Origin of the sequence: Acinetobacter sp. YH01011 (assembly GCF_013420785.1) — a bacterium.
Taxonomy (GTDB): domain Bacteria; phylum Pseudomonadota; class Gammaproteobacteria; order Pseudomonadales; family Moraxellaceae; genus Acinetobacter; species Acinetobacter towneri.
The window spans coordinates 57,672-115,342 of sequence record NZ_VOYG01000011.1 but is presented as its reverse complement, the minus strand read 5'-3'; the positions used below and the strand labels follow the sequence as shown (position 1 = coordinate 115,342).

The following is a 57,671-nucleotide window of genomic DNA, read 5'->3' as shown; positions in this document are numbered from 1 at the left end:
GGCTTTACGATAAAGGCTTGCGCTTGTGCAAGTAAGATAATTAAGGCGATCAGATGATCGCCTTAAATTTAATTGAAATCATTAACTTATAAAATCGCTTTAAGACGTTGAATTACTTGTTCACATTGCGCCAAATCTGCAACCAAAGCTAAGCGAACATGGTTTTCACCCGGGTTACCTTGTGCGGTTTCACGAGATAAATACCGACCTGGCAGCACTTTAATATGGGCTTTTTCCATCAATATTTTGGCAAAATTTTCATCATGGTCGACTTTGAGCCAGTAATAAAAACCTGCATCTGGTTTTTTTAATGGCAGTAAATGCCCAAGTTCCGTTTGGAATAATTCAAACTTGGCGCGATATTGTTGACGATTATCTTCAACGTGCTGTTCATCATCCCAAGCTGCAATAGATGCCAATTGATGTTGTACAGGCATTGCCGCACCATGATAGGTACGATATTGCAAATAAGGTTTTAATAAGTTGGCATCGCCCGCAACAAAGCCTGAACGCATGCCGGGTAAGTTTGAGCGTTTAGACAAAGAATGGAATACGATGCAGTTTTTGTAGTCATCGCGTCCAAGTTCGGCACAGACTTCCAGTAAACCTGTAGGCGCTTGGTCAAACCATAATTCTGAATAACATTCATCAGATGCAATGACAAAATTATATTGATCTGACAGGGCAATCAGCTTTTTAAATTGTTCTTTTGAAAGGACAGCACCCGTTGGATTTCCCGGTGTACAGACAAATAATAAAGCAGTTTTTTCCCAGACTTTTGCAGGTACAGCATCAAAATCACCCAAGTAATTATTGTCTTCGGTGCAATTGATGAAATAGGGTTGAGCACCTGCCAATAAAGTTGCCCCTTCATAAATTTGATAAAACGGATTGGGCATCACTACATAAGGCGCATCTTCACGTCGAATCAAGGCTTGTACAAAGGAAAAAATCGCTTCACGTGTACCTGAAACGGGGAGAACTTGAGTGTCTGGGTTAACTTGTTTTAAATGAAAGCGTTGTGTCAGCCAATGGGCAATGCTGTGACGTAATTCAGGCAGACCTTTGCTGTTCGGATAAGTCGATAAATGCTGAAAATTATCAATAATGGCTTGTTTGACAAATTTAGGTGCAGGATGTTTAGGTTCACCAATAGACAGTGGAATTAACGGCAAATTTGCAGGTTGTACGTCCTGAAATAGTTTGTTTAGCTTTTCAAAAGGGTAAGGATGTAATAAGGACAAACTTGAGTTCATGGATGTTCCGTAAATTGAAGTTAATGTTGACCACAGACCTGATTAGAGGCCTCATCTAAAGCAGCTTTGAGCTGGATTGCAAAGGTATCTGCTTCAGACTTTGTCATTGGGTTGCCATCTTTTTTGGTGACGAAGAAAATATCTTCGGCACGTTCGCCCAGGGTGGCAATTTTGGCGGAGTGAATATCTAAGCCTTGCATCATAAACAAGCCGCCAATTTTGGCGAGTAACCCGGGATGATCTAGTGTGGCAATTTCGACCATGTTTTGATTCAGCGCTGCATTGAAAGTCACTTCTACTGTATTTTCAATGTCAAAATGACGTAATTGACGCGGAATGCGGCGTTGCATCAGACCCGGATATTTATCTGACTGGCTCAAGGCATTCACTAAAGCCTCAATCACCATTTCTTCACGTTCAGGGTCTGTTAAGAGTGTGCCAAAACGGTCTAAGACCACGTAAGTATCCAAACTAAAGGCTTTGGTCGCAGTAATAATTCGTGCATCCTGAACGTCAAGGTTCATGCGGTCTAAAATAGCGACAGTTGTGGCAAATAGGTTGGGTTGGTCTTGCGTGTAAATAAAGATTTGTACTGCGTCTTGTGCTGATTTTCGGTGCGCGCGCATGAGCACTAATGGTGCAGGATTATCGCCATGCTCCAAAATCGCGCGGGTATGCCATGCAATTTCATCGGCAGATTCTTTAATAAAGTATTCATCGCCCAGTTCTTGCCAGACTTTTTCAACAGCACTGAGTTCAAAATCTTTAACCAGTAACTCGCTTGCCGCAAATTTGGTGTCTTCAATCAGCATTTGATAATCGACGGGACGCCCAAGTCCTGAGCGAATGACATCACGCGCTTGCGTATAAAGTTGGCGCATTAAGGATGCACGCCATGAGTTCCAGAGTGTTGGATTAGTCGCATTAATATCAGCAACCGTTAAGGTATAGAGATAATCTAAATGCTCCATATCTCCCATTTTTTCAGCAAATTCCTTGACCACATCGGGGTCAGAAATATCTTTTTTCTGTGCTGTGACTGACATCAACAAGTGATTTTTGACTAACCATGCCACAAGGTTACATTCACGTTCAGTAAATCCGTGTTTACGGCAAAACTCAATCGCATCTACCGCACCAAGTTCACTGTGATCACCACGACGACCTTTAGCAATATCATGGAAAATCGCAGCCAAATAAATAATGTCACGACGGGCTAAACGCTGAAATACCGAACTGACCACAGGAAAATCTTTCGCGAATTCAGGTTCTTTGAAGCGGCTTAAATTGCGGAGTAATAGTAAAATGTGCGCATCGACTGTATAAATATGGAATAAGTCGTATTGCATTAAACCTGTAATTTGACCAAAAGCGGGGATGTAATTGCCCAATACACCTAAGCGTTTCATAGTCACCAAGGTATTATACAAGCGGTGCGGTGAGCGCAAAATTGCCATAAACAGCGCTTGATGCGTTGGATCATCACGGAAACTTTGGTCAATACGCTTGGCTGCAAGTGTCAGCAGGCGCAGTGTTCGTGCGCGAATTCCTTCAATTTCAGGACGATTGGCCAATAAATAGAAAATTTCTAAAATTGCGCTTGGTTTTTCTGAGAAAATTTTGTGGTGCTGCACGGCAAGTTTGCCATCGACCAGTTTAAAATTTTCATTAATTTCTTCAATGTTACGTTCATAATTAGGCAAACGCGGGGTAATGACCGACTCATTAAAATAGGCCAGCAACATTTCATTTAAAGTGGAAACTTGCTGTGCAGAGCGATAATAACGCTTCATAAATTGTTCAATCGGGTAATTTTGCGGTTTACCTTCTTCTCGAACATAGCCAAAAGTTGCTGCAATATCTCGTTGATAATCAAACAATAAACGGTTTTCATCACGTTTGGTTAAACGATGGAGATGATGACGGATTTCCCATAAAAAGCTTTCGGCTTCTTCGAGTACACCCAATTCAAATTCTGAAATAAAACCTAAATGCACCAAGTCGTAAATACGATTGACGCGAAAATGGCGTTTGGCAATCCAGCCAATTTGGTTGATGTCACGAATACCGCCCGGAGCATTTTTAATATCGGGTTCTAAATTACTTTCGGTGTCATTGTGCTGCGCGTAACGCTTGCTTTGCTCCTCCATTTTGGCATCAAAAAAGGTTTTATCTGTCCAAGTCTGCGAAACAATACGACGCGGCCATTTGGCAAGCTGCTGATTTCCTGTAATTAAACGCGCTTCAATCAAGGCAGTTGCAACAGTTAAATCACTGGTTGCCTGAATCACACAGTCTTGAATAGTCCGCACGCTGGTGGCAGGTTTGAAGTTGCCAACATCCCATAAAGACGAAATAAAGGTCGAAATAAGTTGTTCTTGTTCTGCTGTAATTGCATCTTCCGATAACACCATAATATCGACATCTGAATAGGGCAGCATTTCTTTGCGCCCATAGCCACCTACCGCAAATAGGCTTAAATCGGTTTTGTCTAATTCAGCATGTTGCCATAAGAAAGTGAGCGCTTCATCAATCAGGTTAGAACGCGCCAAAATCACTTCACGAATGGATTGTCCATTTTCAAAACATTGTTGTAGCTGATTTTCGACATCGGTGCGCCATTGGTTAATGGCCTGAATGTCATGGTTGCTTTTTACATAATTCAGCAAGGGTAATGTAATGATCATGGACAATTCCGTTATGCAATGACGAGCTTAATTTTGATTTTCGTTTAAATGTACGCGAACAGTGTCCGCAGTATGCTGAGCTAGCTCACGCGCTTGCTCTGTGGTTTCTGCTCGTGCAGTGGCAACGCCCATACGACGACGTTCAAAACCTTCAGGTTTGCCAAATAAACGTAAATCTGTATCGGGATGTGCTAATGCAAGATTCAGGCCAGAAAATGAAAGATTTGTTGCATCGACACCTGCATAAATCACTGCACTGGCTGCAACGCTATGGCGTGTGGTATTGACAGGTAAGCCTAAAATCGCGCGGGCATGTAATTCGAATTCACTTTGGAATTGTGAAGCCAATGTCACCAAACCTGTGTCGTGTGGACGTGGAGAGACTTCACTGAACCAGACTTTATCGCCTTTCACAAACAGCTCTACACCAAAAATACCGCAACCACCTAAGGCAGTAGTCACTTTGTGTGCAATTCGTTTGGCTTCAGTCAAGGCAGCATCACTCATGGCTTGAGGTTGCCAGCTTTCTACATAGTCGCCTGCATCTTGACGGTGACCAATTGGGTCGCAATATGAAGTTTCGATCGCACCAGTTTCTGGGTTTTTAGCACGTACGGTTAATAAGGTAATTTCAAAATCGAAGTCAATTTGTGATTCAACAATCACAGTGCCTTGATTGACGCGCCCGCCAGTCTGGGCATATTCCCAAGCTGCATCAACTTCATCAAAGCAGGTGACACGCGATTGTCCCTTGCCTGAAGATGACATCACAGGCTTCACAAAGTTTGGATAACCAATGTCATCACATGCAGCGCGGAAAGATTCGAGAGAATTGGCAAAGCGATAAGCGGATGTCGGCAAACCTAATTCTTCTGCAGCCAAACGACGAATGCCTTCACGGTTCATGGTCAAATTTACCGCTTTGGCAGATGGAATCACTGTTGCAATATTTTGCGCTTCAATTTCAAGTAAAACTGATGTCGCAATGGCCTCAATTTCAGGCACAATTAAATTGGGTTGAATTTTTTCAATCAGTTGTTTTAATTCTGTGGCATCTGCCATGTTTAAAGTATAAGCATAATGTGCGACTTGCATGGCTGGCGCATGGTCGTAGCGATCGGCGGCATGTACTTCTACGCCTAAGCGTTGCAGTGAAATTACCACCTCTTTACCGAGTTCCCCTGAACCCAATAGCAAAACTTTAAAAGCAGAAGATTGAAGGGGAGTACCAATGGTCACGCTCATGTGAATCGTCCTTGCTAAAGTGGGCTTTTAGCATAGCAGAACTGTTCCATGAGTTAAGCCCTGTTTGCAACAAAATCATGATTTTGTCATCTACTTATATTGCATTCAGTGCTTTAAAGCAGTTAAGGCTGAATCCTGAAATAGATCATTTGGACGATTCAACCTCTAAATTTCAGCAACATTAGAACGAAAATGGCACATAAGTATAAATTAAACCATAGGTGATGGCTGCGGTAAGCGTTGCAGGTACGATTTTCTTAAACTTAAAATACAAACCTGTGAGCACTAAAAAGCCAATCAACATCGCAAAACTTTTATTGGGTGTTTCAAGCAAAGGTGGCAAGGTTGCAACCACGAGCATAGAGCTAATTGCGGCTATACCAATGCTGCCCAAAGCGATTTTAAGCCATAAAGCACCACGTTGCTGTGAGCCTTGTTGAAACTTTTGAATCACAAAAAATGGCCCAAAACGTGAGGCGAAGTTTGCGATACCGACTATAATACCGACCAAAATAATTTCTAAACTCATGATTTTGATCCTGTATGTTCAGGGTCGGGTTGTTTTAAAACATAGTGTTTAAATAATCCCGCCAAAATACCTGAAGAAATCCCAATAAAAATTGCAGCAGATAAGTCAATAAAATAACAAGCTACGGCAGATACTAGAATGGTGATTCCCACGACAAAGGTGTGTTTCTTTTCAAATGCTGCCAATAAGAAGCTAAGAAATAAAGCGGGCAATAAAAAGTCGAGCGCCGCTTGCAAAAACTGTGGCATTTTAGTGACTTGATCGGCAAATAATCCGCCTAACAAAGAGCCTAATGCCCAAGACAACCAACTAAATAAACTCAGTCCAAGCATCCATGATTCAGACCATTCCTGACGGCGCTGTGACAGTTTAATCATGCCTGAGGCAAAAACTTCATCGGTCAGACCCCATGACCAAATTGCAGTTTTTTTGAGGTTTAAACGATCTTGAATCAGGTTTTGTAAGGCTGGGCCGTAAAGTAAATGTCGAATATCCAAGGCGATTACCGTTAATGCGGTCATCCAGATTGAAGTTCCACTGCCCAATAAGGCAACGACTAAAAATTGACTCGCCCCTGCATACATCGAGCAAGATAAAAATAAGGCTTCCCATGCGCTAAAGCCGAATTGAGTTGCAGAAACACCAAAAGCAAAAGAAACAGGCAGATAGGTGAAAATAATCGCCTGACTATCTTTTGCACCTTGCCAAAAACTTGCTGCGGGCGCAGTTTGAATATTGTGTACGGACACGACACACCTTGTGGGAGAAAGTTGAACGATGGGTCAAATGAAGATTGTGTATTATACTTGAATTCATTAGCATGATGCCGAATTGTTTGTATGGGCGAACCGATATGTTGAAATTGAAAACACCTGTAATCCTGCTTGCTTCAATGTTATGCAGTAGCCTGTTATTGCAAGCGTGTAGCAATGACAACAACCCGCAAAAAACAGTAGAAATTAAGCCTGCGCCAAAACTCACCAATGATGCGACTGTGTATGCGCAAGCCGCGTGGGAATTAATGAATGAAGTTGAGCCGTACGTGTATCGTAAACAGCGTAACTTAATTGAAGATAAAGTCCGCAAACCTGCCCGTAAATTAAGTACCGACTGGCGTATTAATGTCAAAATGACCGACTCTGTAACGGAAGGGAAATATGCGCTGTGTCGTAAGGCCTTGACCAGTTTGGAAATTTGGGCACGTGCGACGATTGACAGTTCAAGCAGTCTTGCACAAAAACAAGCCGATTATGAACGTGATAAAAAACAATGTGCCGATGCTTTGGCGCATCCTGAATTGGGTAATACCGACCCGAAACAAAAGGGCAATGTGGTGCAGTCTTAGTTGAGATTATTTTGCATTGATGTGATGCAGAATCGCCTATAAAAAAACCTCGATGCTTACATCGAGGTTTTTTTATTGAATCAATGCTCGGCTGTAAGCATTGTTCTAAAACTAAACATAAAAACAATTAAACATTAAAACGGAAGTGTAAAACATCACCGTCTTGTACGATATAAGTTTTACCTTCCAAGCGCCATTTACCTGCTTCTTTTGCACCTGCTTCGCCGTTGTATTGTACGAAATCCTCATAAGCAATACATTCTGCGCGGATAAAGCCTTTTTCAAAGTCAGTGTGAATTACGCCTGCTGCTTGTGGTGCAGTTGCACCTACTTTCACTGTCCACGCGCGGACTTCTTGTACGCCTGCAGTAAAGTAAGTTTGCAGACCTAACAGCGCATAACCTGCACGAATCACTACGTTCAGCCCTGGTTCTTCCATACCAAGAGCTTCTAGGAATTCTGCACGGTCTTCATCTTCAAGTAATGAAATTTCGGCTTCAATTTGGTTGCATAAAGGCACCACAATCGCATTTTCTTCTGCAGCAAGTTTTTTGACTGCATCTAAGTGCGGGTTATTTTCAAAGCCATCTTCTGCCACGTTCGCAATATACATGGTTGGTTTTAAGGTTAATAAACCAAAACCACGAACCAATTTGCGTTCATCGTCATCTAAATTGGCTGCACGTGCAGGCTTGCCATCATCCAGTAAAGGTTGGATTTTTTCTAAAACGGCTTTGGTCGCTACGGCTTCTTTATCGCCACCTTTGGCAGATTTTGCTAAGCGTGTAATGGCTTTGCTCACCGTTTCTAAATCGGCCAACGCAAGTTCGGTATTGATGGTTGCAATGTCATCTAATGGGTCAATCTTACCATTTACGTGAATGACGTTTTCATCTTCAAAGCAACGAACTACATGCGCAATCGCATCAGTTTCACGAATGTTGGCAAGGAATTGGTTACCTAAACCTTCACCTTTAGATGCACCTGCAACCAAACCTGCAATATCCACAAATTCCATCGTGGTGGGTAATACACGTTGCGGATTTACGATTTCCGCCAATTTGTCCAAACGTGAATCTGGCACAGGTACAATGCCTGTATTTGGCTCAATGGTACAGAACGGGAAGTTTTCCGCTGCAATTGCAGCTTTGGTTAAAGCATTAAAAAGCGTAGATTTACCAACGTTTGGCAGGCCCACAATACCACAATTAAAACCCATGAATAACTCACAACGTGTTATTTAAAAATTAGGCACGATTTTACATGAAAGGGCAGATAAAGTCAGGTCATCGGACAGATGTTTCTCCAATCTAGCGTGCTTGATGCTGTACGTTGAATTTCTTTTCGGAATTGATTTTGAATTGCTGACTGTTTCGCCTGAATTTTGAATAAAAAGTACATTGTAATTATAAGAGGCTATGACTAAAGTATGACAAGCACAGTATTGATACTGCTTTGGATATCAAAATTTTAAATATGGAGATTTTATGCGCATCTTATACCAGTTTCCTTTGTCTCATTTTTGTGAGAAAGCTCGCTGGTTATTGGATCATAAAGAGTTAGATTATGATGCGCAAAACTTAATTCCAGGCGTGCATCGCGCTTTTGCCCAATTAAAAACAGGGCAAAATAAATTACCTATTTTACGTGATCAAGACCGCTGGATAGCAGATTCGACTCAAATTGCTTTATATCTAGATGATATTTACCCCGAACATGCCTTGTTACGCAGTGATGCCGAACAATATAAACATGCGTTGGTCATAAATACTTTGGCTGATGAATTGGGGCAGCATGTGCGTCGATGGGGGTTGGCGCATGCATTATCTGAAAGTGAAGAACCTTTGGAAATTTTAATTGGCGAAAAAGGCTATTTGCGTCAATTTTCTAAATATTCCAAGCCAATTATTAAAGCCTTGGTGTCTAAGGGCTATCAGCTCGATCAAGATAAAGTTGCAGAATCCAAACAGCGGATGGATGAATTAATTGTCATTTTAAATCAGCATTTGATTGATAATTACGGGCGTTATTTTGTGGGTGAGCGTTTAGGTTTGGCCGATATTTCAGTGTGTTCGATGCTTGCACCTATTTTGGAAATTTCTGGAACGCCGTGGGAAAAAGAACATGATGAAGTGATTTCTGAAGAATTTAAAGATTATAAAAAATATTTGCTGGATTTACCTTTAGGGCAATATGTTTCTCGTATTTATCAAACTGAGCGTAATGCACGTGTAGATTGGCGCGGTATTTAAATGTTATCGCCTCAGATAAAATACGCGCAATCTGCGCGTATTTTTTGGATACTGATGTATAAAAACCTAAAACCAAGGATTAGAACAAAGAATTTAAGTTATTCAAATCAAAAGTCTGTACCAAATTTGGCAGGGTAGCTAAATCAAATTGAGTGTCTGATGTGCCACCAGTTAAATTGCCAAATGCATCGCCTAATGCAGGGACTAAGCTATCAATATTGATCTCTGAACTGGTTGTAGATGACGCACCTTGCAGTAAGTCGCTGATGTTAAAATCTGAACCAGAAATTAAGTTGTCAAAACCATCACTCAAGCCATCTAAGCTGAAACCACCAGTTGTATCTCCAGTCAGATTATTTAATAAACCACCTAGATCAAAGTCACTTGCAAGCTGACCTTCAGGATTAAGCAACGCAAGAATTGGTTCTAGAGCAGCGATATCTAGACCACCTAAATCACCACCGATGTTACCGCCAATTAAGCCGCTTGCCAGTTGCGCAATTTGTGCAATATCAAGATCGCCATTGCCTTGCATTAAACCGCCTACTAATTCAGCAATGACCGCGATATCCATACCGCCTAAACCGCCACCGATATTGCTGCCAATCAAGCCGCTTGCCAGTTGAGCAATTTGCGCAATATCAAGATCGCCATTGCCTTGGATTAAACCGCCTACAAGTTCAGCAATCACTGCGATATCTAGACCGCCTAAACCTCCACCGATGTTGCCACCAATCAAGCCACTAACCAGTTGAGCAATTTGAGCAATATCAAGATCGCCATTGCCTTGGATTAAACCACCCACCAGTTCAGCGATAGCACCAAAATCCATACCGCCTAAACTGCCAGTATTGCCGCCAATTAAACCACCAACCAGTTGTGTGATTGCGGCCATATCGAGGTCACTATTACCCAAAATCAAACCGCTGACCAATTGAGTAATTTGAGCAATATCAAGATTACCCGTATTACCACCGATTAACCCACTCACTAATTGGGTGAGTTTCGTAATATCTAAATCACCTGCATTGCTGTCAATCATGCCGCTGAGTAAATTGGTGATGGAAGCAATATCGAAGCTACCGCCATTGGATTGTGTCAGTTTGCTAATTAAACTGGTGATATCTAAGTTGGTATTCGAGCTTGAAAATTGGCTGATTAGATTGGTTAGGCTAGAACTATCTAAGCTGCTGCCAGAGAGTAAACTTTTTAATAAAGAATCTAGGGTAGGTGTGGTCGAGGTCGAACTAGTCAGGCTGCCAAGCAAACCAGAAAAGGTATTGCTTAAAGAGCCACCACTTAAGAGTCCATCGAATAAAGAGCTGGTCTGAGTTTCTACGGTAAATACAGAGCTAATTTTATTTTCAGCAAGCTTAGAGATTTAAAAGCCATGACGATTCCTTGTATTTTTATTGGTTTTGTTGTGCTGCATTGTGCTTATTGTCGAGCGCATCTGTTTTAATACATTTCTATACACTTGTAAAAGATAGACGGTCGGGATTGTGAAAATGTATGAGTAGATTCGTTGTTTTGTTGAGTTTTTTAAATTTAAAAATTTGAAAATCAATAAATTAGAAAGCTGTTCCGTTTGTCTGTTAAGTTGTTCAAAACGATAAGCGGTGATCTGTTGAATCATAAACATTTTGCTTTAATAATGGAAAATAATTTTCGATAAAGATGCTTAGTCTGCAAAATAATTTAAGTATAATGGCAGCATGAGTTTAAATTTTATCAGATTAGATTGAGTGCTTGAAAATGGAATTAGATCGCTACGATAAGCATATTTTAGAAATTTTAAGCAATGAAGATGTCAATTTGAATGAACTTTCCGAGCGGGTTAATCTGTCGGTAAGTTCGGTGCATCGCCGTATTAAAAGTCTGATCGATCATAAAATTATTTCAGGTTTAAAGCGTGAAATTAATTATCAAAAACTGGGCTTTAGTTTGCATGTGTTGTTGCAGGTGTCTTTGAGCAAACACGATACCGATATTTTTGCCAAATTTTTGGATGAATTGGAAAGCATTCCTGAAGTGATACGTGCATTTTTGGTGACAGGACAGACTGCAGATTTTATTGTAGAGGTTGTGGCACGAGATATGGAAAATTACAGCGAAATTTTATTAAAACGGATTGGTAAAATTGAGCATGTGGCAGGTTTGCATTCTAGCTTTGTGATTAAAGAATATGATGTTTTAAACTGTCATGGTTTATTAAATAAAGTTTAATTTATTAGAATCTTAGAATTATTTTGACTGGATCTATAAAAAAACGCACGAGAACGTGCGTTTTTAGGAATTGCAGTTAGACCGATTATGCGTCTAATTGTGCTAAAACTTCATCAGAGAATTCAACGTTGGTATATACGTTTTGAACATCATCTAAATCTTCAAGCATATCAATCATTTTCATAATTTTTTTCGCTTGATCGATGTCTGTAATTTCTGCTTTGGTCGATGGACTCATAACCACTTCAGCATTGTCAGATTTCAAACCTGCTGCTGTTAGCGCATCTTGAACTATACCAAAAGCTTCTGGCGTAGTAATAACCAAAATGCCATCTTCAGACACTTCAATATCTTCTGCGCCAGCTTCTAAAGCCACTTCCATCACTTGATCTTCTAAAGATGAATCTTCAAATGAAATTTCACCACGTTTGGTGAATAGGAATGCTACAGAACCATTGGTGCCTAAGTTACCGTCAGTTTTAGAGAAACAGTGACGTACATCTGGCACGGTGCGGTTTAAGTTGTCTGTCATGGTTTCTACAATAACCGCAACACCACCTACACCATAACCTTCATAGGTTACTTCTTTAAGATCGTCGTTATCTTCACCGCCTGCACCACGCTGGATGGCACGGTTAATGACGTCACGTGTCATGTTAACTGAAAGTGCTTTTTCCACAACAGCACGTAAACGAGGGTTACTTGCCGCATCTGGACCGCCGAGCTTTGCAGCAGTTGTTAATTCACGAATAAATTTGGTAAACAACTTACCACGACTAGCATCTTGTTTGGCTTTACGATGCTTAATGTTGGCCCACTTGGAATGACCCGCCATGCGAACTATGCTCCTTACAGATTGGCAGTATGCCTATCAAAATTGCGCCCATTCTAACATAAGCCCTTTTTTTAGATAAAGGGCAGAGTTTTAGGTTTTTTAAGTGTTGCTTTGAGTTGTTTTTGGCTCAGGAATGACAATATCTAAGCCCACTTGTTCTTTATATAATTGTTGGATAAGTGCCATATCGTGATCTAAATCTGTCGGATAGATTTTGCCAAAAATCCCACCTTGTTTGGTTTGTGAGTTGGCATACATTAAAACGATAGGCACATTGGCTGCTTTGGCAATATGCCAAAAACCTGTACGAATTGGCTTGCGGGCTTCACCTGTTTTTGCGCGAGTTGCTTCGGGTGCGATGACCAAATTGAAATGTTCATTTTGATCAAAAAGTTCGACCATTTGCGACACAATATCTTTGTTAGATTTACGGTCTACTGGAATACCGCCGACTTTTTCTAAAATAGGTTTAAGTGGCCCTTTAAAAAGCTCTTTTTTGATTAAAGTATGAATTTTAATATCATAAATTTGGAACAGAGCAAGCGAGAGGATTGCATCCATCATTGAGGTGTGTTCAAAACCGACGATCACTTGTTTATTTTCGAGGATGTTGGGTTCTACCTGATATTGCCATCCTGCAAGTTTGAATGCGGACTCGCCTATAAATTTTTTCAACATAGATTTAACAGCTGATGAATCTGGAAATGCATAATTTCTGCTTGTTTTATATAAGAGTCAACAGAAAAATTGTTTGAAATATAGCAATCTCAAGTGATGCAGGTGATATGGCGTGATATCTTTTATTGGTTTTAACTCTAAATACTTTGTTTTTAATATTAAAAATATATGAATTGAGAGAAATTAAGTCTTAAATTGAGCAAAAATGCACTATTCAAATGATTTGTAAATCATTAGACTTTGGTCGTAATTAGCTATGATTCTATTCATCATTTCACTATTCCACGCATCATGGAAGGATACTAAAGTGGCTTATTTGACGACTTTTCTTGTGGCATTGACTGTGTTGTTATTGGTCTTGGTATGGTCAATGTTTGAGTTGTTTTTAGAAGTGCGTAAAGAGAAGCGTTTAAAGTTGCATCGGGCAATGTTTCGGAAAGTGAAGGTGTAGTTTTTATATTTCAATAATAATCAAATTCGTCTGCTGACTATCTATACAGCAATTTCTGAAAATGGCTTGTGTTTTTAAAAAATCTTCGCTAGTATTCTTTGCGCTTGAACTTGTTGAAATATAACAAATTCAATTATAGGGCCTATAGCTCAGTCGGTTAGAGCAGCGGACTCATAATCCGTTGGTCGACAGTTCAAGTCTGTCTGGGCCCACCAGTTTTTTGTAATCATATGCACAGTTTTGTAATGATTTGATATATAAACCCATGAATTATAATGATTCATGGGTTTTTTATTTCTGCTTTTTGCACAACTATGTTTGGCTATGCACAGCTTTATTTGACCCTCTTGTGTATCCAATCTTGTATCCGATACTCTTTCTGCATTACTCGGATACAAGAGATTTTGCTATGAAAAGAGCGGCTTTAGATAACATCAAACAAATCAAAGATACCCATCTTCTCAATCTTGAACCTGAGGATAAGGAATATCGTATTTCATGTGATGCTGGGCTTTATTTTCGTGTATCACCAAAAGGGAAAAAAACTTGGCAAGTCCGCTTTAAGGATGAGGCGGGGAAGTGGAAATGGCACAGTATTGGAAGTTATCCGCAGTTATCGCTTGTAGCAGCTAAACTTGAAGCTTCAACTATTTTTCTTAAGTTACAGCAAAATGAAAAAGTATTAACAAAAAAAGAAATTGAATTGCAAAAGATTGAGGAACAACAACTTAATTTAAAAAGTTTGATGTATAACTGGCTTGATACTAAGAAAACAACTTGGGCTGCAATAACAATAAAGAAAGAAACTCAATCAATTGAAAAACGTATCTTATCTGTTTTTGGTGAATTGGATTTCACCAAAATTTCACCTCAACAATGGCTGACATTTTTTCAGGATATGCTTAGAAGTGAAAGTATTTACAATCGTGTAGAGAAACTAGTTTCACATTGTCGCAATGCCTATGATCTTGCAAAGTTTCATGGACAAATAGAGTCGAACCCTTTGGATGGAATTTTGAAGTATCTTGATAAAGGTAGTAAAGGGAATATGAAGCATGTCAGTCTTCAGGAACTGCCCGAGTTGGTGCAGTCTATTCGAAGCTATAGAAATTCGCATACAGCAATTGCTTTAGAGTTACTTGTTATTCTTTTTCCTCGACCACAAGAATTGCGCTATGCAAAATGGCAAGATTTTGACTTTGAGAAAAAAATCTGGATAAAGCCTGCCGAAACAATGAAATGTGGTATTACCCATGTTGTACCTTTACCAAAACAGGCAATAGAACTGTTATTTAAATTAAAAGAAATTAGGACAGTATCGGATTTTTTATTTCCTAGCAGAGATAGCCTTATACAGCCAATGAGTGAAGCAACTTTAAATAATGCTTTGAAAAATCTAGGCTATCGAGGCCGTCAAAGTCCACATGGATTTAGACATATTGCAAGTACTGCCTTAAATAATCAATTCAGTGATAAAGAACAGGTTATTGAAGCTTGTTTAGCGCATAAAAAACAGGGTGTAAAAGCTGTTTATGACAAAGCTACACATTTAGAAGAACGAATTGAAATTATGCAATGGTGGGCCGACTATGTTAGTAATGTTACTGATAACATTAAAGCCGTAGCATAATTTTTTAATAAGACAAGGCTCGTCCCTAAGGGATCGAGCCTAATGCATTTGTTAACGCTCTTTGTTGAGCAGATGATTACGCCTGTACTGGCGGTTCAATTTTTTCATGCCGACTTAGGCCATATTCCATTTCATATTTCTACTGCTAGGCAATAGTTTTATGCTTGTCTAATCTGGAAGAACAAGCCACGATTTTTTTCATGCTGGTGTAGCATTATCCTGATTTAAGTTTCAGGCAAACCCGTATAAATATATTTTCATCAGTGACCAAACTTCAGAATACTTACACTGTACCAATCTCGGCCTAGTCAAGGAGACCAATCCCCGACTGAGAAACACGACCAGTGTTTCATTAACCTTTCTTTTCTACATATTGTCCAACATGCTCACGCATGTGCCGACTCAAGTTTTCGCAATGAGCATCCCGACTGAAAAAATCGAAATGTTTTAGGATTCGCTTTAAGCTAGCTATCTCATTTTATCCAACCGACCTAAAAAACATAGTGTTTTTAAAAATTACTAATGTTTAAAACATCACTAATAATTAAATATTATTTAGGTCGGGAATTACAATTTCCACAATTCATCTTGAACTAAAGTACCTCAAGTTTAATTGTTTTATATGCGCTACTCACCATCGCTCCCACACTGAAAAAATACAACAGACTTTTAACCAATTTAAGCCTTTTTATTCAGTGCTTCCCAAGTTATTTCAAAGTGTCTTAATGTGCAGACCGTTTATCCTCTCGCCTGTATACATACTTCCTGTTTCCCCCGACCGTAGTTCCTTAAAAAATATCGGGATATGATGTATACATAACTTTATAAAGGGTAAAACTCTTACACTCCAATCAGCATCTATCGATTAATGCCGTTACACGTTTAAGCTATCCAGCGACCCATTCAGCTTGCGCAAAATGGTGCCAGCTTTTCCAGCGTTAGCCTCAAAGCCCTAGTACCTTACGGCACTCTCAGCAGCCATCGTGATTGGAAATGAGCATACTTTTCCAAGTAAAAAAACTTGTTCGATCAAGCATACACATTCAGCTATTAACGGAGACTATCGCACATCCTATGCTGCTCCTGACTGTATCACTTTGAACAGGGTTTCAATGTTCCACTATTTTCATAATTTCACACCTAACTTGGCTATTACTAACCAAATGACCATTTCACGATAAATCGCTTATAGGCTCCCGTTTCCTTGTCGCCCAACCACTTTTTATTTGCTTGGAACTCTTAAAAAGTGAATGAACGGATAGAAAAAGGATATTGCAATCCTTTAGCCCCCGTTGCAACGTACCGAGCGAGGTTTCCCCAGCAGTCCGCTACATCGGCAATATGAAGATGGTTAGTCTTATATTCAGGGCAATATATATCAAAGTTTTTGAATGGTGGTCAGCCATTCAAACCACTTCAAAAAAAAGAAAGTTGGAATGGATGGTCAATCCACAATTCGATTGATATGCAACCATATTATCAAAGTTAATTTAATATATCAATAATATTGATATATTATTTAAACAAGTATAAGATTTGCTGATCAAGGTTCGTAATGCGCATTAGGAACTACTTTATTGTCACCTTACAACGTGAGGTGACAGTGCTAGCGCAATTTGATTAATGCTGATTGCTGACGCGCTCAGCAAAATGGGAAATGTAGAGAAAATTATTGTTGATGAACAATTCAAAAATGGATGAAGAAATTTGGACTTAAGTGGATTGTTGATTGACATGAAAAGTGCATAGTTGGATGACATAAAATGATTGATTACAGCCCCCACACAAAATACACCGCACAAAAAATTCAAGATAAGGTCACAAGAGGATCATATTTTTACTGCAAATTTATAGTGCAAACTGAATTAGGTAAAATTGATATTGAAAAGATTATTCATAAATTAACCGAACGCTATTCATTAAATTTAACCAGTCGGCAAAGAACATATCGACTAAAACAAGGATTACCTGTTGCTGATCTCATTGTTCAAGACATTCTTTATAAAGATGCATGGTTATTTGTCTTGTTGATCAAAACCCCTAATAGCCATCGTCACAGCAAAGAAACCATAGGCAAAGTGACTTCAACAACTAGTTCAGCATATACATCAAAAGATAAAATTGCTGAACTTGAACCTGTCATCTGGGACAAAATTACAGTCGGGCAAGAATTAACTTTTATCCATCATTACTATAAAGACAATGAACAGTTTAATTTCATATTGAATAAGCCCTATTTAAGCTTGGATTTTGGTAAATATGAGGCTGAATTAGTACGGTTAAGCCATAAAAAGTACGCTGAACATCAAACTAAGTTTTACCGTAAAAATAATAAAAATTTCTCATGGACATGGCGATTTAAGAAAACTGAAATAGAGAAACAAAAAAAAGAATTAACCCAAATTCTCAATCGAGTGATTTCACAGAAAGATCAGACTAAAGCGCTCAATGATCTTCTTGCATGGCAGAATTATTTTAAAGTTTATGCTGTATTCAGAGGCAATCGACAGCAGGCGGGACGTTTATATACCTTCGGGAAACTATTCTTTTTCAGTCGGAAAAGACAACGATGGGATCAGGCACAAATGCCTGTGATGGACTTAACAATCATCGCGCGGTATGAAACCTATGCGGATTCTTATACTGAGTATTGTATGCGTAGATATTTTTATGAATCCTTTGAATCGGAGCTTCCACGTGAAATTTCAAAAACTGAAGATTGGACATTAATTAATGCGTATATTGATGCTGAATATAACCAACTTTAACAAATCGTCTTGTTATTAATTTAACTTATAACTATTTTTTCAATCATCTGTAATTTTGATATAAGACTTAATTTAAATTATGATACTTGAGCCTGTTAATCTTTTTTAAATCCAAATAAAACCTTATATATCAATATTATTGATATGCATTTAATGCGACAAATTTTGTCTTTCTATTTCCAATTTTGCTGAAAAAACTTTAATTTTCGGTACACTAGTCATATTTTATTCATTTCATCGGACATGCATAACAATGACCCACGTACAACTGCAACAATTACAAAAACAACTTTGGAATATTGCCAATACTTTGCGTGGCACCATGGGCGCCGATGAATTCCGTGATTACATTCTGGGTTTTATTTTCTTTAAATATTTATCAGAAAAGTCGGTGAAATTTGCCAATGAATTGCTCGATGGCGAAGAAGTCAGCTTTTTAGAATTAGATGAAAATAATCCTGAGCATGTGCCTTACATTGAAGAAATTAAAAAGAATGCCATTGCCGAAGTCGGTTATGCGCTTACACCCAAACAGCTATTCCATACCTTAGCCGAGCGTGGTCGTCAGGGCGAATTCATTTTGGATGATTTAACTGCGACCTTAAAATCAATTGAACAAAGCACGTTAGGCACCGACTCTGCCGATGACTTTGCCAACCTGTTTGAAGATTTGGATCTAAACTCGACCAAGCTCGGCAATAATGCCAGTGACCGTAATGCACTGGTGGCGAAAGTCCTGAGTCATTTAGATGATATTGATTTTGATATTTCCAATACCGAAGCCGATGTACTGGGGGATGCTTACGAATACCTGATTGGCGAGTTTGCCTCAGGTGCAGGTAAAAAAGCGGGGGAATTCTATACTCCGCAAACGGTATCGACTTTACTGGCAAAGATTGTCACCCAAGGCAAAGACCGTTTACGTTCAGTCTATGACCCGACTTGCGGTTCAGGTTCGTTGTTGCTACGGGTAAAACGTGAAGTGAAAGATGTCGATATGATTTACGGTCAGGAGATGAACCGTACCACTTACAACTTGGCCCGCATGAACATGATTCTGCATGATGTGCATTTTGCCAAGTTCGACATCAAGCAGGAAAATACTTTAACCCGCCCGCAGCATTTAGATAAAAAGTTTGATGCAGTGGTGGCGAATCCGCCATTTTCTGCAAAATGGTCTGCCGATCCGTTATTTTTACAAGATGAACGCTTTGCCGCGTATGGCAAATTGGCGCCAAGCTCCAAAGCCGATATGGCATTTGTTCAGCACATGCTGTATCAACTGGATGACAACGGCACCATGGCGGTGGTATTGCCGCATGGCGTCTTGTTCCGTGGTTCGAGTGAGGGCGTAATTCGTCAGTATTTGATTGAACAGATGAACGTGGTGGATGCGATTATTGGTCTACCCGCCAATATTTTCTATGGCACGTCTATTCCAACCTGTATTTTGGTGTTGAAGAAAAACCGTGAGCAGAGCGGCAATATTCTGTTTATTGATGCCAGCAATGATTTTGAAAAGCAGAAGAACCAAAACAAGTTATTGCCTGAGCATTTGGATAAGATTGTTGCGGCATTTGAAAAGCGTGAAAATATTGAAAAATATGCGCATGTGGCGACTTTGCAAGAAGTGAAAGATAACGATTACAACCTGAATATTCCGCGTTATGTGGATACTTTTGAAGCGGAAGCCGAGATTGATTTAGATGCGATTGCAAAACAGCTTCAATCTTTGGAAGTTGAGAGCCAAAAAACCGATGCCATCATTGCAGATTTTTGCAAAGAGCTTGGTATTGTTTCACCGTTTGCGGAGGTGAAGTAATGGCTGCGCCTAAGTTAAGATTTAAAGAGTTTGATGGGGATTGGGTTAAAACTAATTTTGGAAAAGTAGCGTCTCATATTTCCTATGGTTTAACTGTACGACCTGAATATATTGAAAATGGAATTAAATTAATTTCTGCTAGAGAAATTTCTACAGGGAATATTGATTTTGATAATGCGCCTAAAATTTCTATATCAGACTTTATGCTCTTAAGTGATAAGGCTAAACCTCAAAAATATGACCTATTTTTAAGTAAGACAGGAAGTATTGGATTTACCTCAATTGTTGAAACAGATGAAAAATTTGCGATTACACAGAATATTGCAAATATTCGTTTAAATAACTTAAGTGAGCAGGATCCATATTTTTTTTTACAGCAGATGAGAACAACAAGTTTTCAACTTAAAGCTATATCTGTTGTCAACCAATCAACAATTATGGATTTGCAATTAGGAGATATTAAAAAATTAGAAATAGGGTATCCATCCAAAGAAGAACAAACCAAAATCGCCTCTTTTCTTTCTTCCGTGGATGAAAAGATCAACCAACTCACACAAAAACACGAACTACTCAGCCAATATAAACAAGGCATGATGCAAAAGCTGTTTAGCCAGCAAATTCGTTTTAAAGCGGATGATGGCAGTGAGTTTGGGGAGTGGAAAACTAAAAAATTAGAAGATATTTTTAGTTTTTCACGTGGTGAACCCTTTTCCAAAACAGATATATCTGAAAATGGAGAGTTTCTTTGTATACATTATGGTGAATTATTCACCAAGTATAAGGAGGTAATAACCAATATATCGTCTAAAACTTCTCTATTAGCTAAAAATCTAGGCGAAATTGGAGATATTTTAATGCCTAGTTCTGATGTAACGCCTGATGGACTAGCAAAAGCATCTTGTTTAAATGTAAGTAATGTTTTTCTAGGTGGAGATATCAATATTCTTAGACCCCAAATACCATGTTCTTCAGAGTTTTTTAGCTATTTAATTAATTTTGAAAAACAGAAAGTTTTGTTATGCGTTACAGGAACGACAGTCAAACATGTATATAACAAAGACTTAAAGAAAATAGGATATATATACCCTTGCTTAGAAGAACAAACCAAAATCGCCAATTTCTTATCTGCCATTGACCAAAAAATTGAAGTGGTGGCACAGCAAATTGAACAAGCCAAAACTTGGAAAAAAGGCTTATTGCAGCAGATGTTTGTGTAGGGGGAACCGAATGCAACTTTATCAAACCCAAGCACAGACATTAGTAGAACTTACAGAAGATCCTTTTCGTCTGGAAAGAGAGATTCAAAGCCTGTTTGAAAGTAATCTTTACAGTTTTACAGGTCTGGAATTTATTAAATCTGAGTTTACGATTAAAAATAATCGTATCGATACTTTAGCTTTCGATCCTGAAAGCCAAGCTTTCGTAATTATCGAATATAAGCGAGAACGCAATTATAGCGTGATTGATCAAGGCGTTTCTTATCTGAATCTGATGCTCGACTATAAGGCAGATTTTATCGTGGAGTACAACGAGAGCCAGAGCAAACAGCTTAAACGTCAGGATGTCGACTGGTCACAAAGCCGAATCATCTTTGTTTCACCGAGCTTTACCGACTTTCAAAAGCAGTCCACTAACTTTAAAGATTTAGGCATTGAACTGTGGGAAATCAAACGCTATCAGGGTGGAATTGTTTCTGTCAATCCATTGCAAAAGGCGAAGTCAGCACCGTCGATTAAACAAGTGCAAAAAATTGAGTCAGAACAAATTCAAAAGATTGCTAAAGAAATTCAGCAATATGATGAAGAACATCATTTAGGTGATAAATCTGATGATATTAGAGAGTTATATGAAAGATTCAGGGATTCTATTTTGAATCTTTCTCCAAACTTTGAACTAAATATTAAAAAAGTCTATATAGCCTTTCAAATTAACAATAAAAATCTAGTCTATTTCTCAATCAGGAAAAATCAAATCAAGATCTATTTGAATAGAAAGTACAATGAAATAGATGATCCTAAAGGATTAGTCAAAGATATGACAGGAGTTGACCATCATGGAAGTGGTGATTGTGAAATTGTAGTTATAGATACGGAAAATCTAGAATATATCTTGAGTTTAATTAAACAAACATTGAAGTGAATAATTTAAGATTTTAGAGGGGAAGGGAATGACAGTACAAAGCGAATATCAACTTGAAAATGAACTGATTAGCCAGCTCAAGCAATTGGGTTATGCCTCAGTGACGCTCAAGGACGAAAGCCAACTACTGTCTAACCTAAAAATCCAGATTGAACGCGCCAATGGACTTGCACCACTGTCAGAAACTGAATGGAAACAGGTCATCAGTTTTTTAAATACGGGCACAGTATTTGAGCGCGCCAAAAATCTGCGTGATCTGTTCCCAGTCAAATTTGATGATGGAACCAGTAAACACCTTTTTTTCCTGTCTGATGATCCTAGCAAAAATATTTATCAGGTCACCAATCAAATCACTATCGACCACCGCGACTATAACGGCCGTACCAGCCGTTTTGATGTGACCTTACTGGTCAATGGTTTACCTTTGGTACAGATTGAGCTAAAAAAACGCGGCATGGAAATCGCCGAAGCCTTTAATCAAACGCAACGCTATATTCGTGAAGCCTATTGGGCAGGGCAAGGGCTATTTGGTTTTATTCAGCTCTTTGTCATTAGTAATGGTGCCAATACCCGTTATTACTCCAACGGCACCACAGGCATCGAGTTTGCCTTTCCCTGGGCAGATGTCCATAACAAACATATCAATGAAATTGTCGACTTTGCCGAAGCTTTTTTAAATCAGCAGCATCTAACCCAAATGCTGACCCAGTACATGGTGCTGCTAGAAACCACCAAAAGCCTGATGGTGCTGCGTCCCTATCAGATTTATGCAGTACAGAAAATTGTGGAGCATGTGCAAAACTCCGATCAGAACGGCTATATCTGGCACACTACAGGTTCAGGCAAAACCCTGACCTCATTTAAAGCCAGTCAGATCATCATGCAAATGCCTGATGTGGAAAAAGTTCTGTTTGTGGTCGATCGTAACGACCTCGATACGCAAACCTCACGTGAATTTAATGCCTTTAAAGCTGAAAGCGTCGACAGTACCGATAGCACCCATACCCTGGTCAAACAGCTGGATCAACGCCATGACAAACTGATTGTGACCACCATCCAAAAACTCAATCGGGCCATCAGCACAGACCGTTATTTAGAATCGATTGATTATCTTAAAAATAAAAAAGTAGTCTTTATTTTTGATGAATGTCATCGCAGTCAATTTGGTGAGACCCATCAGAACATCAAAAAATTCTTCAGCAATGCACAAATGTTTGGTTTTACCGGTACGCCTATTTTTGAAAAGAACAGCCAAAGCAAAGCAGGTTTAAAACTCACCACAGACTACCTGTTTAATGAGTGTTTGCATAAATACGTGATTGTCGATGCCATCCGTGACCGTAACGTCTTGCAGTTCCAAATTGATTATCGTGGTAAATACACCGCCAAAGGCATGGCGACTAATGAAAGTTATGAGGAAGATGTAGAAGGCATCGATACCAAAGAACTGTATGACAACCCGCAACGCCTAGAAATGATTGCCCGCTACATTGTCAATATCCACGATACCAAAACTCGTAATCGCGAATTTACCGCAATGTTCTGTGTCAGTTCGGTCGAAACACTGACCCAATATTACGACCTCTTTGAAAAGGTGCAGGCTGAAAAGCAAATTGAAGATGAAGCACAAGGTCGGATATTTAAACCGTTGACCATTGCCACCATCTTTTCCTATGCGGCAAATGAGGCTGTACCGACTGATGACTTAACTGGCTTGATTCATGAAGAAGCCGCAGATATTCCAACTCAGGTCAATTCATCCAGTCGGGATAAGCTGGATCGCTACATTGCCAATTACAACCGACAGTTTAAAACCAACTACAATTCAGGTGATCAATTTTATGCGTACTACCGCGACATTGCACAGCGCGTAAAAAACAGACAGATTGATATTCTAATCGTGGTCAATATGTTCCTCACGGGCTTTGACTCTAAGCCGTTAAATACCTTGTATGTCGATAAAAACCTAAAATATCATGGCTTGATTCAAGCATTCTCTCGTACCAATCGTGTCTACAATGATAAAAAACCATTTGGCAATATCATCTGTTTCCGCAACCTAAAACGTGCAACAGATGAAGCACTGGCACTATTTTCCAATAAAGAAACGACCAAGATTGTACTTGTTCCCAGCTATGCGGAAATCGAACAGGATTACCAAGCAGCGGTGAGCAAATTGTTTGCCTTAACGCCCAATTACCAATCAGTCGATGATCTTGTCACTGAAGAACAGCAACTCGAATTTATTAAAGCTTTCCGTGAAGTGATGCGCTATAACGCGCAATTACAAACTTTTATTGAATACGATCAAGACCAAACACAACTTGATAAGCAGCACTTTGCAAACTTCGCCTCTAAGTATGCTGACCTATGTCGTGCCGTTAGAAAGACCACTAAGAAAGAAAAAGTATCGGTATTGGATGATGTCGATTTTCAACTGGATTTACTGCACAGTGACCGCATTAATGTGGGGTATATTATCAACCTCCTACAACTGGTGATTGATACAGACTCAGAGGACAAGCGTAAGAAGTACCAAGCGCAAATTTACGATTTAATCAGTAGTGATATTAGCTTGCACGATAAGCAAGACCTCATTCAAAAATTCATTGAAGAAAACATGCCGAAGATGATCAATGGTCAAAGCGTCCAAACGGCTTTTGCTCAGTTCTGGGATGCTGAAAAAGAACAGGCCTATCAGCATCTTTGTAAAGAAGAAAACCTGAAACCAGAAGCGATGAAGCAGGTTCTGGAGCATTATGAGTTCACCAAACGCCTACCACGTAAAGAAGAGTTGAAGGACTTACCAAACTATAAAGTGAAGCTGTTTGAGCGGGAGAACGTGTTTAGCAATTTGCTGGTCAAGACACGCCAGTTGATTGAGAAGTTTTATACTGGTTTGTAAATCAGTAATGAAGAATTTTAATTTGAGATAATTAAATGGAAAGAGTTACACAAGAAGACAAAGAGGAAGTAGCTATATTTCTGAAAAAATATAATGAAATTAATAATAAAATTAATAAAACTAAATTTATAAGTAATAATCTAAGATTTAAAACTTACCTTAGTGTTGAGGAAAAAGATTTTCAAGTTAAGACAATTTATATATTGTTGGAGGATAAGTCTTTTAGAAAAATATTGGAATGTGAATTAAAGCTAAGTGATTTAATTCTTTTTTCTAAAAAATATTATTTCTCAATAAAATATAAGGAAAAACTGGATAGTGGTTTAGTATATAGTGGAACTGAATTAAAAAAATGGCTCAATAAGCTTGAGTCAGCAAAAAATAAAATGATAAATTTATTAAATACATCACCATTGTCGAAAACCAAGACAACAGTTTTTTATTTAAGTTCAAGCTATGTTAATAAGATTGTGAATTATTTGAGAAAAGAAAAAATAATTGCTGTTATAGATATGGAAATGATAGATGTAAGATTTCATGAACTAAAAGAATATGCAAAAAAATATGATAATAAAGATATTGAAGATTTTTTGGAGTATATGAAAAATAATAATTATATTTCTCCTTTAAGTGGTATGGAAGATGATATAAAAATACCAGAATATAAGTTTTTAAGAAAATATAATGATATTTTACTAAGTGAAAAAATATATAATAAATTAATTGATTATGTTGAATTTGTGGATAGTGATCTGCTTGATTTTTTTTACAAAAAAATAGAAACAGAAATACTAAATATTAAATCTCCACGAGTCGATAATACATCGCACAGAACATTCTTTATTAAAGACATATGGGATATTGACGGAAAGGCAGATATTTTACCAAATGAAAGACCCTACAATATAAATATAATTTCTAAATTAATTCAAATTCTTTACACCGACTTAGATGTACTAAATGATGATGCCGCAAAGGCTAAAGTTAAAGAAATATTAAAAATAAAATAATATATTTCAATTTCTTAGGTTTTTTTTATAAAAATAGTAAAAAAACATAAGGGTTTATAATTTCAAGAAAAATCATGATGGCTCTTGCATTGTTAATGGAGCTCACAAATGCTTTTGAAGATTAAAGATGTTTGTCGTATTTTAAAAATTAGTAGAAATACGTTGTATAACTTGCAGCAAAAAGATTCTTCATTCCCAAAGCCGATAAAATTTGGCGATAAAAAGCAAGCTCGAATTTTTTATCGTGAAAATGAAGTTAAAAGTTGGGTTTTGAATTTAAGTCCTTCGGATTATGAATTGGAGAATAATAATGAATGTAAGTAAAAAAATTAAACTTTTACAAATGAAAGATGTGAAAAATGAAAATACTCAATGGTTATGGGAAAATTGGCTACCATTAGGTAAATTAACTTTACTTGCGGGCCCTGCTGGTGTTGGTAAAACAACATTATTAATGAATATTGCTGCAACAATTTCTAATGGTGGAACATTACCATTTCAATCTATTTATTCTAATATGTGTAGTGTTGTTATCTACTCAACAGAAGATGATATTGAAACAACACTTAATCCAAGGCTGACAGCGTGTGGTGCGAATACTTCTAATATATATTATATTACTGGAACTCTTAAAAAGGAGGATAAGGTAGAATATTTTGATCCAACTCAGGATTTTAAATTAATAGAAAATTGTTTAATTGAAGACTCAAATATTAAATTAATTATAATTGATCCAATAGTTTCTGTAATATCTGGAGATATGCATAAATCAAATGAAGTCCGAAAATCTTTGGCTATATTTGTTGAACTCGCTCAAAAATATAATTGTGCAATTGTCGGTATAACACATTTTTCCAAAAGTAATCTACCTACTACTTCTCCCGTAGATAAAATTATTGGTTCCCAAGCATTTACTGCGCTTACAAGAATGGTGTGGATTATTTTAGTAATTAATGGAAAAAAGATTTTAGTTAGAGCAAAAAGTAATATTACAAAATTGAAAGGTGCATTAGTCTATGAGATCGAAGACTTTATAGTTGATGTAAATATCAATACAACTCGTGTTAAATGGACTGAATATCTTGATAGTGATTATGATGAACTTACGAACTATGACTCGAAAGAAAATGCAATAGAGAAAGATTCTACTATTTCTCGTGCTCAGCTTTTAATCTTAGATTACTTGAGTGAAGAACAAGTAATTGAGTCTAAAAAACTTGAGAAATTTATTACTGATACAAACAATATAAGTCAAAGTACATATCGTAGAGCAATCAAACTTTTGAAAAATGAAAGTAAGATTGAACCTATTAAGAAAAAAGGATGGTTTTGGAGATTAATTACTGAATAAGTTGAATGTATTTAATTAAAGTATTGATTTTAAAAGCTTTTAACTTATTCATATATAATGTATGAATAAGTTAAACTATTTAAATATCAAATAGTTACAAAACTTATTCAAGATATTCATGGTTTTTTAAGGTGTTATATTACAAAAAATTACATATAATTTTCTATGTATCCGACTTTGTATCATTTTATTCTTTTAAAAATAAATCATTTATTTTTCAGTATTATACAGGATAGTATGGTAACGTCTGGGCCCACCATATAAAACAACCACATAGGTGTACTAATCCTAAGTGGTTTTTTATTTTAAGCTTTATGTCAGCAATTGAAATGTAGTCTGTGAGCAGCTCAAAAGCTTATTCATTTAAGATTCCACTTGCACATCTACTTCTTCCTCGCCAACAACGTCGCAAAACGCTGTTTAATGCGATTGCCATCTGCATCTGTGCGGTGCAACTCACCGACATTTTCATTGTATTTCACAATATCCCAATCAGCATAATAAGCACTTAACTCACCCGCTTTAAAACTAAAAGGGAAGTCTTGTTGCACAGGGTAATCTTCAGTATCCATAGCGCAAACAATTAAGTTAAAGCCTTGTGGTTTGGTCGCTTGCTGCATGTGCTGAATAAGCGTAGGAATGGTTTCAGGCGCCAAAAACATCATCACCACTGTACAGTTAATGAAGTCATATTCCTCCGTAATTGTGGCATCCTGATTTAAATCCCGCACAGTAGTTTGAATAGATGAAATCTGTTCTGTAGCAATAATTTCATTTAATTTTTGGATACTACTCGGATTCACATCCCAAGCATCCACCTGAAAACCGTTTTGGCTCAAATACAGCGCATTTCGGCCTGTACCACAGCCAACATCCAAAGCTTTACCCACGGTTAACTGTGGAAGTGCCATTAAAATTTCAGAATGTGTTGGGCTTAATTTATACTTTTTAACAAAATAATCTTGAGGCAAACAATAAAAACTAAGCTGGCACTCAATATCATCACTGGCAGATACAATTTTATGCCACGCTTGCGGTTCAATAAATGGTGGTTGATTTTCCACGGAAAAAATATGCTCAGATTGTACTTCACCAGATTCATGCAGCATCGAAAAATGCAATTCGCCTTTTAAAATAGTCAACTTCGCCCATGTGCCGACTTGGGTATTGTGTTGTTTTTTAAACCCTTGTGGAATTGAGTCATGATTCCAAATAGGAAGTTGTTTATAACAGATCAATTCTTGTTGCATCATAAACTCCAGTTATACCGATTCTGATGGGGTAAAGCTTCACAGTAATGTAGTGTCTTGTGTAGATTAGAAAATATCATCTTCATTTCAGCATAACATTGCAGACCTGTTTCAGCCATCTTCTGAATTTTATCCATCTCATTAAAATCAAAATTATTTAAATGATGTAGATGGTTAAAATACCAAACTGAAAAATATTCACCTCAAATTGCATGATTTTCATGTCTATTCAGTTGTGAATGTTTTACCATAAGCTGTTTTAATTCATTGAATTATCCCGTGTTTATTCAAGCCAATCAGTACGTTATTCCAACACAGCAGCATGATTATCCTGAATGGCATCGTGGGCGTGAGCGTTATGCACTTTGGTATTTGACTGTTCAAAATCTAGATTTAGAGCGCTATTTAAAAGAATTAAAACAGCAATTTTCAGACGTGTTATTTCGCCCAAATACACGTCAGTTTCATATCACTTTATATATTTGTGGATTTTATGCAGCAAAAAAATATTGGGAAGATGACTTTCTCGAATCACAGTTTCAACAACAAGTTCAGGCCTTACGGCAGATGCAACTCAAGCCTTTTCAACTAAAAGTGGGCGGCATTAATAGCTTTGATAGTGCTTTATTTGTAGAAGTGCAAGATCAATCACAGCAACTGGCGCGTATACGTCAGGCACTTAGCGTAGGCGGGGCTGAAATCGCAGCTTTACAGTATCATCCACATATTACTTTGGGTTTATATCAAACAGCGTGTTCAACCAATTTGATTTTGCAGCGCATTCAAAATCTCCCCGTGCAATATTTCGATTTAGATATCCATCATTTAAATTTTGGTTATTATCAGGCACACACTTTACAAGGTCAGCTATTTAGCACGCATCAATTTCCTTTGGAGCACATGTGATTCAACTTATTTTGGGCGGTGCGCGTTCGGGTAAAAGCCGTATGGCTGAGCAAACCGCGCAGCAACTTGGCAAATCCGTCATTTATGTAGCAACTGCACAAGCGGGCGATGCAGAAATGCAGGCGCGGATTCAGCATCATCGACAACAGCGTCCACAGACTTGGCAGTTGTGCGAAGAGCCTTTGTATTTAGCGCAGCAATTAAAGGTGTTGGATCATCCTAATACTGTGATTTTAGTGGATTGCCTAACCTTGTGGATGAGTAATCTATTGATGCAATCTGAAGAAAACTTTGCCGAACAACAAATTACAGCATTGCTCGAGGTTTTACCTCACTTACAAGCCGATATTATTTTAGTGAGTAATGAAACAGGTTTGGGCGTTGTGCCTATGGGCGAAATAACTCGAAAATTTGTCGATGAAACAGGGCGATTACATCAGCAATTGGGGCAAATTGCAGACAAAGTGCAGTTCTGTGTCGCAGGTTTTCCAATGCTTTTAAAAGGAGAGAATCAATGACTTGGTGGTTTGCAGCGTGTCAAAAGCCGAACGAACAGATGAAACAACAGGCAATTGCACGACAACTTCAATTGACCAAACCGACAGGTTCATTGGCAACATTGGAAAATATTGCGATTCAACTGGCGGCTTTGCAAGGAACAACGCAGCCGAATATTGAACGTCCGTGGATATGTATTTTCGCAGGCGATCATGGCGTGATGGAAGAAAATATTTCCGCCTATCCCCAAGCCGTGACTCGGCAAATGCTACAAAATTTTGCCACAGGTGGGGCATGTATCAGCGTCATCGCCCGACAATATCAGGCGCATTTACAAGTGGTGGATTGCGGCTCGGTCGGGGAAGCGTATGAATATGCAGGAGTAGAGCGGCATTGTATTCGTGCAGGCACAGCGAATTTTGCTAAAACCCGCGCCATGACTGAACAAGCGTGTGCAGATGCGATGGCACTTGGACGTCAAAGTGTGGAAGATGCCATCGCACAGCAGGCCTCGATTTATGTCGCAGGTGAAATGGGTATTGGAAATACCTGTTCGGCATCAGCCTTGTCTTGCTTTTTATTACAAGAACCTGCTGAAGCCTTGACTGGCATAGGCACAGGAATTGACACTGCACAATTGCAACATAAAAAACAGGTGATTGATGCTGCTTTAGCTCTACATCAGAACTATGTGCAAGATGATGCTTTTAAAGCCTTATGTGCAGTTGGTGGATTGGAGGTCGCTGCAATGGTGGGCGCGTATATTCGCTGTGCGCAGTTGGGCTTGCCGATGGTGGTGGATGGTTTTATCAGCAGTGCTGCTGCATTAGTTGCAGTGCGTTTAAATCCTCAAGTCCGAGAATGGATGTTGTTTGGGCATCAATCGGCTGAATATGGACATCGTCGCTTATTAGAAGCATTAGGTGCACAAGCCTTGCTGCATCTAAATTTACGCTTAGGTGAGGGCAGCGGTGCGGGCGCGGCATTGGGCATTATCCAACTGGCCTGTGCCTTGCATAATCAAATGGCGACTTTTGCCGAAGCTGCGGTTATTGGTGAGAAAGTATCTTTATGATCATGCTAGACCTATTAAGACATGGCGAAACAGAATTGGGTCATACTTTGCGTGGCTCAACCGATGATGCTTTGACTTTAAAAGGTTGGCAAGACATGCAGCAGACTTTAAACACGGCAATAGCTACAGGACAGCGATGGGATGTTGTGGCAAGTTCACCTTTACAGCGTTGTCTGCAGGTTGCCCAGACCTTTGCGCAAGCACAGCAATTGCCACTGTATATTGATGCACAATTTCAGGAAATGCATTTTGGTGCATGGGAAGCTATTTCCACTCAAACCTTATATGAACAATACCCTGAAGATTTAGCTAAATTTTGGATGACACCGACCCAATTTAGTCCGCCACAAGCAGAATCTTTGCTAAATTTTCAGCAGCGCGTTTTGCAAGGTCTGTCCGATCTCAACCAATATATACAACAACTTGAGCAACAACCTAAACGTGTGTTATTGGTCACGCATGGCGGGGTAATTAAATTGCTCAAAGTATTGGCGCAGAAAAAATCTTTAGACGATATTTTAAAAATGTCTGCAGCGTTGGGGCAATTGAGTTCATTCCAGTTACATCCCAATGGCAACATTTGCATGTAGGGGCAAACATGACACCTTTTTGGATTGCCTTGCAATTCCTGAGCACTTTTCCTGTTTCTTTAAAACAGATACCAACTGCAGTGCAAAATGCGCAATCACTGTTGTTTTATCCGCTCGTTGGCTTATTAATCGGGGCTGTGTTGTGGGGAATGGCGCATTTATTGCAATTCTTGCCTTTGGTTCTGAGTAGCAGCTTAATTTTAGTGCTCTGGATTTGGCTGACAGGTGGTTTACATTTAGATGGACTGGCTGATACTGCCGATGCATGGATCGGCGGTTTTGGTGATCCTGAACGTAGCTTAAACATCATGAAAGACCCAAGCAGCGGCCCGATTGGAGTATTGAGCTTACTGATCTGCTGTTTATTAAAATGGTCTGCGTTGTATGTATTGCTCGAACAACAGTATTTTGCCTTTTTGCTGTTTGTACCCGTATTGGGACGATTAAGCGCTTTGGTTTTATTTTTAAGCACGCCTTATTTACGTGCCAATGGTTTAGGCACTGCTATTCAGGCACATTTGCCTAAAACAGGCACAAAAATTGTGATCGCATTGACCTTGCTTGCAGGAGTGCTTTGGGGATGGGTGGGTTTGGTGACCGTTCTGACTTTTATCCTTAGCACCTTGTATTTGCGATATAAATTTATGCAGCGTTTAGGTGGAATTACGGGCGATACCGTTGGTGCGAGTATTGAAATAACAGAAAGCATGATGTTATTGGCTATTGCGATTCTTTGGTTTTTAATAAATTAGCTTTTGAGCAGTTTTTCTTGTTTCAAGTGCGCTGAAAATTGAAATAATATAAGCGAATGAATTTACAGCTATTTATGCACTCAATTTCAGCAAGTATGCAGATGAATTTGTCATTTGTCGGAAAGTTCCTAAATTAGATTTGCTATTTTTTTTAAATATGATAATAGTAGTTTATGTCAATCAGCCTTGATGGCATTTGTATCTCAGGATGAGATCACAAACGTGATGTATAAAAATCAAAAGGAATGTCATTTATGATCAAACTGTTAAAGCAAATTTTCTGTATCCATATTTATGAATATGATGCAATGGAAGAAATCGGGGCGCATTTAGAGTGTCGTAAGTGTGGGGATTCTAAGACACAATAATGTTAAGTATTGAATCTGTATTAAAGCCAAGTGAGTCTTTATGACTCACTTTTTTATTTTAGGCTAATAGCCTGAATATTTTGCTTAGTCTTGCCTGCATGTATAGATTAGACTGCACTTATCCATCTTCAAAACTACATATATCATTCCCACCTCTTTTGGTGGGGAGACTTCTCATGCTGTACGAAGTTTGATTTATACAAGTGCACAATTAAATTTTCTATCCTCCGCACACTTTATCCCACAAGGTATTCCGCTTAAAATCCAGTACCTAGAAATATTGAACTGACCGTATTTATGGCTAAAAACTTTCAAGAAAAAACGTATATTGTAGATGACAATCTAGCAGATACTTTGACGTGGTTGCTGCATCATCAGGACTGTTATGATCGGTTTTATTATGATGCGATTCAGCAACAACTGACGGTAGAACATGCCAACGGGGTAGATATTATTAAAACAGGGCAGTATTTAAATGCCAGTTACGGAATTTTAATCACCTCTTAAAAGCATTGCCGCATAAACTTATTTTGCTGCATAAAAAACAAAGTCCCTTTGCGGGACTTTGTACATTTGGATGGATGCTAAAACTTTAAGCCATTGCCATCGCATCTACCGACAATTCAGAAACCGTTGGTTTAGCACGTTCAGGCACTAAGCCTAACTTTTGGAACAATTGTTTGTCTTTGCCTTCGCCTGCGTTTGGTGTAGTTAAAAGTTTTTCACCTGAGAATAACGAGTTCGCACCTGCCATAAATGCCAATGCCTGATCTGAATCAGACAACGATTCACGCCCTGCAGACAAACGAATATAGCTGTTTGGCATGATAATACGTGCAACTGCAATAGTACGAATCCATTCAATCACATCTAGCTTTTCGACTTCAGCCAGTGGTGTACCTTCAATCGGAACTAACATATTGATTGGCACAGATTCAGGGTGTAACGGTAAAGTCGCCAATTCATGTAACAAACCAATACGGTCTTGGGTATCTTCACCTAAACCGACAATACCGCCACTACACACTTTCATACCTGTTTGACGCACAATATCCAAAGTATTTAAGCGGTCATCAAAGCTACGAGTACTAATGACATTCGGATAATATTCACGCGATGTGTCTAGGTTGTGGTTGTAATAATCCAAACCTGCATCTTTTAAGCGTTCTGCTTGAGATTGATTCAACATCCCTAAAGTCATGCAAGTTTCTAAGCCTAGAGCTTTGACTTCACGCACCATTTCTAAAACATACGGCATATCACGTTCATGCGGATTACGCCATGCTGCGCCCATACAAAAACGTGAAGAACCTGATGCTAAAGCTTCTTTAGCCTCTTGAATGACTTTATCAACCGCAATGCGTTTTTCAGCTTCAAGCTGTGAATCATAATGCGCAGACTGCGAGCAATATTTGCAGTCCTCAGGGCATTTACCTGTTTTAATCGACAATAAGGTACTGACTTGTACAGTATTGGCAGCAAAATGTTGGCGATGCACACGCTGTGCTTCAAAGACTAAATCCAGAAAAGGCTGTTCATATAACTGCTGAATTTCTTCTCGAGTCCAATCATTGCGTACTGACATAAGTAAAAGTCCATCATCCCTATTATTCATAGTCTGTATCATACACAAATAGTTTGAATCAGAAAGGCATAATCTCCCAATTTCGTGGCAAATATTCGACAGAATAGAATTAAAATCATGCAGTCTATTTAGTTGCAAACTTAAGCAATTTTTCTGATATTTCGCTGCAAAATTAAATTTTATGGATTATTATTTTTGTGATGAATTGGTTGCTAAAATTTAGTTATTTGCATAAATTGGCAAGAAAACTGCACTTAAAATATCGCACTATTTTGGTGGTCATTTTTGTTTAATTTTAGGCTGTTTAAGCAATTGTTCCTGAATCGCCCAATCCATATGGATTTGCACAATCTCATCATGCTGTGTTCGCGTTTGCTGCAAAATTTGTAAAATTTGTGCTGAAAAAGGGGCATTACCAAGCCCGATGGCAATATTACGCATAAAACTTTGATAGCCTGTACGTCGCAATGGACTACCTTCAGTTTTGGCTAAAAACGTGCTTTCATCCCATTGCCATAAATCTAGCAAGCTGATCTGATCTAAGGCATGTCGAGGATGAAAATCATCCACCGTGGTGACTTGGGCAAAGCTATTCCACGGGCAAATCAGTTGGCAATCATCACAACCAAACACACGATTACCAATGCCACGGCGTAATTCTTCAGGAATCACACCTTGATATTCAATGGTTAAATAAGCGATACATTTACGCGCATCCAACATATAAGGTTCAACAATGGCCTGTGTTGGGCAAATGTCGATGCAGGCTGTGCAAGAACCGCAATGCGGAGTTGCAGGTGCATCAAAAGGTAAATCTAGTGAAGTAAACAGCTCACCCAATACAAAAAAAGACCCAGATTTTTTATGAATTAGTAATGTGTGTTTGCCTGTCCAACCCATGCCTGCACTTTCTGCAAGCGACTTTTCAAAAATTGGGGCTGAGTCGGCAAAGGGGCGTGATTCAAACTCGCCCACTTTTTCACGAATACGGGTGGCAAGGGTTTTTAGGCGTCCGCGCATGACTTTGTGATAATCGCGTCCACGTGCATAACGGGCTATAATTGCAGAGTTAGGTGCATCGGGAATATGTCGTGGACGTGGTGTTTCCACCAAATAATTCATGCGCACACAAATAATGCTTTTGGTATTCGGGACTAATAGTGTGGGATTGGCGCGCTTGTCTAAATTTTCTTCCAGAAACTTCATATCCCCATGATAGCCACGTTTTAAATATTCCTGAAAACGTGCTAATTCTGCTTGAGCATCTGGTTTGGCAATGACACAATCAGCAAAACCAAGCGCCAAAGCTTGAGCTTTAATCCACGCTTTCAAGGCGGCTGGATCGTCTTGATGCAGAGAAATATGTGCTGAAGTGGTGGATGTTGCCATAACAAAATAGAAGGGAAGAAAATGCCGCAGCAAGTGTACCATAGCCCTGTTTATCATAGTCAAAGTATTCAAGCGTGGGAGCAGCGCTGGTTTGCCCGTCAAAATAGTTCTTACGGTTTAATGCAGCAAGTGGCGTGGACACTGCATTTACAAATTCGCAAAATTTTTGCAAAACAGCCATCTACAATACAAAAAATTGCTGTGTGTTGTGGACAAGGCAATAACGCAGGCGATGGCTATTTAACTGCAAAATATTTAAAACAAGCAGGTTTTCAAGTCGATATTTATGCCGAAACACGCGGTTCATCGGCAGATTTACATCAGGCTTTTTTAGAAGCTCAGGCAGAACAAGTCAATATAATTCAAGGTTTTGCATTTCAACAAAGTTATGACTGCTATATTGATGCATTATTTGGTATTGGTTTAGATCGTCCTTTAAATGATGAGTGGCAGTCGCTTATTCACGCAATGAATCAACAAGCGGGTTTAAAAATTGCGGTTGATATTCCAAGCGGTTTAAATGCCAACACGGGGCAGCCATTGCCATGTGCAATTAAAGCCGATTACACCTTTACAGCTTTGGGTTTGAAAGCAGGGTTATTTACAGGGCAGGCACAGGAATATACTGGACTGGTCGATGTGCTGGATTTGATTCCAGCCGATGCAGAACTCAAAGCGTTGGCCCAACTCACACCACATTTGATTCAATTACCCGCACGGCAGGCTTTTGGACACAAAGGCAGTTATGGGCATGTGTTGATTGTGGGCGGACATGCGCAAATGGGTGGTGCGGTGATGATGGCTGCAGAAGCCGCATCAAGCGCAGGTGCAGGGAAAGTGACTGTGGTCTGTCATGCCAAACATCATGTGGCGATATTAAGCCGTGCGCCGAATTTAATGTTGCGGGATATAGACGCACTGACAGGCGCAGAAATTCAGCACTTAATTTCACAGGTCGATGCCGTGAGTTTAGGGATGGGACTAGGACGAGATGCTTGGGCAGAACAGCATTATGCAGACTGGTTTGCCGCACTAAATCAGTCCGAGGTAGAAGTAGTTTACGATGCCGATGCCTTGTGGTTTTTGGCGAAACAAGCGCATTCATGGCATCATCCAGCCCAACTAAAACCGAACAGTTATGCCACACCACATTCAGGTGAGGCTGCGACCTTGCTCAATACTACGGTTGCAGCCATTGAAGCAGACCGTATTGCCGCGATTCAGCAATTGCAGCAACGCTATGCAGGCGATTGGGTGTTAAAAGGTTCAGGTAGTTTGACTTTGCAAGCTGCATCTACAGAACCGCAAGCAAGTTCATTGTGGATTTGTACCGCAGGCAATCCTGGTATGGGTACAGGCGGTATGGGCGATGTGTTGGCAGGCATGATTGCCAGTTTAAAAGCCCAGTTTCACCATCAAATTCAATTACATGAAATTGTCATGTTACATGCACTAGCGGGGGATGTGTTGGCAGAACAGGGCATGCGCGGTTTACAGGCACAGTACATGAGCCAAGCGATTTATCAGGTTGTGAATCGGTAAAATATAAGCGATGACGATGCTGATTTAGCGACGTCTGGAACTTGAACGACTACGTCCGCGTGCCATACCACCCAAGGCATTGAGCACAGCCAATTTGGTCATACTGCCCGATGCATGAGCATGGCAAATTGCAGCAGCCAAAGCATCGGCAGCATCTTGTTGTGGTTTAATGGATAGATTTAATAGTTTCATGACCATCATTTGTACTTGTTCTTTATCGGCAGCGCCATAACCCACGACAGATTGTTTAATTTGACGGGCGGTATATTCCGCCACTTGTAAATCTAAATTCACCAAAGCGGCAATCGCTGCACCACGAGCCTGTCCCAATTTCAAGGCAGAGTCTGGGTTTTGCGCCATAAACACTTGTTCAACTGCAGCTTCAGTCGGGCCGTGAAATTTCACAATCCGTTCAATCCCTGCAAAAATCCGTTTTAAGCGTTCAGGCATTTCACTGGTTTCGGTGCGAATGGTTCCTGCATCTACAAAACGTAATTTAGCGCCATCACGTTCAATAATGCCGTAGCCCGTTAGACGAGAACCAGGGTCGATTCCAATAATAAGTGACATGCCAAGCCTTAAAAAATTACATCAAGTTGAATTATAGGAGTTTAAATCTCTTTTGTGTGGAGTAATTTCAAAACATTCGGTCAGTAAGCTGCTGTTTAAACCATTGGAATGTATCCCACGCCACATTTTCAATTTTGGACTTCATTTTATTTTAAGTTTTGAGGTGTATATTTTATATACGGTAGCAAATGAGAGTGGCAATGAAGTGGATTGATAGGCTAAAACAGTGGGCGAAGCAAATTAAACGAAATGTTTATGCGGTTTGGTTTGTCGCACGTGATCCTGAAACGCCGTTTATGGCAAAGCTTTTGGCATTGTTGGTCGCTGCTTATGCCATTTCTCCCATTGATTTAATTCCAGACTTTATACCTGTTTTGGGTTATTTAGATGACCTGATTTTAGTGCCATTGGGCATCATGTTGGTATTGCGTTTAGTACCTGCTGAAGTAATGCAGCGTTGTCGCTTACAAGCCGATGCGATCAGTCAAAAACCGAGCAGTTATATTGCAGCATCAGTTTTTATTGCGTTGTGGTTATTATTGGCTTATGCCGCATATTTTTATCTTTATCGTTTAAATATATAGACGTATTAAGTCTGTTATTGGGTGATGATGAAAATATTAATGACAGACTTAACCTTTAAAAATACAATAATGCCCATATTGAAACAACAGCGAATCAAAAAAGCTTGATCCCGATGAAGCACTTGGTTACTGCATTTTATTTATTTTGTTGAGATTAGATTAATTTTCATGAAATTATTTCTTATTGTTCTAATTGGCTTAGTTCTTGAAGTCTTCGTCTGGATTGGTGTGGGCGACCTAGTGGGGAGCATGTGGTACGTGTTCTTTTGGTTTGTCGCTGCTTTCTTCATTGGTTTGAACCTGATTCGTAAATATTCTGCAGGCGTGATGCCACAAATGCAGCAAATGCAAATGGGGCAGATGAGTGCCGATCCTGCGCTGAGTAATAATTTACCTAAAATTTTTGCGGGTTTTTTATTGATGATTCCAGGATTAATCAGCGATGTTTTGGCATTGCTGGTGATGATTCCTGCCGTACAAAATGCCTTTAAAGCGGCAATGATGAAAGCCATGATGAAACGTCAGCAAGCCATGATGGATCAAATGATGGGTGGCATGATGGGCGATATGAATGGCATGGGCGGAGCAGGTCAAAACCCGTTTGCAGATTTAATGCGCCAAATGCAAGACATGCAAAATCAGCAGGGCGGTGGTCGTGATTCCAGTATTATTGATGGTGAAGCACGTGAAATTACCCCCGATGCGAAAAAAATTGAAATGAAAGATGTCAATCCACCTAAATAATATGGGTGATGCTTGAGATCAAACCGAATCGTGCTGATTCGGTTTTTTTTATGTGTGTTTTTGGGTAAATATTCAAATATTGAGAGGCCTATTTTAAAGCCTTATTTATTCTCTTGCTGCACAAGGTATAATCGGATTTTCAATTCTCCTGATGTATTTATGTCTTTGTTATTCACCATTTGTGCGCTGCATTTTGTGGCACAGCTTAGTCCAGGACCAGATGTTTTATTAATTGCCAAAAGTGCAGCCAGCAATACCCGCCGTAATACCTTGCAGATTATTGCGGGCATTTCATCGGGGATTGTGGTGTGGGTAGTGCTGACCCTATTGGGTTTTACGGTTTTGGTGCAGCAGTTTCCTTGGATTCAGCAAGTCTTAATGCTGATTGGCGGTTTATTTCTTGCCAAAATGGGATGGGGCATGTTGTCGGGTGGTTGGCATAGTTGGCAGCAGCGTAAACAGTTTGATGATACTCAAGTGCAAATTCCAGCCGCAAAAAACTACTTTTTATTGGGTCTATTCACCAATTTATCTAATCCGAAAACCTTAATTTATTTTAGTAGTGTATTTGCTTTGGCATTGAGTTCATCGGCAAGTGCATCTTTAAAAGCCCAATTGGCAGTGATTATTCCAATCCAAACTTTTGTGACATTTACATTATTTATGTTGCTACTTTCGACACCAAAAATGAAAAAGTTATATCAGCGTTCAGGCAGTTATATTGATATGGTCTCGGGCGGATTATTTTTATTGTTTGCTGTGTGGTTGTGGTTAGATGCACTACGTATGTTTTAAAACATAAGTTTTAATGTCAATTAATCAGACGCTTTGATGTCGTCAAAAGCCAAGTTTGACGATTTTTTATTCGGAATTTCGGTTTTAGTCGTGTTTTCAGTTTTATCTAAATGATTGGGTTGATAAGTACGGTTTGATCGCAAAGTTGCTTCGGTATTTTCCGAACCTTGATATTTACGGCTACGGTTGGCACGTTCACGCAAGCCGCCTTTTTTAATGAGTTGTACCACTTTAACTTACTCCGTGTAATAAAAAAATATGTACTGAAAGCTAAGTTTGAACCTAAGTTTTAGATGATCGAACATGTAGAATTTTACCACGACATACCTATTTTAGATGGATAAAGTGACTGTTTATTCAAAAATACGATTTGCGCGAATAGCCGAACTTTGACATTCTAATTTACAAGCGATTGTGTCTGCTCAATCATCCAAAGGGTGTAAGCTACAAAGTGTCACAGTTGCTTAAACAAAATTACACTGCATCAGGGTAGATGGTGTAACAATAAAAACAAGAATTACAGTGAAGTAGGAGAATACCTATGCTGTATCATCAGTATCGTTGCGCATGTTGCAATCGGGTGGTGGAATCATCAGAAAAAGAATGTGGTACTTGTGGTTCACACAATATTCGTAGTCCTTATGGTTTCTGGTTATTCTGTATTTTGGCATGCTTGGCAGCAGCCGTTGTGTTTAAAGTCGTGCATGTTTATTTGCAAGATCATCAAGAAGTGCCCGTGCAACAATCGGTGCTTGAGGTGATTCGTACGCAATAAGTGCTGCATCCAAGCTTAACGCTTATTTCGTCTATACAAGATTTCAAAAAATCCTGAATCATTAAATGGCTCAGGATTTTATTCAACTGTTTTTTCAATATTGAAGAGACTCACCATTTTATTCTTCAATATGGATGAGCAATTTAAAAAGATTAGCGACTTAAGAAGTCAGCTTGGTTGATTGCAGACAGTGCAGCATTCACCTCAAAAATCTTGCCACGAATATCCTTCACGCCAAAACTTTCTAAACGTGCAGTGTGCATTTTTAAATAGCGTTCAGCATTGGCCGCATGATCAAACAGATAGATTCCACCTGCTTCCTGTGTTTGACCGTTCTCAGTCCAAATTTTCCAAAGCATGCCAGTTTCTAGGTTAATGCTTTCTGCAAGTTCACGGTACGCTTGGCTCATGCTTTCGCCAAATGGGCCTTCAGAAGGGAAATCGACTTGAAGAATAACCGCCATAATAAACTCCTACATCATTATCTTAGATGAGTATTTAAAAAATCTCAGGAATGATTCACTATAACATATTCGTATTTTGTATATTGTGGTTTGACAGCTAAATTTTAGGCATAAAAAAGCCCACCGAAGTGAGCTTGATAAAACTGAAAAGTTTTACATTACAGACCTGCAGAAGCTTTTAACGCCTCAACTTTGTCGGTTTTTTCCCATGTAAATGCAGTGTCAGAACCTTGACGACCAAAGTGACCATAGGCTGCAGTTTGCTTATACATCGGTTGTAACAGGTTCAACATGTTGGTAATGCCGTATGGACGTAAATCGAAGTGTTCACGTACTAAAGCAATAATCAACTCATCTGCCACTTTTGCAGTGTTGAAGGTGTTGATTGAAATTGATGTTGGCTCTGCAACACCAATAGCATAAGACACCTGAATTTCACATTTGTCTGCCAAGCCAGCTGCCACAATATTTTTGGCAACATAACGGCCTGCGTAAGCAGCAGAACGGTCAACTTTAGATGGGTCTTTACCAGAGAATGCACCACCACCATGACGCGCCATGCCGCCGTAAGTATCGACAATGATTTTACGACCTGTTAAGCCGCAGTCACCTACAGGACCGCCAATCACAAACATACCTGTTGGGTTGATGTGGAATTTGGTGTCTGCATGGAACATTTCTGCAGGAATCACTTTTTTCACAATTTCTTCAATTACCGCTTCTTTAAGCTGAATTTGAGAAATTTCAGGATCATGCTGAGTAGATAACACCACCGCGTCCAAACGTACAGGCACACCATTTTCATAAGCAAAAGTCACCTGACTTTTTGCATCTGGGCGTAACCACGGCAAAGCACCACTGCGACGTAATTCAGCTTGCTTTTCCATTAAGCGGTGTGCGTAAGAAATTGGGGCAGGCATTAATACATCAGTTTCACGGCTGGCGTAACCAAACATCAAACCTTGGTCACCTGCGCCTTGATCTTCAGGCTTTTGACGGTCTACACCTTGTGCAATTTCAGGTGATTGTTTACCAATCATGTTAATGACCGCACAGGTTGAACCATCAAAACCTAAGTCAGAATGATGGTAACCAATGCCATTTACGGTTTGACGAACAACGGCTTCAAAATCGACATTTGCAGTTGTTGTGATTTCACCTGCCAGTACAACCGCACCCGTTTTTACAAGCGTTTCACAAGCAACCCGCGCATAAGGGTCTTCTTTTAAGATTGCATCCAAAATGGCATCACTGATTTGGTCAGCCATTTTATCTGGATGGCCTTCGCTTACAGATTCCGAGGTAAATACAGCGTACTCGCGCATAAGTCCTATCACAGTTAAATTCAAAAGACGCAATATGTTACATCGAGTTAGACTTTAGGACTAGCGCATTACGACTAAATTGGCTGAATTTATTTCAATTCAATGACTTTTTATCGCATATCTTTAGCTAAAAAATAGATAAAGTATCGGTATGACTATATTGTGACTCAAAAATATTCATGTTGGCTAAAGTATGCTGTCATAATTTTAAACTAAGGAGCACCTTGTTTTTAAGTGGTGAATCATTTTTAAAAACAATATTGTAGATGGGTAATTTAAAGACTTTGAATTGACTTTATCTGCATCAAGCTGCATTTTCAAAAGCTGTTTTAAAATTTTGGACGATGGCTGTGATTCAATTTATTGTGTGAAAAGTGAATAAAATTCAAGATGTGTTAAAATCTGTCTATTATTTCTACAGAATACTGTTGTGTTTTAACTTGTTGCTATGCATTTGATTGGAGTTGCTGCAAGAGCGACATCACAATTCCATCCTGCGTCTATAAATTGAAATATCTATACTTTAGAATTTTGCCAAGAATAGAGCTTAACACGGCAATTAGCTCTATTCTTGTTGTTATAAACGTGAAAACGTCTTTGAATTTGCACGAAAAATACCCTGAATGGGAATTAATGCGGAAATATTGTTGCATAGGCTTTACCCCTCAGGCGTTTTTTTGAGAGAATAGCGGCTGTTTTGAATTCTATTCATCTTCTTCTATTTAACGATTTTTTGTGGACTCTGACCTATGACGACCCCGCTTAACGAACGTCGTATTGCAAACGCAATTCGTGTATTGGCAATGGATGCTGTGCAAAAAGCAAATTCAGGACATCCAGGTGCACCGATGGGGATGGCAGATATTGCCGATGTGGTGTGGCGTGAATTTTTGAATCACAACCCAACCAATCCACAATGGGCAAACCGCGACCGTTTTGTATTGTCTAATGGTCATGGTTCAATGTTGCAATATGCGTTGTTGCATTTAACAGGTTATGATCTTTCAATCGAAGATTTAAAAGCGTTCCGTCAGTTACACTCTAAAACACCTGGCCACCCAGAATTGGGTTATGCACCAGGGATTGAAACCACCACTGGTCCACTCGGTCAGGGGATTGCCAATGCTGTTGGTTTTGCTTTAGCAGAAAAAACACTGGCTGCACAATTTAATAAAGAAGATATTCAGGTTGTAGACCATTTCACTTACTGTTTCTTGGGTGATGGTTGCTTAATGGAAGGTGTTTCACACGAAGCATGTTCATTGGCAGGTACTTTAGGTTTAGGCAAGCTGGTTGTTTATTATGATGACAACGGCATTTCTATTGATGGTGAAGTAGAAGGCTGGTTCTCTGACGATACCGAACAACGTTTCTTATCTTACGGCTGGCAAGTCTTAAAAGTTGATGGTCACGATGCCGATGCAATTCGTGCTGCAACGGTTGAAGCAAAAGCTGAAACGCAAAAACCGACTATTATTATTTGTAAAACTGTTATTGGTTTAGGTTCGCCAAACAAACAAGGTAAAGAAGACTGTCACGGTGCGCCATTAGGCCATGACGAAATTGCTTTGACGCGTCAAGCATTAGGCTGGACAGATGAAGCATTTGTTATTCCTGAAGATGTATATGCCGCTTGGGATGCGAAAACCAAAGGTGCAGAATCAGAAGCAGCATGGAATACGACTTTTGAGGCTTATGCAGCAAAATATCCAACTGAAGCTGCTGAACTTAAACGTCGTTTAAGCGGTGAATTGCCAGCAGAATTTGTTGCGCAAGCAGATGCATTTATTGCAGAAACCAATGCTAAAGCAGAAACGATTGCAACCCGTAAAGCCAGCCAAAATACTTTGCAAGCATTTGGCCCATTATTGCCTGAATTATTGGGTGGTTCTGCAGACTTGGCAGGTTCAAACTTAACCCTTTGGAAGGGTTGCCAAGGCGTTCAGGACAATGCAGCAGGGAACTACGTGCATTATGGCGTACGTGAGTTTGGTATGACTGCTATTGCAAATGGTGTAGCACTTCACGGTGGTTTCATTCCTTACGTTGCAACATTCTTAATGTTTATGGAATATGCGCGTAATGCCGTGCGTATGTCTGCATTAATGAAGCAACGTGTGATTCATGTGTATACCCACGACTCGATTGGTTTGGGTGAAGATGGTCCAACACACCAACCGATTGAACAAATTGCATCTTTACGTGGTACGCCAAACTTAAATACATGGCGTCCTGCAGATACCGTTGAAGCGGCTATTTCTTGGAAATCTGCATTAGTACGCAGCGAAGGTCCAACTGCTTTAATTTTCTCACGTCAAAACTTGCCATTCCAAACTCGTACTCAAGCGCAAATTGAGAACGTGGCAAAAGGTGGTTATGTCTTGGCTGAAGAAAAAGGTGAATTGAAAGCCATTATTATTGCAACAGGTTCAGAAGTGGGCTTGGCAATGGAAGCATACGCGCAGCTTGAAGGTGTACGTGTTGTGTCTATGCCGTGTGCAGAAGAATTTGTGAAGCAAGATGCAGCATATCGTGAAGCGGTATTGCCATCACATATTCGTGCACGTGTTGCGGTTGAAGCAGCGCATGTAGACTACTGGTGGAAGTTTGTCGGCTTAGACGGTAAAGTTATTGGTATGACAACTTATGGTGAATCTGCACCTGCAAAAGACTTGTATCAGTACTTTGGCATTACCACTGAAGCGGTTGTTGCTGCAGTAAAAGAATTAACAGCTTAATTTTTTAATCCAGTGTTTTTAAAGGCGTTCCTGTAAAGGGACGTCTTTTATTTTTGCATATTTGTTTGGTATTCGATGTGATGATCCAACAAATTTTGTCAGTGTAAGTCAGGTTTGTGAATAAACCTCTGTGTAATTGAGTGAGATGAGAAATGAGTTTGTACGAGCAAATTAATGATGAAGTCACTTTAATGGATGCGGGTGAGCAAAAGTGGATTGGACAAGATTTACCACTTGAAGCTATGGTGGCGGTAGAGTTGTTGTTACAGGATTTGGCTGAAGATCAGCAAATCAAAATTCGCCGTAAGAACCATGAAAAGCAATCAGGCTTAAAGCAAGTTGATCGTATTTTGATTGAGAAGCTTTAATCTATTGCGATGAATACGGTGCATTAAAAGGTGTATCGTCAAAAACAGCTTTATTCTATGCGTAGGGTAAAGCTTTTTTATTGCTGAAAAATAGTGTATAAAATAGCCTAAGCATAATATGAATTGTGCATAATTAGTAAAATGATTCGATGCAAAAATAATCAGGCAATATCAAAGCATGCAGACAACTATATTAGATCATCAATTTAAGCACATCGACATTGTCGCGTTAAGTGAAATCCAATTTGAGCAATGGCAACCACTTTGGCAGGGTTATCAGCAATTTTATCAGGTGCAATTAAGTGATGAGGTTACGCAAAATACGTGGTCAAAACTAATTAATCCACACAGGACGCATATTTATGGTTTTGCTGCCGTATATCAAACTCAAGTTGTGGCAATTGTGCATGTAATTGAACATGACAGTTGTTGGACGCTTAAACCTTATGCCTATTTGCAAGATTTATATACCTTGCCTGAGTACAGAGGGATGGGAATTGCTCAGCAGCTTATTCAGCAGGTGAATCAAACAGCGCAACAGCGTGAATGTGATCGGGTATATTGGCTGACTCATGAAGATAATTTACAGGCACGGCAGTTGTATGATCGTGTCGCAAAAAGAACAGGTTTTATTCAATATCGCAGCCCTGCAACAGCGATGTAAAACGCGCATGCATATTTTTACAAATTTATCGTTTCAGTCATGCAACATACTGTTTTATCTTTAATCCTGTATTTGCAGCAAAAATCTATAAACTAAACCTCATTGAAACGTATCAACACTTTTAGAGATGAACAATATGAACATGAAATCAATTGCTTTAGGTTTGGCTATCGCGTCTGCAGCAACAATGACAATGGCTAAACCAGTGGCTTATCAAATTGACCCAACGCATACTGCTACTGTATTTACTTGGGATCACTTCGGTTTTTCTACGCCATCAGGTAACTTCTCAGACATTCAAGGTACTATCAACATTGATGAGAAAAAACCTGCTAACTCATCTGTGAATGTGACGATTCCATTAAGTAGCATCAACACCAACGTAAAAGCTTTAGATGAGCACTTAATGGCAGCAGATTGGTTTGATGCAGCAAAATATCCAACCATTACTTTTAAAAGTACAAAAGTTGAAACTCAAGACAAGAAAAACTTTAAAATCACAGGTGATTTAACAGTTAAAGGTGTAACTAAGCCAGTGGTACTTGACGCAGTATTGAACAAACAAGGTCCACACCCAATGACTCAGGCAGCGACTGTTGGTTTTAATGCAACAACATCATTCAACCGTTCTGCATTTGGTATCGCAAGCTATGTACCAAACGTGGGTGATAAAATTACTGTTAACATCACTACTGAAGCATCTGTAGCTGCAAAAAAATAAGCAGTTGTGATTTGATCAAAAAGCATCATTTTTTAAATGGTGCTTTTTTTATGTCTGTGATTTCATCTACATGACTTTGATGTTAGTAATTTTAGGTCTATGACTTGTAAATCTATGTAGATAAATGGCTTTTTCTGTTTTTCTTTTTGTCCATCTGTACATCCCAAATATAAAAAAATGCGAACAGAAGTTCGCATTTTCATTCATCATGTTGAGGTTAAAAGCTTAACTTAGAAGAAGCCTGCAGGTTTAGTTGAATAACTTACCAACAAGTTTTTGGTTTGTTGATAATGTTCTAACATCATCTTATGGTTTTCACGGCCAATACCTGACTTTTTATAACCACCGAAAGCTGCATGCGCAGGGTAAATGTGGTAACAGTTCGTCCAAACGCGACCCGCTTGAATAGCACGACCCGCACGGTAAGAAGTATGCGCAGAACGTGACCAAACACCTGCACCTAAACCGTAAATGGTGTCATTGGCAATTTTAATGGCTTCATCGAAGTCTTTAAATGTGGTCACAGACAGCACTGGGCCGAAAATTTCTTCTTGGAAAATTTTCATGTCGTTGGTGCCTTTGAAAATTGTCGGCTCAATATAGAAACCACTGCCAACTTCATGACGTTCACCACCACCTGTTAAGACTTGAGCACCTTCGGCACGACCTGTCGCAATACAACCCAAGATTTTGTCTTGTTGTTCTTGCGATGCCTGCGCACCAATCATGGTTTCAGTATCAAGCGGGTGACCTGTTTTAATACGTTTAACACGTTCGATGGCTTTTTCAAGGAAACGGTCAGCAATACTTTCCTGTACGAGCGCACGTGATGGACAAGTACAAATTTCACCCTGATTCAGCGCGAACATGGCAAAGCCCTCAAGCGCTTTATCTAGGTAGTCGTCATCTTGCGCCATAATATCTTCAAAGAAAATATTTGGAGATTTACCACCAAGTTCCAAAGTCACTGGAATGATGTTTTCAGTGGCATATTGCATGATCAATTGACCGACCTGGGTTGAACCTGTGAATGCAATTTTGGCAATACGTGGATTAGTTGCCAATGGGCGACCGACTTCTACGCCGTAACCATTGACTACGTTTAGTACGCCTGCAGGCAATAAATCTTGAATCAGCTCGACCAAAACTAAAATACTAGCAGGGGTTTGCTCCGCAGGTTTAAGTACAATACAGTTACCCGCAGCCAAAGCAGGTGCAAGTTTCCATGTTGCCATTAAAATTGGGAAGTTCCATGGAATAATTTGCCCCACAACGCCCAACGGCTCATGAAAGTGATAGGCAATGGTATCTTCATCAATTTCAGAAATTCCGCCTTCTTGGGCACGAATACAGCCTGCAAAATAACGGAAATGGTCAATCGCCAATGGAATGTCGGCAGCCAATGTTTCCCGAACAGGCTTACCATTATCCCATGTTTCTGCCACTGCCAATAATTCTAGATTTTGTTCTAAACGATCTGCAATTTTAAGCAGAATGTTGGAGCGTGTGGTTGGAGATGAGCTGTTCCATTGTGCTTTGGCTTTATGGGCTGCATCTAAAGCCAGTTCAATGTCTTCTGCCGATGAGCGTGGGACTTTGGTAAATACTTTGCCATCTACAGGAGAGATATTTTCAAAGTATTCGCCTTTTACAGGGGCGACCCACTCGCCACCAATAAAGTTTTCGTATTGTGCTTTAAATTGAACTTTTGAACCGGGTTGATTGGGATCTACGTAACGCATAATTCTCTTCCTTTGATGGTTTTTTATAATCTGCCGTCACTTTACCGTTTAGAACAATCCTGTGTCTAAAATCAGGTTAAATTTACGGCTATGGTATAAGGTACTTTGGTACGTTATTTGTTTAGCATACCAATATAAGGTTGGAAAAAGGTTGGAAAGTTGCAGGTTTACAAGCAACGAACAAATCCTTACAAAAACAAGCACTACATTGGATGTAGTGCACACAGGATTGTGAGAATCAGTCATGATGAAAAAACAAGATCTATTGGAAAAAAAACTGCATATTGAACAGTTTAGACAAAGCAGTAGTTTATCGCCGCTGCATGCGCAGCAAATTCAGCAGAGTATTTTAAATTCTTGGCAACGCTCTGAAATTGCAGAAATTCCTGTAGATCGGCAGGCTGCTCCGTTAAATTCCAGTTTATCGCATCCGCAAGGCGGTTCGGCTTTACAGAGAGCTGTGCAAAATTGCGCAGAAGATTTAAAACATATCGCGCAGCAGTCCGACATGGTGGCAGCCGTGGGCGATGTGGGCAGTACGATTATTTGGACGGCAGCGAGCGCTCAAATGCGTAATGTGGCGGAACGAGTACATTTTGTAGAGGGTGGACAGTGGCGTGAAGAGTTGGTGGGTACCAATGCTTTGGCTTTGTCACTCAAAACTCAGCAAGCCAGTTGTGTGTTTTCCAGTGAACATTATATGTCATCGTTACATGACTGGGTTTGTTATGCCGCACCAATTTTAGACCCACATTCCAAACAAGTGTTGGGCGTGATTGATTTATCGACCACTTGGAAAAATCATAACAGTTTGGGTTTGTTGGCAGCAGAGCGCTGTGCTTCTTTAATTCAAAATGCGTTGCTGGAACAGCAAAAACAGCAGCTTTATATTCGCGCGTTTCGTGTGCCACAGGTGTTATTTAATGGCAAAGTGGTGGTGATGACACCGCGTCAAATTGAAATATTGGTGATTTTGGCACTTTGCCCACAAGGCATGAGTTTAGACACTTTACACCAAGCACTATATGGTGAGCGTAAAGTCAGCATGGGAACGCTAAAAGCTGAAATGTCGCAATTACGCGATATTTTAGGGGGGATGCTCGGCTCGCGTCCTTACCGAGTTTTGGCGCATATTGAAGCCGATTTTTTACAAGCTGAGCAGGCTTTAGATGCAGGTTATGTGCAGTCTGCCTTGCAAACGTGTGCAGGGGTATTTTTGGCGAAAACTGAAAGTCCATTTTTATGCGCATGGCGAGATTGTTTAGAATCACGCCTGAGTGATGCCATTTTTAATGCACAAGATACCGATGTATTGCTGAAACATTTGGCGCATAGCCCTGAAGCGATTGATGCGGTAGAGCGTTTAATTGAACTGATGCCAAAGCATCATCCTGCACATCAAATTTTATTAAAATACAAAGCCTAAATGACGAATCAAGTCTTTAGGCTTTCATTTCACTGTCCTTTAGTCTTACTGTTTTTTTTAGTTTTTACAGCCCTTTGCGGTTTAACCAGTCAAACAAGGACTGATACACTTCCGCGCGGACTTCTGGCGCAGAAAGCACCAAATCATGCACGCCATCTTCAATTTGGCAAAGCTGAATATCACCATGCATGTGATGCCCATATTTTTGCATATCCGCAACATCCAAAATTACGTCAGTGCGTTGCGCAATCTCATTCCATTGGCGTGGATAACTACTTTGACTCGCATGCATAATTAAGGTTGGTACACCCAAATGTACGCTAGCATGAATTTCTTTTTGCGCTTCATGAATTGCACGTACAAAACTTAATCGTACTTTAGGATAGCGTGGCTTTTTCCATTCCAAATTAAATAACCATTCACCATGATATTGCTTGTGTAGACTTGGTACATAAAATGGATTGAGGCGGCTTGGAAATTTCATTTCTGGCAGCAATTTGCCCAATTGGCTTAAGCGCGGAATACCGACTTTTTTCTCAATTTCGCTCATATTGAAATCATAAAAAGGGCTGTTGCACCATAAACCACGAATCAGTGGATGATTGGGATGATGTGCCACATATAACGTGGTGATTAATCCACCTGTTGAATGTCCCGCCAAAATCACTGAGTCATGTTCTTCTGCGGCAATTTGCTCAAGTGCAGCGGAAATTTCTGCATCATATTCAGACAAGCTGCGCACGTTGTACCAATGCTGATGTGACAAATGCGAACGCCCGTATTTGCGCAAATCTAAGGCATAAAAGTCGTAGCCGTACTGATTAAACTGGTCTGCCATTTCAGTTTGAAAGAAATAGTCAATAAAACCATGAATATAAAGTACGGCTTTACGGGTTTCCTGTTCAGCTTTTTTGCGTACCAAGGTAGCAATCACTTTGCCTTCATAATCAGATGGAAAATCCAGCGTCATTTGTTGGTAATCTGCACCCAAAATATCAGGTTGATAGCTTGGTGTTGTTTTTTGTTTTTTGCTTAACAGCATAAGGTGCTCGTCATCCATTTTATTTTGTCTATATCCTTGATGAGCTGTGCGCATTTGTCAAATTGAATTATGCAAACTCTCTGCATCTATAACGGTTTAGTTTTATGCTGAGAGTTCATTTTGTTCTGAACAGCAAAAAAAGCAGAACGCATCTGAGATGGTTCTGCCAAAGGGAAGGATAAAAATAAAACAGCAACAGAGGAAAATTGAAAAAAGGATGGGAAATGCTGAGCAAATCGTGATTCACTCAGCAGGAGATTCAAATTACATCGCGGCTTTAAAAATTTCGACCACTTGTGCATGATTGGCTTTACGTGGGTTGGTGAGCATGCAGGCATCTTTTTGTGCATTTTCAGCCATAATCGCCAAGTCATCTTCTTTAACGCCTAACTCTGCTAAACCTGTTGGAATACCAATTGAGCTAGATAATTCACGAATTGCATCAATTGCGGCATAGGCGGCTTCTGTGGTAGTTAATCCATCAGTATTTACCCCCATCAGTTCTGCAATATCTGCATAACGCTCAGGGCAGGCAATCAGGTTAAACTCGCAAACATGCGGCAATAAAATTGCATTACATACGCCGTGCGGCAAGTTGTAGAAACCACCGAGTTGATGCGCCATGGCATGCACATAGCCTAATGAGGCATTGTTGAATGCCATACCTGCCAAATATTGCGCATAGCTCATGGCATCACGTGCTTCAATATTTTCACCATTTGCCACAGCAGGGCTGAGCCACTGGCTAATCATACGAATAGCTTTTTCCGCACAGGCATCGGTAATAGGATTGGCTGCAGTTGAAACGTAGGCTTCTACAGCGTGAGTTAAAGCATCCATGCCTGTTGCTGCGGTTAAACCTGCAGGTTTGGCAATCATGAGTTTTGGATCATCAATGGCGATGAGTGGTGTGCAGCGCCAATCGACAATTGCCATTTTAACGTGCGTGTCAGTGTTGGTAATGATACAGAAACGGGTCATTTCCGATGCTGTACCTGCTGTGGTGTTAATGGCAATTAGCGGGGTCATTGGCACGGTACTTTTATCAATGCCTTCATAATCACGAATATGCCCACCACCTGCGGTAACTAAGCCAATGCCTTTGGCGCAGTCATGTGAAGAACCACCACCTAAAGACACAATAAAGTCGCATTGATTGGCATTGTAGGCATCGACACCTTTATGTACGTTAATGTCGGTTGGGTTTGGCTCAGCACCTGCAAAGATATGGCTAGCAACGCCTGCTTCGGTGAGATAGCCTGCAATGGTATCGGCTACGCCAAATTTAAACAGTCCTTCATCTGTCACAATCAGGGCTTTTTTAGCACCTAAATTTTGCGCTCTTACGCCAATTTCTTTGGCACAACCAGGGCCGAAGAGAGACACACAAGGAATATAAAAACCGTTGGTTTGATCTGCAATATTTTTAAAAGCCATGCTCAGATTCCTTCTTGCATTGGGTATTGGAATAATGTGTTGTTATCGCGGTGTTGAACCGTGATTTGAGTATTCAATGCTTTGTGGTGAAATCCTACCTACCAAACACCAACCCTATTTTCTGAGTAAATAATGCAAACTAATCAATTGAAATTTATTTGTTTTTTAATGGGTTTTTATTTTTTCTGAAGTTGTGCGCAGGCTATAGGCAAGGGCTTAAATCTTGTTTATAGTGTTTTTGTATCTCTAATTTTAAGGTGTAGATACCGTTCACATAAATTTCAGGTGTAATTCAATTAATAAGTGGCTTAAGCTCGATTGAAGAATTGTCCACTTTTTGCAGATGGAAATAAAAAACAAAAAATAGGGATGTATCACGTGATGGGTCTAGTCGGTGCAATCAAATAAAAATAAGATGACACTTAGATAGACCGCACTTAAGCATGAGGAGCGTATATGCAGCCAATTTGCCAGCATAGCCAGTTGCATGCCGTTGCACAGCAATTGGTTCGTATTTCCAGTGTGGCCGCAGAAATCTATCAAGATCAAATGGATTTGGTTGGACATTTTACAGCACAAAATTTGTTTCGGATCGATCCTTTGCAGCATCGGGTCGAATTGCTGAATGGTCTGTTTAGTCTTGAATTTTATCCGCCAAAATCGCATACAAATTTAATAGAAACTCACTTTGAATTTGCGGGGAAACAGCAAGAAGCATTTGAAGATTTTTTCTTACATGATCTGCATTTTTTGACTGGGGATTTAAAACCGCAGCATTCTTTATTTTTGCGTAATCAGGCGCAGCAATTGCGACAATTGATTCTGCAGCAAGTTTACCTGTGGGTAGATGGTGCAGCACGGGTTAAGCAATTGTTATTGCATTTAGATGCAATGCAGGCACAAATTTTAGATCAGGCATTAATGCAGGCAGACGATCAGTATCAACCAGTATTGACCAAATTTGTGCAGCAAGGGCAGCACATTCCTGAAGATGTTTTAACTAACTTAACGATGCTGTGTGCTTTGGAATTTATAGAGGGTGAAACCTTTTTGCCAGTGCAAGCACTGATGCAAAGTTATGATGATTTTTGTTTTAGTGCGGCAGAATTTTTACCTAAAGCCATGCATCGTATTTTAAGTATTTCATTTCCTGAACGATTTAATTTGCAGGATTTAATCGATCATCAGGATGATATTCGGTTGTTGTATCGACATGCCGAAGAACATGGGCATTTATTGGGTTTTGCGCGTTTAATGCACCGTGAGGTGTGGCAGCGTTCCGATGCTTTGGCGAAACCGCATTTTTTAAAATCTTGCCCTTTAATTTGGCAAAAGAAAGTCGCCAAACTGCCGTTATTTGATTATCCACGTGCGGTGAATTGGCTGTTTAAACAGTCTGCACAAGTGTTGGATTGGCTTAGTTTAAATATTCATCATACCAGTGTGCGGGTGGCAGTGACTGCGCTCAGTTTTGTCGATTGTAGTCAGGCACATCCACGGATTATTTTGGCAACTTTGCAATATTTTCAATATTCAGCCGCACGTATGTTCATTCAAAGCTGTAATGTATATGCGACACAGCAAGCGTGGTTCGCACATGCGCATAATGTCAGTTTAATGCCGCATGGCGAAAAACAATCGTTGGATGATCCGCGGGTTGCCATTAGTCCTTCTATTTTGTATTTGGATGAATGGATGACTTTGCTGAAAACCGTGGCGCAACACGATGAGCATTTGGTCAAGCATGTATTTCGGCGTTTAAGTCGTGTCATGCAAAGTTATATGTTGTATTTACAGCAGATCACCCAAGATTTACCGACAGCTTTGTTGGACTATATTCAGTCTGATAGTCAGCAGCAACGTGACTTTTATACGGTATTGCAGCGTTATCAGATTCAGCCTGATGATTTTCGGCAGCGTTTTTATTTACGTGCACACAATACACGTGTTTCGGTATTTGACAGTTATGTGCGCGACTATTTACTGGAATATTTCGTAGCGCATACACATATTCCAAAAAGTTTGAGTTGGTTGGGGTTGTTTCATCAGGCGGTGCGTTGGCATCAACAAGTGTATAAAGCAGAGCTATTTGCCAAACTGAAAAAAGAAATTCCGTGTAGCACATGGCAGGCGAAAAGCCCGCAGCAAATATTGTACTTTTCAGGTTGGTGTTTTGAAGAACTGACCGATTTAGACCGTATTATTGAAGAATCGAAAAACTTTAAACACTGTTTGGCACTTAGCTATGCCAAGCTAATGAGTGAAGGGCAATATGTGGCTTTTCACATGGCATCGCCACATTATGCGCAGCAATTGACTCTGGGCTGTCATTTTCGGCAGGGGCAACTTGAATTTGATCAGTTGGAATATCCGAATAATCAAAAAGCGGAACAGTTACTGGTGACCATTGCAGAGCAGTTTATTGCATGGCTGAATCCACAATTGCCAGCTAAAGCATAAGACAACAGTTGTCGTATTCGCAGACTTGAGCCTTAACTTTTAGGCAAAAACTCGTTAGGCTATAGCCGTTCAGCAATGGTATAGGTCTTATGAAACAGGAAACTGCACTTAAACTTTTAAAAGCAGGCGAAAATGTCTTTTTAACAGGCTCTGCTGGTGCGGGTAAAACCTATACCCTGAATCAATACATCAATTATTTAAAAGCACGAAAAGTACCTGTAGCCATTACAGCATCTACAGGTATTGCTGCAACGCATATGAATGGCATGACCATTCACACGTGGGCAGGTATTGGTATTAAAGACTTTTTGTCCGATGCCGACCTAAAAAATATGAAAGAGCGCAAATATCTCAAAGAACATTTAGAAAATGCGCAAGTGTTGATTATTGATGAAATTTCGATGTTGCATGCCAAGCAACTGAATTTAGTCAATCAGGTTTTAAAATATTTTAAAGACAGTGATGAAGCCTTTGGCGGCATTCAGGTGATTGTTGCAGGAGATTTTTTCCAGTTACCGCCTGTAGGAAAAAACGATGAGCGCAATCGTGACAAGTTCTGTTTTATGTCAGAGGCGTGGGTCGAAGCTAAATTTCGAGTCTGTTATTTAACTGAGCAGCACCGTCAGGGCGACGATTATTTAAATGACATTCTCAATGCAATTCGTGCACAAAGTATTGATCATCAACATATTCAGGCTTTGGAGCACACCCGCCATCAAGATATTGGCGACACTTTCACACGTTTATATACGCACAATATGGACGTGGACAATATCAACTTTAAGCATCTGAATGAAATTGAAACTGAGAGCAAGCAGTTTGATGCCGTGTGTGATGGCAATGAAAAGTTGATTGAAACGCTGAAATCATCCGTACGTGCGCCTGAAATTTTAAATCTAAAAAAACATGCCAAAGTGATGTTTGTTAAAAACAACTTCGATATGGGCTATATCAACGGCAGTTTGGGCGAAGTGATTGGCTTTGAAGAAGATGACGATCACGGTATTTTGCCTAAAGTAAAATTGACCGATGGCACAGTATTACTGGTCGAGCCTGAAACTTGGTCGGTGGATAATGATGCAGGCAAAACCATTGCCAGTTTCCAGCAAATTCCGCTGCGTTTGGCATGGGCAATTACCATCCACAAATCACAAGGTATGACCTTAGAAGCGGCAGAAATCAATCTTAGCCATACTTTTGAAAAAGGGCAGGGTTATGTGGCGTTGTCACGATTAAAATCGTTAAGCGGTTTGCGTTTATTGGGATTTAATAGCCAAGCTTTGGAACTCGACAGTTTAGCGATTAAGGCTGACCGCCGTTTTCAGGAATTGTCTGAAGAAGCTGAAACGCACTATGAGCTGTTGGATTTAACACCACAACATAATGCATTTATTCGTCACTGTGGTGGCACGTTGAACGAAACCGAAATTTTGCGCAATGAAAAGAAAATTGCCAAAGGTGGAAAAACCAATTATGCGACTGCCACGTTAGATGAAACCCGCGCTTTATTTGAAGAAGGTTATGATATTCAGGATATTGCAGTAGAGCGAGGTTTAACTCCTGCAACTATTATCAACCATTTGGCACGTTTGCAAAAAGAACAAAATCTGGATATTTCAGTGGCACATCCAGGTGAAGAAGTGGTGGAAGAGGTCCGTAAAATTTATAAGCGATTAATGAAGCGTCAAAATGCAGAGCACTTCAGCGATGATGGCGCAATTAAACTGCGCCCGATTGTTGAAGCGACTAGTCCACGCATGGGCTATGATCAGGTGCGTTTAGCATTGCTGTTTATTCAGTAGTTTAGTCATTTGGATAATGATGACTTATACTGCAATTCTGCATTAAAAATGCCCGCTTAACGTCACATAAAATACTATCGTTTTGAGAAAAACTTCGGTTAAACTGCCATCACTGTAAGCCTTAAAATATAATATTCGGTATGGCATTTACACCGTGGTACACATTTCGAAAATTTGTCTATAACAACTTACACGACGATGACTATGAAACATGGTTTAGTCGTTGCATTAACTATTTTTTAATTTTACTGATTTTAGGCAATGCCAGTGCGGTTATTTTAGAGTCGGTGAATGATGTCTATCTTGCCTATCAGGTATTTTTTGACCATTTTGAAAACTTTTCCATCGCAGTGTTTACGCTTGAATATTTGCTGCGGATTTGGAGTATTGCCGAAAAAGACCCGTTTATTTCGCCGTGGAAACAGCGTGTAAAATGGCTTACCAGCGGTGGGGCAATTATAGATTTGTTGGCGATTCTACCTGCTTATATTAACTTCTTTGTGCATCTAGATTTACGGTTCCTAAGAATTTTACGTTTACTGCGTTTGTTAAAACTGACACGTTACTTTGTATCATTGCAAATTTTATTAAGAGTGATCGAACGGGAAAAAGGATCATTTCAGGCAGTCATTTTTATTCTCTCTATTATGATTGTGATGTCTGCCGCAGGTGTGTATGTGGTGGAAAGCAAGGCACAGCCTGAAGCCTTTAGCTCAATTCCAGCTTCGATGTGGTGGGCAGTGGTGACTTTAACCACAGTCGGTTATGGCGATGTCACACCAATTACCCCTTGGGGCAGAATTTTAGGTGCGTTAATTACGGTATTGGGTGTCGGCTTGGCAGCATTGCCTGCAGGTATTTTAGCCTCAGGTTTAGCCAACGAACTTGAACAACGTAAGCAGCATTTAGGGTTGAAATTTAGAGAGCTAT

The 57,671-nt window shown here is 39.6% G+C and carries 51 protein-coding genes, 1 tRNA gene and 2 pseudogenes (2 of these 54 cut by a window edge); 35 read left to right on the top strand and 19 right to left on the bottom strand.

What is annotated here, in order from left to right; genetic code table 11:
* Window positions 1–13, top strand: partial view of a glutathione peroxidase gene (locus FTT78_RS09305; RefSeq protein ID WP_096902294.1) — the end only. The gene continues 467 nt to the left of window position 1, outside the view; the window shows 13 of its 480 coding nt (coding positions 468–480); its start codon lies off the left edge, out of view; the stop codon is at window positions 11–13.
* Window positions 14–86: 73 nt separating this feature from the next.
* Here FTT78_RS09305 and dapC read toward each other — a convergent pair whose 3' ends face one another.
* The 5 genes from dapC to FTT78_RS09280 form a co-directional block, all read right to left on the bottom strand.
* Window positions 87–1,256, bottom strand: coding sequence for a succinyldiaminopimelate transaminase (gene dapC, locus FTT78_RS09300; protein ID WP_004971444.1), 1,170 nt, complete (start codon window positions 1,254–1,256; stop codon window positions 87–89).
* A gap of 20 nt (window positions 1,257–1,276) precedes the next feature.
* The gene (gene glnD / locus FTT78_RS09295) at window positions 1,277–3,943 is read right to left on the bottom strand and encodes a [protein-PII] uridylyltransferase (protein ID WP_180008169.1); all 2,667 of its coding nucleotides are present in this window, start codon (window positions 3,941–3,943) and stop codon (window positions 1,277–1,279) included.
* Window positions 3,944–3,970: 27 nt separating this feature from the next.
* Window positions 3,971–5,188, bottom strand: a complete 1,218-nt coding sequence (purT, locus tag FTT78_RS09290) for a formate-dependent phosphoribosylglycinamide formyltransferase (RefSeq protein ID WP_154320843.1) — start codon at window positions 5,186–5,188, stop codon at window positions 3,971–3,973.
* Between the two features lie 181 nt (window positions 5,189–5,369).
* On the bottom strand, window positions 5,370–5,717 hold the full coding sequence (ygaH, locus tag FTT78_RS09285; RefSeq protein WP_179989735.1) for an L-valine transporter subunit YgaH: 348 nt from the start codon (window positions 5,715–5,717) through the stop codon (window positions 5,370–5,372).
* The gene (locus FTT78_RS09280; protein ID WP_179989883.1) at window positions 5,714–6,451 is read right to left on the bottom strand and encodes an AzlC family ABC transporter permease; all 738 of its coding nucleotides are present in this window, start codon (window positions 6,449–6,451) and stop codon (window positions 5,714–5,716) included. Before FTT78_RS09280 ends, ygaH begins: the two co-directional genes overlap by 4 nt.
* A gap of 119 nt (window positions 6,452–6,570) precedes the next feature.
* On the opposite strand from FTT78_RS09280, the gene FTT78_RS09275 reads away from it, so the two are divergent.
* Window positions 6,571–7,062, top strand: coding sequence for a hypothetical protein (locus FTT78_RS09275; protein ID WP_026438320.1), 492 nt, complete (start codon window positions 6,571–6,573; stop codon window positions 7,060–7,062).
* Between the two features lie 127 nt (window positions 7,063–7,189).
* Here the strand turns inward: FTT78_RS09275 and ychF are convergent, their stop codons facing one another.
* On the bottom strand, window positions 7,190–8,281 hold the full coding sequence (gene ychF / locus FTT78_RS09270; RefSeq protein WP_004971435.1) for a redox-regulated ATPase YchF: 1,092 nt from the start codon (window positions 8,279–8,281) through the stop codon (window positions 7,190–7,192).
* A gap of 268 nt (window positions 8,282–8,549) precedes the next feature.
* Here ychF and FTT78_RS09265 point away from each other — a divergent pair, with 268 nt between their 5' ends.
* On the top strand, window positions 8,550–9,314 hold the full coding sequence (locus FTT78_RS09265; RefSeq protein ID WP_180044092.1) for a glutathione S-transferase family protein: 765 nt from the start codon (window positions 8,550–8,552) through the stop codon (window positions 9,312–9,314).
* Between the two features lie 79 nt (window positions 9,315–9,393).
* Here the strand turns inward: FTT78_RS09265 and FTT78_RS09260 are convergent, their stop codons facing one another.
* Window positions 9,394–10,581, bottom strand: coding sequence for a hypothetical protein (locus FTT78_RS09260; protein ID WP_218946623.1), 1,188 nt, complete (start codon window positions 10,579–10,581; stop codon window positions 9,394–9,396).
* Window positions 10,582–11,069: 488 nt separating this feature from the next.
* Between FTT78_RS09260 and FTT78_RS09255 the strand changes: the two genes are divergently transcribed.
* Window positions 11,070–11,540: an Lrp/AsnC family transcriptional regulator gene (locus FTT78_RS09255; RefSeq protein WP_004971430.1), complete on the top strand. Its 471-nt coding sequence runs from the start codon at window positions 11,070–11,072 to the stop codon at window positions 11,538–11,540.
* Between the two features lie 85 nt (window positions 11,541–11,625).
* Here the strand turns inward: FTT78_RS09255 and FTT78_RS09250 are convergent, their stop codons facing one another.
* Together FTT78_RS09250 and FTT78_RS09245 are read right to left on the bottom strand one after the other, a co-directional pair.
* Window positions 11,626–12,375 carry a YebC/PmpR family DNA-binding transcriptional regulator gene (locus tag FTT78_RS09250; protein ID WP_070155957.1) on the bottom strand — a complete coding sequence of 250 codons (750 nt, stop codon included), beginning with the start codon at window positions 12,373–12,375 and terminating at the stop codon, window positions 11,626–11,628.
* A gap of 99 nt (window positions 12,376–12,474) precedes the next feature.
* Complete coding sequence (locus FTT78_RS09245; protein WP_131261328.1) at window positions 12,475–13,053, bottom strand: 1-acyl-sn-glycerol-3-phosphate acyltransferase; 579 nt, start codon at window positions 13,051–13,053, stop codon at window positions 12,475–12,477.
* Between the two features lie 307 nt (window positions 13,054–13,360).
* On the opposite strand from FTT78_RS09245, the gene FTT78_RS09240 reads away from it, so the two are divergent.
* The 12 genes and pseudogenes from FTT78_RS09240 to FTT78_RS09190 all read left to right on the top strand — a co-directional run bounded on the left by FTT78_RS09240 (window position 13,361) and on the right by FTT78_RS09190 (window position 27,129).
* Complete coding sequence (locus tag FTT78_RS09240) at window positions 13,361–13,504, top strand: hypothetical protein (RefSeq protein ID WP_154320842.1); 144 nt, start codon at window positions 13,361–13,363, stop codon at window positions 13,502–13,504.
* Window positions 13,505–13,642: 138 nt separating this feature from the next.
* Window positions 13,643–13,719, top strand: a tRNA-Ile gene (locus tag FTT78_RS09235).
* Between the two features lie 194 nt (window positions 13,720–13,913).
* On the top strand, window positions 13,914–15,134 hold the full coding sequence (locus tag FTT78_RS09230; protein WP_180044089.1) for a tyrosine-type recombinase/integrase: 1,221 nt from the start codon (window positions 13,914–13,916) through the stop codon (window positions 15,132–15,134).
* A 1,763-nt stretch (window positions 15,135–16,897) separates the two neighbouring features.
* A complete protein-coding gene (locus FTT78_RS09225) occupies window positions 16,898–17,902 on the top strand; it encodes a hypothetical protein (RefSeq protein WP_180044087.1) in 1,005 nt (334 codons plus the stop codon).
* Between the two features lie 253 nt (window positions 17,903–18,155).
* On the top strand, window positions 18,156–19,724 hold the full coding sequence (locus FTT78_RS09220; protein WP_180044085.1) for a type I restriction-modification system subunit M: 1,569 nt from the start codon (window positions 18,156–18,158) through the stop codon (window positions 19,722–19,724).
* A pseudogene (locus FTT78_RS13560) lies at window positions 19,724–20,224 on the top strand (restriction endonuclease subunit S); the annotation flags it as partial. The gene FTT78_RS09220 and the pseudogene FTT78_RS13560, both read left to right, overlap by 1 nt.
* Window positions 20,213–20,941: pseudogene (locus tag FTT78_RS13555) on the top strand (restriction endonuclease subunit S); the annotation flags it as partial. The pseudogenes FTT78_RS13560 and FTT78_RS13555, both read left to right, overlap by 12 nt.
* Window positions 20,942–20,951: 10 nt before the next feature.
* Window positions 20,952–21,863, top strand: a complete 912-nt coding sequence (locus tag FTT78_RS09210) for a DUF5655 domain-containing protein (RefSeq protein WP_180044081.1) — start codon at window positions 20,952–20,954, stop codon at window positions 21,861–21,863.
* A gap of 28 nt (window positions 21,864–21,891) precedes the next feature.
* Window positions 21,892–24,768, top strand: a complete 2,877-nt coding sequence (locus FTT78_RS09205; RefSeq protein WP_180044079.1) for a type I restriction endonuclease subunit R — start codon at window positions 21,892–21,894, stop codon at window positions 24,766–24,768.
* A gap of 35 nt (window positions 24,769–24,803) precedes the next feature.
* Window positions 24,804–25,778, top strand: coding sequence for a hypothetical protein (locus FTT78_RS09200; protein ID WP_168390306.1), 975 nt, complete (start codon window positions 24,804–24,806; stop codon window positions 25,776–25,778).
* Between the two features lie 108 nt (window positions 25,779–25,886).
* Window positions 25,887–26,102, top strand: coding sequence for an AlpA family transcriptional regulator (locus FTT78_RS09195; RefSeq protein ID WP_168407858.1), 216 nt, complete (start codon window positions 25,887–25,889; stop codon window positions 26,100–26,102).
* Entirely contained in the window at window positions 26,089–27,129 is a 1,041-nt protein-coding gene (locus FTT78_RS09190) for an AAA family ATPase (protein WP_180044077.1), read from the top strand. The genes FTT78_RS09195 and FTT78_RS09190 overlap by 14 nt, the downstream gene beginning before the upstream one ends.
* 383 nt (window positions 27,130–27,512) lie before the next feature.
* Here FTT78_RS09190 and tehB read toward each other — a convergent pair whose 3' ends face one another.
* Entirely contained in the window at window positions 27,513–28,379 is an 867-nt protein-coding gene (gene tehB, locus FTT78_RS09185) for an SAM-dependent methyltransferase TehB (protein ID WP_154321273.1), read from the bottom strand.
* 279 nt (window positions 28,380–28,658) lie between these two features.
* Between tehB and FTT78_RS09180 the strand changes: the two genes are divergently transcribed.
* The 6 genes from FTT78_RS09180 (at window position 28,659) to FTT78_RS09155 (ending at window position 33,075) form a co-directional block, all read left to right on the top strand.
* Window positions 28,659–29,285, top strand: coding sequence for a 2'-5' RNA ligase family protein (locus FTT78_RS09180; protein ID WP_180044075.1), 627 nt, complete (start codon window positions 28,659–28,661; stop codon window positions 29,283–29,285).
* A complete protein-coding gene (gene cobU / locus FTT78_RS09175; protein ID WP_180044073.1) occupies window positions 29,282–29,803 on the top strand; it encodes a bifunctional adenosylcobinamide kinase/adenosylcobinamide-phosphate guanylyltransferase in 522 nt (173 codons plus the stop codon). The genes FTT78_RS09180 and cobU overlap by 4 nt, the downstream gene beginning before the upstream one ends.
* A complete protein-coding gene (cobT, locus tag FTT78_RS09170; RefSeq protein WP_179996655.1) occupies window positions 29,800–30,858 on the top strand; it encodes a nicotinate-nucleotide--dimethylbenzimidazole phosphoribosyltransferase in 1,059 nt (352 codons plus the stop codon). The genes cobU and cobT overlap by 4 nt, the downstream gene beginning before the upstream one ends.
* Entirely contained in the window at window positions 30,855–31,448 is a 594-nt protein-coding gene (locus tag FTT78_RS09165; protein ID WP_180044071.1) for a histidine phosphatase family protein, read from the top strand. The genes cobT and FTT78_RS09165 overlap by 4 nt, the downstream gene beginning before the upstream one ends.
* Before the next feature lie 8 nt (window positions 31,449–31,456).
* Window positions 31,457–32,200, top strand: coding sequence for an adenosylcobinamide-GDP ribazoletransferase (locus tag FTT78_RS09160; RefSeq protein ID WP_180044069.1), 744 nt, complete (start codon window positions 31,457–31,459; stop codon window positions 32,198–32,200).
* 665 nt (window positions 32,201–32,865) lie between these two features.
* Window positions 32,866–33,075: a hypothetical protein gene (locus FTT78_RS09155; RefSeq protein ID WP_004976903.1), complete on the top strand. Its 210-nt coding sequence runs from the start codon at window positions 32,866–32,868 to the stop codon at window positions 33,073–33,075.
* An 85-nt stretch (window positions 33,076–33,160) separates the two neighbouring features.
* Here the strand turns inward: FTT78_RS09155 and bioB are convergent, their stop codons facing one another.
* The gene (gene bioB / locus FTT78_RS09150; RefSeq protein ID WP_104851863.1) at window positions 33,161–34,153 is read right to left on the bottom strand and encodes a biotin synthase BioB; all 993 of its coding nucleotides are present in this window, start codon (window positions 34,151–34,153) and stop codon (window positions 33,161–33,163) included.
* A gap of 279 nt (window positions 34,154–34,432) precedes the next feature.
* A complete protein-coding gene (gene queG / locus FTT78_RS09145; protein ID WP_004976899.1) occupies window positions 34,433–35,542 on the bottom strand; it encodes a tRNA epoxyqueuosine(34) reductase QueG in 1,110 nt (369 codons plus the stop codon).
* Between the two features lie 21 nt (window positions 35,543–35,563).
* Between queG and FTT78_RS09140 the strand changes: the two genes are divergently transcribed.
* Window positions 35,564–37,084 carry an NAD(P)H-hydrate dehydratase gene (locus tag FTT78_RS09140; protein WP_180044067.1) on the top strand — a complete coding sequence of 507 codons (1,521 nt, stop codon included), beginning with the start codon at window positions 35,564–35,566 and terminating at the stop codon, window positions 37,082–37,084.
* A 24-nt stretch (window positions 37,085–37,108) separates the two neighbouring features.
* Here FTT78_RS09140 and ruvC read toward each other — a convergent pair whose 3' ends face one another.
* Window positions 37,109–37,654 carry a crossover junction endodeoxyribonuclease RuvC gene (gene ruvC / locus FTT78_RS09135; protein ID WP_004976895.1) on the bottom strand — a complete coding sequence of 182 codons (546 nt, stop codon included), beginning with the start codon at window positions 37,652–37,654 and terminating at the stop codon, window positions 37,109–37,111.
* A 200-nt stretch (window positions 37,655–37,854) separates the two neighbouring features.
* On the opposite strand from ruvC, the gene FTT78_RS09130 reads away from it, so the two are divergent.
* The 3 genes from FTT78_RS09130 to FTT78_RS09120 all read left to right on the top strand — a co-directional run bounded on the left by FTT78_RS09130 (window position 37,855) and on the right by FTT78_RS09120 (window position 39,777).
* Entirely contained in the window at window positions 37,855–38,238 is a 384-nt protein-coding gene (locus FTT78_RS09130; RefSeq protein ID WP_178318391.1) for a YkvA family protein, read from the top strand.
* Between the two features lie 168 nt (window positions 38,239–38,406).
* Entirely contained in the window at window positions 38,407–38,982 is a 576-nt protein-coding gene (locus FTT78_RS09125; RefSeq protein ID WP_004976892.1) for an FxsA family protein, read from the top strand.
* A 159-nt stretch (window positions 38,983–39,141) separates the two neighbouring features.
* Window positions 39,142–39,777 (top strand): LysE family transporter, encoded by a 636-nt coding sequence (locus FTT78_RS09120; protein ID WP_096901197.1) that lies wholly within the window; start codon window positions 39,142–39,144, stop codon window positions 39,775–39,777.
* Window positions 39,778–39,797: 20 nt separating this feature from the next.
* On the opposite strand, the gene FTT78_RS09115 is transcribed toward FTT78_RS09120, so the two are convergent.
* Window positions 39,798–40,007, bottom strand: a complete 210-nt coding sequence (locus FTT78_RS09115; RefSeq protein ID WP_004976887.1) for a hypothetical protein — start codon at window positions 40,005–40,007, stop codon at window positions 39,798–39,800.
* Between the two features lie 314 nt (window positions 40,008–40,321).
* On the opposite strand from FTT78_RS09115, the gene FTT78_RS09110 reads away from it, so the two are divergent.
* Complete coding sequence (locus tag FTT78_RS09110) at window positions 40,322–40,552, top strand: hypothetical protein (protein ID WP_372238839.1); 231 nt, start codon at window positions 40,322–40,324, stop codon at window positions 40,550–40,552.
* A 152-nt stretch (window positions 40,553–40,704) separates the two neighbouring features.
* On the opposite strand, the gene FTT78_RS09105 is transcribed toward FTT78_RS09110, so the two are convergent.
* Entirely contained in the window at window positions 40,705–41,016 is a 312-nt protein-coding gene (locus FTT78_RS09105; protein ID WP_096901196.1) for a monooxygenase, read from the bottom strand.
* 158 nt (window positions 41,017–41,174) lie between these two features.
* The gene (metK, locus tag FTT78_RS09100) at window positions 41,175–42,341 is read right to left on the bottom strand and encodes a methionine adenosyltransferase (protein WP_004976883.1); all 1,167 of its coding nucleotides are present in this window, start codon (window positions 42,339–42,341) and stop codon (window positions 41,175–41,177) included.
* Between the two features lie 749 nt (window positions 42,342–43,090).
* Between metK and tkt the strand changes: the two genes are divergently transcribed.
* The 4 genes from tkt to FTT78_RS09080 all read left to right on the top strand — a co-directional run bounded on the left by tkt (window position 43,091) and on the right by FTT78_RS09080 (window position 46,832).
* A complete protein-coding gene (gene tkt / locus FTT78_RS09095; protein ID WP_180044065.1) occupies window positions 43,091–45,079 on the top strand; it encodes a transketolase in 1,989 nt (662 codons plus the stop codon).
* Window positions 45,080–45,231: 152 nt separating this feature from the next.
* Complete coding sequence (locus FTT78_RS09090; protein WP_004976879.1) at window positions 45,232–45,447, top strand: hypothetical protein; 216 nt, start codon at window positions 45,232–45,234, stop codon at window positions 45,445–45,447.
* 178 nt (window positions 45,448–45,625) lie between these two features.
* Window positions 45,626–46,111, top strand: coding sequence for a GNAT family N-acetyltransferase (locus tag FTT78_RS09085; RefSeq protein ID WP_179996361.1), 486 nt, complete (start codon window positions 45,626–45,628; stop codon window positions 46,109–46,111).
* Window positions 46,112–46,247: 136 nt separating this feature from the next.
* Window positions 46,248–46,832, top strand: coding sequence for a YceI family protein (locus tag FTT78_RS09080; protein ID WP_004976875.1), 585 nt, complete (start codon window positions 46,248–46,250; stop codon window positions 46,830–46,832).
* 230 nt (window positions 46,833–47,062) lie between these two features.
* Here the strand turns inward: FTT78_RS09080 and FTT78_RS09075 are convergent, their stop codons facing one another.
* Complete coding sequence (locus FTT78_RS09075; RefSeq protein ID WP_016658247.1) at window positions 47,063–48,574, bottom strand: aldehyde dehydrogenase family protein; 1,512 nt, start codon at window positions 48,572–48,574, stop codon at window positions 47,063–47,065.
* 244 nt (window positions 48,575–48,818) lie between these two features.
* Here FTT78_RS09075 and FTT78_RS09070 point away from each other — a divergent pair, with 244 nt between their 5' ends.
* Window positions 48,819–50,000: a transcriptional regulator gene (locus tag FTT78_RS09070; RefSeq protein WP_180036760.1), complete on the top strand. Its 1,182-nt coding sequence runs from the start codon at window positions 48,819–48,821 to the stop codon at window positions 49,998–50,000.
* Between the two features lie 64 nt (window positions 50,001–50,064).
* On the opposite strand, the gene FTT78_RS09065 is transcribed toward FTT78_RS09070, so the two are convergent.
* Window positions 50,065–51,060 carry an alpha/beta hydrolase gene (locus FTT78_RS09065; protein WP_154320810.1) on the bottom strand — a complete coding sequence of 332 codons (996 nt, stop codon included), beginning with the start codon at window positions 51,058–51,060 and terminating at the stop codon, window positions 50,065–50,067.
* 246 nt (window positions 51,061–51,306) lie between these two features.
* Complete coding sequence (locus tag FTT78_RS09060) at window positions 51,307–52,479, bottom strand: iron-containing alcohol dehydrogenase (protein ID WP_004976867.1); 1,173 nt, start codon at window positions 52,477–52,479, stop codon at window positions 51,307–51,309.
* Between the two features lie 456 nt (window positions 52,480–52,935).
* Between FTT78_RS09060 and FTT78_RS09055 the strand changes: the two genes are divergently transcribed.
* The 3 genes from FTT78_RS09055 to FTT78_RS09045 form a co-directional block, all read left to right on the top strand.
* Window positions 52,936–54,939: a hypothetical protein gene (locus FTT78_RS09055; protein ID WP_180044063.1), complete on the top strand. Its 2,004-nt coding sequence runs from the start codon at window positions 52,936–52,938 to the stop codon at window positions 54,937–54,939.
* Window positions 54,940–55,028: 89 nt separating this feature from the next.
* Window positions 55,029–56,741, top strand: a complete 1,713-nt coding sequence (locus FTT78_RS09050; RefSeq protein ID WP_179990130.1) for an AAA family ATPase — start codon at window positions 55,029–55,031, stop codon at window positions 56,739–56,741.
* A gap of 140 nt (window positions 56,742–56,881) precedes the next feature.
* Window positions 56,882–57,671, top strand: the 5' portion of a protein-coding gene (locus FTT78_RS09045) for an ion transporter (protein ID WP_180044061.1). The gene runs 194 nt beyond the window's last position; the window shows 790 of its 984 coding nt (coding positions 1–790); its start codon is at window positions 56,882–56,884; its stop codon lies off the right edge, out of view.

Excerpts from the sequence above, each read along its gene's own strand:
- FTT78_RS09090 (WP_004976879.1), top strand. The coding sequence starts at position 45,232 with ATGAGTTTGTACGAGCAAATTAATGATGAAGTCACTTTAATGGATGCG.
- FTT78_RS09080 (WP_004976875.1), top strand. The coding sequence starts at position 46,248 with ATGAACATGAAATCAATTGCTTTAGGTTTGGCTATCGCGTCTGCAGCA.
- FTT78_RS09250 (WP_070155957.1), bottom strand. The coding sequence starts at position 12,375 with ATGGCGGGTCATTCCAAGTGGGCCAACATTAAGCATCGTAAAGCCAAA.
- FTT78_RS09125 (WP_004976892.1), top strand. The coding sequence starts at position 38,407 with ATGAAATTATTTCTTATTGTTCTAATTGGCTTAGTTCTTGAAGTCTTC.
- glnD (WP_180008169.1), bottom strand. The coding sequence starts at position 3,943 with ATGATCATTACATTACCCTTGCTGAATTATGTAAAAAGCAACCATGAC.
- FTT78_RS09120 (WP_096901197.1), top strand. The coding sequence starts at position 39,142 with ATGTCTTTGTTATTCACCATTTGTGCGCTGCATTTTGTGGCACAGCTT.
- FTT78_RS09155 (WP_004976903.1), top strand. The coding sequence starts at position 32,866 with ATGGCTAAAAACTTTCAAGAAAAAACGTATATTGTAGATGACAATCTA.
- FTT78_RS09195 (WP_168407858.1), top strand. The coding sequence starts at position 25,887 with ATGCTTTTGAAGATTAAAGATGTTTGTCGTATTTTAAAAATTAGTAGA.
- ruvC (WP_004976895.1), bottom strand. The coding sequence starts at position 37,654 with ATGTCACTTATTATTGGAATCGACCCTGGTTCTCGTCTAACGGGCTAC.
- FTT78_RS09160 (WP_180044069.1), top strand. The coding sequence starts at position 31,457 with ATGACACCTTTTTGGATTGCCTTGCAATTCCTGAGCACTTTTCCTGTT.
- FTT78_RS09205 (WP_180044079.1), top strand. The coding sequence starts at position 21,892 with ATGACAGTACAAAGCGAATATCAACTTGAAAATGAACTGATTAGCCAG.
- FTT78_RS09255 (WP_004971430.1), top strand. The coding sequence starts at position 11,070 with ATGGAATTAGATCGCTACGATAAGCATATTTTAGAAATTTTAAGCAAT.
- FTT78_RS09085 (WP_179996361.1), top strand. The coding sequence starts at position 45,626 with ATGCAGACAACTATATTAGATCATCAATTTAAGCACATCGACATTGTC.
- FTT78_RS09210 (WP_180044081.1), top strand. The coding sequence starts at position 20,952 with ATGCAACTTTATCAAACCCAAGCACAGACATTAGTAGAACTTACAGAA.
- FTT78_RS09200 (WP_168390306.1), top strand. The coding sequence starts at position 24,804 with ATGGAAAGAGTTACACAAGAAGACAAAGAGGAAGTAGCTATATTTCTG.
- FTT78_RS09105 (WP_096901196.1), bottom strand. The coding sequence starts at position 41,016 with ATGGCGGTTATTCTTCAAGTCGATTTCCCTTCTGAAGGCCCATTTGGC.
- queG (WP_004976899.1), bottom strand. The coding sequence starts at position 35,542 with ATGGCAACATCCACCACTTCAGCACATATTTCTCTGCATCAAGACGAT.
- FTT78_RS09055 (WP_180044063.1), top strand. The coding sequence starts at position 52,936 with ATGCAGCCAATTTGCCAGCATAGCCAGTTGCATGCCGTTGCACAGCAA.
- purT (WP_154320843.1), bottom strand. The coding sequence starts at position 5,188 with ATGAGCGTGACCATTGGTACTCCCCTTCAATCTTCTGCTTTTAAAGTT.
- FTT78_RS09060 (WP_004976867.1), bottom strand. The coding sequence starts at position 52,479 with ATGGCTTTTAAAAATATTGCAGATCAAACCAACGGTTTTTATATTCCT.
- FTT78_RS09130 (WP_178318391.1), top strand. The coding sequence starts at position 37,855 with ATGAAGTGGATTGATAGGCTAAAACAGTGGGCGAAGCAAATTAAACGA.
- FTT78_RS09065 (WP_154320810.1), bottom strand. The coding sequence starts at position 51,060 with ATGGATGACGAGCACCTTATGCTGTTAAGCAAAAAACAAAAAACAACA.
- ygaH (WP_179989735.1), bottom strand. The coding sequence starts at position 5,717 with ATGAGTTTAGAAATTATTTTGGTCGGTATTATAGTCGGTATCGCAAAC.
- tkt (WP_180044065.1), top strand. The coding sequence starts at position 43,091 with ATGACGACCCCGCTTAACGAACGTCGTATTGCAAACGCAATTCGTGTA.
- FTT78_RS09275 (WP_026438320.1), top strand. The coding sequence starts at position 6,571 with ATGTTGAAATTGAAAACACCTGTAATCCTGCTTGCTTCAATGTTATGC.
- ychF (WP_004971435.1), bottom strand. The coding sequence starts at position 8,281 with ATGGGTTTTAATTGTGGTATTGTGGGCCTGCCAAACGTTGGTAAATCT.
- FTT78_RS09220 (WP_180044085.1), top strand. The coding sequence starts at position 18,156 with ATGACCCACGTACAACTGCAACAATTACAAAAACAACTTTGGAATATT.
- bioB (WP_104851863.1), bottom strand. The coding sequence starts at position 34,153 with ATGTCAGTACGCAATGATTGGACTCGAGAAGAAATTCAGCAGTTATAT.
- FTT78_RS09190 (WP_180044077.1), top strand. The coding sequence starts at position 26,089 with ATGAATGTAAGTAAAAAAATTAAACTTTTACAAATGAAAGATGTGAAA.
- FTT78_RS09230 (WP_180044089.1), top strand. The coding sequence starts at position 13,914 with ATGAAAAGAGCGGCTTTAGATAACATCAAACAAATCAAAGATACCCAT.
- dapC (WP_004971444.1), bottom strand. The coding sequence starts at position 1,256 with ATGAACTCAAGTTTGTCCTTATTACATCCTTACCCTTTTGAAAAGCTA.
- FTT78_RS09075 (WP_016658247.1), bottom strand. The coding sequence starts at position 48,574 with ATGCGTTACGTAGATCCCAATCAACCCGGTTCAAAAGTTCAATTTAAA.
- tehB (WP_154321273.1), bottom strand. The coding sequence starts at position 28,379 with ATGCAACAAGAATTGATCTGTTATAAACAACTTCCTATTTGGAATCAT.
- cobT (WP_179996655.1), top strand. The coding sequence starts at position 29,800 with ATGACTTGGTGGTTTGCAGCGTGTCAAAAGCCGAACGAACAGATGAAA.
- FTT78_RS09165 (WP_180044071.1), top strand. The coding sequence starts at position 30,855 with ATGATCATGCTAGACCTATTAAGACATGGCGAAACAGAATTGGGTCAT.
- FTT78_RS09265 (WP_180044092.1), top strand. The coding sequence starts at position 8,550 with ATGCGCATCTTATACCAGTTTCCTTTGTCTCATTTTTGTGAGAAAGCT.
- FTT78_RS09245 (WP_131261328.1), bottom strand. The coding sequence starts at position 13,053 with ATGTTGAAAAAATTTATAGGCGAGTCCGCATTCAAACTTGCAGGATGG.
- FTT78_RS09225 (WP_180044087.1), top strand. The coding sequence starts at position 16,898 with ATGATTGATTACAGCCCCCACACAAAATACACCGCACAAAAAATTCAA.
- FTT78_RS09140 (WP_180044067.1), top strand. The coding sequence starts at position 35,564 with ATGCCGCAGCAAGTGTACCATAGCCCTGTTTATCATAGTCAAAGTATT.
- FTT78_RS09070 (WP_180036760.1), top strand. The coding sequence starts at position 48,819 with ATGATGAAAAAACAAGATCTATTGGAAAAAAAACTGCATATTGAACAG.
- FTT78_RS09050 (WP_179990130.1), top strand. The coding sequence starts at position 55,029 with ATGAAACAGGAAACTGCACTTAAACTTTTAAAAGCAGGCGAAAATGTC.
- metK (WP_004976883.1), bottom strand. The coding sequence starts at position 42,341 with ATGCGCGAGTACGCTGTATTTACCTCGGAATCTGTAAGCGAAGGCCAT.